Consider the following 57,671-nt stretch of genomic DNA (forward strand, 5'->3'; position numbering starts at 1 on the left):
ATGGGGACGCTATTTATGCTGTGATCAAAAATTCAGCGGTAAATTATAACGGCAATCGTTCGGCATCCATTGCTGCACCCAATACCAACGCACATGCATCTCTGATCCAAGCATGTTACGCCAAGGCCAACATAGATCCGCGAGAGGTCGACTATATAGAAGCTCAGGGCATGGGCAATCCGGTTGCCGATATTTGCGAGTGGGATGCATTTAACCTTGCACTTAATAATCTGGCGCAGCAACAGGGAGTGGCATTGCGCCCGGCGCAGTGCAAAGTGAGCACTTTAAAACCCATGATCGGTCATATGCACTCAGCGTCTTCGTTGGGGGCTTTGTTCAAAGTCATTCATAGTTTGCAAAGCGAAAAAATACACAAGATACTCGGAATTGAGCAGATCAGTGCGGATATTGACCCCAAGCACAGTGTCTGTCAATTGGCAACAGACACCATACCGTGGCCGAAGACGTCGCGCAATCGACTGGCGGGGATCCATGCGTATGGGGCGGGTGGCAATAATGCCCACGTGTTAATTGAAGGTCTAGATCAGGTGTCTGAGCCGAGTGTTAAGGGGGAGCCCGAAGGTGAGCAAGTTTGGGCGCTGCCGGTGTCAGCACTGAATAAAGCGTGTTTCACTGCCCAACTCTCTGCGCTACACGCAGTATTACGTCAGTACGCATACCCACTTTCACGTCTGGCATTTACATTGCGACATGGCCGAGACAGCCACGACTATCGCTGCATCTTTTTGGCGTCATCGAGGGAGCAGCTACTGCAGCAGATCGAAGATGTACTACAGGCGCGAGCGAATTCAGATGTATTTGAACATGGGCAAAGCCAAGCGCTTAGTGAGCGGGCCCAACCGATTGCGGCACAATGGTTAGAAACCGGCCAGTGTGAGTGGCCTGAAATATCGCCTGAAGGGCGTCAGCGCGTGCACTTACCTGGCACACAATTTAACCTAACAAGCTATTGGATAGCACCTGATATAGCGTCACCGGCGCACGATACCGCGATGCACATGGATTTAGAGCCTGTACCGGCGGGCGCTGATGAACATCGTATTACTGAGATATTGATTTCAATCCTGGCTGAACATTTGCGCGTTTCAGAGCGGGACATTGACCTTGAGCGGGAATTTAGCGATATGGGGTTTGACTCCCTATTGGTATCTCGGGTGTCAAAAGCATTGAGTGCGAAATTAGCCACTCAGATAGATCCGGCGGTGTTGTTTGAAGCAACGACTCCCGCCAAGTTGATTGACCATTGTAAACGGCATTTTCAGCAGTCAACGAGCGGTTCGAGTGCACGCCGGAAATTCACCGCGAGTAAGCGGTCGTTCACGAGACAACCCATTGCCATTATCGGGCTTGCTGGGCAATATCCAGATGCGGACAATGTGTTTGAGTTTTGGCAAAATCTGGCTGCTGGTAAAAGCAGCATTCGCGAGATCCCCAATGAACGCTGGCCCATAGCAGCGTACTTTGACGCACAAGCTGATGGTGAAGGTGATAGCTTTCAATCGGCGGCAAAGTGGGGCGGTTTTTTAGATGGACTCAATTATTTCGACAATGAGTTTTTCAATTTACCGCCTTTTGAAGCTGCTTATATGAGCCCCAAAGAGCGGCTCTTTATGCAGTGTGCTTGGCATGTTATTGAAGATGCCGGATACACCACTAAGACCTTGGAACGCGATACGGTCGGCGTCTTTGTTGGGATCTCAAAAGCTGGATTTGACAATTATAAAGACTCTTATTTTTCAGCGGCCAATCGGATCTCTTACCGGTTCAATTTTTGCGGCCCCAGCATGCCTGTCGATACCGCGTGCTCGTCGTCTTTGTCGGCCATTCACGAAGCTTGCTTGCACCTCTATGCCGGTGAGTGTGATGTGGCTGTTGCTGGGGGGGTGAATGCCTATACTCACCCCTCTACATTTGCCGAGTTCACCAGACTCAATGTGCTGTCCAAAGACGGTACGTTAAGTGCGTTTGGCGCGCAGGCAAACGGGTTTGTGCCCGGTGAAGGGGTGGGAGCGGTGTTGTTAAAGCCCTTGGCCAAAGCCATTGCTGATGGTGATCACATTTATGGGGTGATCCGCGGCACAGCAACAAACCACGGTGGCAAGGTCAACGGTTACACCGTACCGAGCCCGTTAGCGCAGCAAAACCTTATTCGTACTGCTCTGTCTAGAGCCGAGCTTTGTGCTGCGGATATCAACTATGTTGAAGCGCATGGCACCGGGACTCTACTGGGGGATCCGGTAGAGTTTAAGGGCTTAGATGAGGCCTACAAAGCGGATACATCGGCACAACAATTCTGCGCGCTAGGGTCGGTCAAAACCAATATTGGCCACCTTGAAGCGGCTGCGGGTATTGCAGGGCTAACAAAAGTATTATTGCAAATGCAGCATAAAAAGCTCGCGCCGACCTTAAATGCTGAGCAACCAAACCCACACATTGATTTTGCAGCCTCAGCGTTCAAGTTACAGCACTCGCTGACTGATTGGCAGCTGGATACGACAGAGCGCAACGCGAAGCGGCGCGCAGGGGTATCGTCGTTTGGTGCCGGCGGCAGCAACGCACATATTGTGGTTGAAGAGGCGCCTACTGGTGCACATAGCAGTACGCTTGAGTCATCTTATTTATTTGTCTTGTCTGCAAAAAGCGAGTCGGGACTGGCGCGCTATGTGGATAAATACATCGACTTTTTGACTGAGCAGCCATCCTTATCACTGGCCAATATGACCTATACCTTGCAAGCAGGCAGAGAAGCCATGCCATATCGCATGGCGTGTGAAGTTGACTCGTTAGAAGCCTTACTCGATATGCTCAAAGCATTTAAGCAGGGCACGGTATGTGCGCAGCTGTGGCAAGGTAAAGTAGATAAAAGTCGGGGCGTTGAGGCACTGTTTCAGGAGTCCTCAGCCCAACAGCTGGTAAGGCATTGGCTCGCAGAGAGAAAGTTTCAATATATCGCTGAGTTGTGGACTCAAGGGGGGGAAATCGATTGGCACCCTAGCAAGCCCGCGCAATATCAGCGTGTCAGTTTACCCGGTTATCCTTTTGCCCAGATTGATATCCCAAAAGCGCCGATGCTTGTGCCCGTAACGGCCCATGGCCATGGTGCTTTGGCATCCTCGACAACACACAGTAAAGCGGGGATGTTGCTGATGGCGCCAAGTTGGCGGGCACTGGATGAGACGCACAGTGAACTATTGGACGAAGACATAGAGCAACATATTGTATTGTGCGATTATCCAGCCTTGTCGGCACGGGAGGGGATTGTCCACTTGTCTAGTTCGACGGCACATCCAGCTACCAGCTTTACGCAATTTTGCATTCAATTGACGGCGCGATTTGATGCCATTATGCGTTCAAAGCGCGCGTCACATCAGATTTTGCAAGTTGTGGTCCCCCAAGAGTCCAACTTACAGTCAACCCTGCCAGCGATGTCGGCACTGTTAAAAACGTACTCTTTGGAAAACGATAACGTCACAGGGCAACTTATTGAGTTGCCCGTGAACTTGCCCCAAGAGCAGGTATTTAAATTGCTTGAACAGGCGAAACTTCAAACGCATTGTCACTGGTTCAAAGTCGAGGCATCACAATTAATGGCATGCGCTCTGGACGTGATTGACACTGTGTCTGTGCCTCATCCATGGCGCGATCAAGGGGTGTATTTGATCACGGGAGGATTGGGCCAGCTGGGGTATTTGTGTGCGTGCGATATTGCGCAAAAAGTGCAGGCGCCTATCTTGATTTTAACGGGCCAGCGGCCTTTGGATGCGCACAGAGAAAATCAACTCTCCCGTTTGCAAGAGATGGGGGCAACGGTGCACTATGAGGCAGTGGATCTGACCGCGCTCGACGCAGTGACAACCTTGGTTCAGAATACCGTGCGTGAGCATGGTGGGATCAATGCGGTACTACACTGTGCAGGGGTTATTCAAGATGGTCTGCTGCGCAATAAAGATGCACAAAGCATACGACGAGTCCTCGCGCCAAAAACCTATGGTGCATGGCACTTGGGACAAGCGTGTGAAGAGATAGAACTTGAGCACTTTGTGCTGTTCTCTTCAGCGGTTTCCATGGTTGGTAATGTTGGGCAGGGAGATTATGCGGCTGCCAATGCCTTTATGGATCTGTATGCGCAGCAGCGACAACAACGCGTTGAACAGGGTCTGTGTTTTGGTCAAAGTTGTGCTATCGGCTGGGGGTTGTGGCGTGATGGCGGGATGCAAGTATCCGATGATATTCTCACAGCACTGTACGACATGTCAGGTATGCAGCCTATTGAGCGCGATGTGGGATTGTCCGCGCTGTATCAAGTGATGCGCCAAACGCGTACCCGCACCATAGCCATTGCTGGCGATACGGCAAAACTTGAACATCATTTCTCTCGCTCTATTGGCGCGGCCAAGTCTATCGCAAAGCCAGCCAACACCACACCGCCGAATATTGACCAAGTGCAGCGTGAACTCATGTCGCGATTTACCGCCGCTGCCGCTGTGGTTGTCGGTGTGGCACAAAGTGCCATTGACCTGCATGTTGAGCTGGATGAGCAAGGCTTTGGTATCGTAGAGTTGCATACCATTATCAATCAGCTAAATCAGCATTTTGATCATGATTTTAGCTTAGACACCGCCAACGCCTATCGTACATTACAAGAGTTACTCGATGCGTACAGCGACTCCTGGGCGGGCAAAACGGTGGTGCAAGGGCACACTGATCCCTTATTATCCACCGATGATGACGCCCTATTGGCGTCAGTATATGAACAGTTGACTGCGCTGATCTCGCAAGTGACAGGGTATGCAAAGGAAAAGCTCGATCAGGATACTGGCTTTGATGAACTGGGCATAGACTCTTTGGTGGTGACCAAGCTGACCAATAAGCTGGAGTCTGTGTATGGGGCACTGCCAAAAACCCTGTTTTTTGAATATCATACAATCGCGCAGTTGGCTGAATACATGTTGGCTGCACACCGCACTCAACTTGAGGCGCACCTGACGACACAGCCCAGTTCGAGTGATATCCCCGCTACAACCAGTTCACCTGAACCGATAGAAGCGCAAAAAGAGCTCGTCGCCAGCGCTTGCCTGGATCAAAGCCGCGATGCACAGGACATGGATATTGCCATCATCGGTATATCAGGACGCTACCCTCAAGCAAATTCACTGCACGCGTTTTGGCAGGTGTTGGCAGGGGGTCAAGATTGCATCACCGAGGTGCCAATCAGCCGCTGGTCTCATAGTCATTATTATGATGCGGAAAAAGGTAAACCTGGAAAGACGTATGCGAAGTGGGGCGGCTTTATTGACGGCGTAGATAAGTTTGATCCGAGTTTCTTTAATATTTCACCTCGCGAAGCTGAAATCATCGAACCACAGGAGAGGCTGTTTTTACAAACTGCCTATGAAGCGATTGAAGACGCTGGCTATACCCGGGCGTCGTTGGCACAAAACACCGCACTTGATGGGTCGCCCGGCGCGGTCGGTGTGTATGTTGGGGTGACGTATCAGGAATATCAATTGTATGGCGCGCAGGAAACCATGTTAGGCCAGCCTATGGTATTGTCTATGAGCCCGTCATCTATTGCCAATCGCGTATCCTACTTTTGTGACTTTCACGGTCCGAGTTTGGCCATTGATACCATGTGTGCTTCGTCACTGACCAGTATTCACTTAGCTTGTCAAAGCTTACTCAGCGGTGAGTGTAAAGCTGCCATCGCTGGCGGCGTCAATGTGTCTATTCATCCTGCAAAATACCTGATGCTGGGATATGGCGGGTTTGCATCGCAAACTGGTCGCTGTAAAACCTTCAGCGCTGAAGCGGACGGATTTGTGCCCAGTGAAGGTGTGGGAGCAGTACTACTCAAACCATTGCGTGAAGCACTGCAAGATGGCGACAATATTTACGGGGTGATCAAAGGCAGTGCGGTCAATCATGGTGGCAGAACCTATGGCTACTCTGTTCCTAGCCCCACAGCTCAGCAGACAGTGATCACTCGGGCATTGGCACAAGCCAAGGTTAGACCTCAAGAGATCAGCTATTTGGAGGCACATGGGACGGGGACTTCGTTGGGAGATCCCATTGAAGTGGCCGCTTTGAATAAAGCGTTTTCAGCCGCTGACAGCAAGGGCAATGTCTGCGCAATTGGTTCTGTGAAGTCCAATATTGGCCACTGCGAAAGTGCGGCGGGCATTGCGGGCCTGACCAAGGTGCTGCTGCAAATGAAGCATCAGCAACTTGTGCCTTCATTACACAGTGAACAGATAAACCCCAAAATTGAGTTTGCGCAGTCCCCATTTATTGTGCAGCAACAGCTGGCGCCATGGCCAAGTCGTGATGATGCCCCGCGTATTGCTGGAGTGTCATCGTTTGGTGCTGGGGGCTCAAATGCCCATCTTATTGTCCAAGAGGCCCCTAAACAGGCCTCGTTACACGGGAACCAAAGCGCGCACGTTCAAGTGATCACGCTATCTGCCAGAAGTCACGAGCAACTCAAAGAGATGGCCAATAATTTACTACATCACCTAAGGCGCGAGCAGTTGTCTCAAGACGATGTACAGCGCATTGCGTATACCTTGCAAACGGGTCGCGAAACATTTGACTACCGATTGGCATGCATGGCTGGCGACTTGGCGGAGATATACATAGGATTGGAGCTATTCTTGGCAGCTGACAGTGTGTCAGGGGAAACTGAAAACTGGTTGAGTAGCGCGGTATGCACTGGGGTTGTTGACGATAATCAAGCGCAGTCTCCGTCACTAGACCCAAGCTTTTTAAGTACCATTAAGCGCTCCGATGAAGCGCAAAAAGATATACGTTGTAAAGAGCTTGTCAGTGCCTGGTTGCGAGGGGGTGACATTCAGTGGCATGCTTTATATCGCCACCAGAGCCCGATAAAAATCAGTTTACCGACTTACCCATTTGCGGCAAAACGTTACTGGAAACCAGCCAGCGATGAAGCGTTACGTGCTCAGCTGGTGAATGCCCTATCACACAACCCTGCTGTGTTGCCAGCACCGCAGGAGCGCAAATCGGGTAAGATACAATTGGTCGATCCGCACATGTTTGCGGTGAAAAAAGTCACTTTGCCAACACCTGCTCAGGCAGGTGAAAGGGTAGCAACCTCGGCACCTCAGCATGACTTGTCAGGAGAGGCGGTGACAGCGAGTGAAATGTCTAAAACTGATGCCAGCGAAGGTGCAGATACTTTCAGTAAGGACTTTTTACGAGCGAGTTTGGCCAAGGCGTTAATGATGAACGAGGATGAAATATCCGACAATACGCCGTTTTCAAATATTGGCTTAGACTCCATCGTTGGTGTAGAGTGGGTACGTGCCATCAATGCGCAGTACAATTTGGCGTTGGCAGTCGAGCGGGTACATGAGTACCCCAGCATCAATCAGTTGCATGCGCACTTGCAGCAAAGTGAGTCTGGCGAGACATTGGTAGTGCAGCCCAAAGTGAGGGAAACCGAACAAGCCACACCTGCACTAGAAGAAACGGTTGAAACGGTTGATGATGAGGCGGTGATCACGACCGTTATCGCCACCTTAGCAAATGCTTTGTTGCTCGATGCGGGGGATATTCGCGCGCAGTCTCGCTTTGTTGACTTGGGCTTAGACTCGATTGTTGGGGTTGAATGGATCCGCGCCATTAATGGCCATTTTGGCACGCACATTGAGGCAAATGCGGTATATGAGCACCCGACGCCAGCAGCGTTTTCTCAGTATCTGACTTCGCTGTTTGCTGAGCCACAGACATCGACGGATGATGTTGCGCAGCTTGACTCTACAGTGTCATTGCAAGCGCCGAGTGAGTACACCTCGTTAGACTTTTTGCGCACGTCGTTGGCAACGGTTCTGATGATGGCTGAGCAGGAAATCAAAGCGGCGACTCGATTTGCAGATTTAGGACTGGATTCAATTACCGGGATGGAGTGGATCAAGGTGATCAATCAGACCATGCAGCTCAGTTTGAACGCCGATATTGTCTATGAACACAACACGTTGGAAAGTTTTTCTAGGTATATTCAAAGCCAGTTAGAGAACAAAGGGATGCAACAAGCACAGGAAATAATCCAAGCCTTACAAGCTGCGCAGCGCAGTGATGAGGCGACACAAGGCGCACACTTAGGTGTGTCCGGTCAACATAAAGAACATAAACAGATGGAAGAAGTACTATGAATATCGCAGTCAATGTCGAAAGAAGTCAGGTACAAACAGTGGTGTTAGATTGTATTCGTCAGCTAGTCCCCTCTTTGCAAGATCATACGTTTAAGCAGGGCGATAGCTTAGCCGCTTTGGGTGTGAACTCGATGGAGCGGGTTGAAATTATCGTGGATATTTTGGCGGCATTGTCACTCAGAATACCGATGACTGACACCATGTCGGCGACCAATTTGGATGAACTGATAGATCTCTTACATGACAGACTCAATCGCCGCTAATATGCGCAATGCGCCTGCGCTGATCACCGGCATGGGCGCCGTTACTGCGATCGGGCAAGACATTACAGCCATCTCTCAGGCACTGAAAAAAGGCACTTCGGCGTTTTCATATATGACCCGAGAGGGGCGCTGTTTTGACGAGCCATTTATTGGTGCAGAGCTTGCGCCACTGGCGATGCCTAAGCAGTTTGAAGCCCATAATCTGAGCACTTTTTCACTGAGTGCACAGGCGGCGTTGGCTGCGCTGCAGCAGGCGTGGACAGACGCCAAATTAGATACTGTTGAGCCTGAAAAAATAGGCCTGATTGTCGGTGGCAGTAATGTACAGCAGCGACACTTAAATAATTTGCGTGACAAGCGTAAAAATGCACCGTATTTTATTCAGCCCAGCTATGCATTAAATTTTATGGACTCAGACATCTGTGGGATCTGCACTGAGCTATTTAACATACGCGGCAGTGCTTTTTCGCTCGGCGGTGCCTCCGCCAGTGGACAACTGGCGGTGATTGAAGCGGCAAAAGCGGTGACAAGTGGGGCACTGGATGTATGCGTTGTGGTTGGGGCTCTGATGGATTTATCCTACTGGGAATGTCATGCATTTTCCTCACTGGGTGCTATGGGAAGCAGCCGCTTTTGCGATGCCCCTACTTTGGCTTGTCGGCCTTTTGACCAACAACGAGATGGCTTTATTTATGGTGAGGGTTGTGGCGTATTAGTGCTTGAGCGTCATCAACACGCGTTGCAAAGAGGGGCTCATCTGCGCGCTGCTATACCTGGGTGCGCTGTGGTGATGGATGGAAATCGCAATCCAGATCCCTCTTTGGCTGGGGAAATAGCCGTGATCCAACAGGCATTGCACAATTCAGCGATGACGGCCTCAGACATTGATTATGTCAATCCCCATGGCAGTGGTTCGGTGCTAGGGGATGAGACCGAGTTGCAAGCCTTGGCCAAAACCGGACTGCGCAGTGTGCCTTTGAACGCGACCAAGTCTCTATTTGGTCATGCTCTGAGCGCAGCTGGGTGCCTTGAAATCATCGCGACCTTGATCCAGATGGAACAGGGCTTTTTACATCCCAGCTTAAATTTAGAAAACCCCATACAAGCAGATTTTGATTGGGTGACGACAACAAGGCATGAAACCAACATCAAACAAGCGCTGAGTTTGAGTTACGGGTTTGGTGGGGCAAACACCGCGCTGTGTATCACTAAGCCTTGACAATAGTTGAGTAGGAGTAAGTAATGGAATGCAGTGAAGTAGGTATTGAAGCGATGAATGTATATGCAGGCACGGCGTGTTTGGATGTACGTAAACTGATCGATCACCGCGAGCTCGATATCGCACGCTTTAACAACCTATTAATGTCAGAAAAAACTGTGGCACTGGCCAGTGAAGATCCGGTCACATTTGCCGTCAATGCTGCCAAACCTATTTTGGATGCATTGAGTGAGGCAGAAAAAAACAGCATCGAAATGTTGATCACCTGCACTGAGTCAGGTATTGATTTTGGTAAATCCATTAGCACCTATGTGCATGATCACCTTGGCTTGAATAAAAACTGCCGGGTGTTTGAAGTAAAACAGGCGTGCTACTCAGGTACGGTTGGTTTACACAATGCGGCGAACTTCATTTTGTCTAACACCTCACCTGGCGCGAAAGCCTTGGTGATTGCGGTGGATTTATGTCGATTTATGGTGTTAGGGGAAGAGGACGTCAATGAAAAAGATTGGGCGTTTTCGGAGCCCTCGGGTGGCGCTGGCGCAGTGGCGATGTTGATCAGCAATAAGCCGGAAATTTTTAGGTTGGATGTGGGGGCCAGTGGTTATTACTCCTATGAAGTTATGGACACCTGTCGACCTCAGCCGGACAGTGAAGCGGGTAATGCAGATATCTCCTTGATGTCTTATTTAGATTGTTGTGAGCAAACTTTTTTGCAGTATCAGCAACGTGTTGACGGGGCGAACTACGCACATACATTTGATTATTTGGCATTTCATACTCCGTTTGGCGGCATGGTTAAAGGCGCACACCGTTCGTTGATGAGAAAGTTTGCGCAGCAACCTCCGGCGCAAATCGAAGCCGATTATAACCAGCGGGTGACGCCCGGACTGACCTATTGTCAGCGCATTGGTAACATTATGGGCGGTGCGCTATACGTGTCTTTGGCGGGGGTGATAGAGGCGGGGGATTTTAGCACGCCCAGACGGATTGGCTGTTTTGCCTATGGCTCAGGGTGCTGCTCTGAATTTTACAGTGGAATTGTCACTGAGCAGGGGCAAGCACGCTTAAAGTCACTGGATATCGCATCGCATTTGGATAGTCGCTATCAGCTCTCCATCGAGGAGTATGAAAGGTCTCTGCGACAAAACAAAGAGGTGCGTTTTGGCACCCAAGATGTGGTGGTTGAGTGTCCAATCACCGATAAGATCCAACAACAACAGCAGCTAAGTCCACGTTTGTACTTGAAGCGGATCAACAATTTTCACCGAGAATATGAATTCCAATAAAAATGTGTGAGTGTCAATCGTGACGTATGAGATGATCAAGGTTAGTCACAATGCGGAGATATGCACGCTCCAATTTAATCGGCCTAACCATAAGAATACTTTGAATAAGCAAATGATTGAGGAGTGCTTGCGGGTGATCTCCGACTGTGAGTCGCGCAGCAATATATTGGTTATCAAAGGACTGCCGGAGGTGTTTTGTTTCGGCGCAGACTTTTCTTGGATGGACAAACAAGAGTACACAGACAACCAGCAAGGCAGTGAACACGATCCAAGTATACTGTACACGCTGTGGAAGCGCATTGCGCTGGGGCCATTTATCTCTATTGCCGTGGTAGAAGGGCGGGTCAATGCCGGCGGGATGGGGTTTGTCGCTGCGTGTGACATTGTTTTGTCAGGCAGCCGTGCCCAATATAGCTTGTCAGAGCTCATCTTTGGGATTTTACCCGCCTGTGTCATGCCATTTTTAATCAAAAAAGTTGGCTGGCAAAAAGCCAACTACATGACCTTGATGACCTCTCCTTTTAACGCCCATGACGTTGCGAATTGGGGATTGGCCGATGCCGTTTCAGATGACTTAGACGAGTTGCTCAGACGGCATTTACTGCGTCTGAGACGCTTACCTCGCGATGGCATAATACGGCACAAACACTATATGAATACACTGAACCCACAATTACTCGAACACGAGTCGATCGCGGTACAGGAAAATCGAGCAACCTTTTCTCTGCCCTCTGTGGTAACCAATATTGGACGTTATGTGGAAAGCGGCAAGCTGCCATGGGAAAGCTAAAACAATGACAAAAATAATCATCAACTCGGTTGTTTCCATCATCGAGCAGAATAACGGTGTTGTCCAGATCACCATGGAAGACCGTGACAATAAAAATATGTTTAGCCGTGATATTCTGTCAGGGTTGATGCAAGCATATAAAAAAATTGAGGAAAATCGCGCTTGCAAAGCGGTCATCATCACAGGCTTTGACAGCTACTTTTGCAGTGGTGGCACTCAGGATAGCCTACTGTCGCTAAATGACACTCAGGGCAATTTTAGTGACGTTAATATTTATAGCTTGCCATTAGAGTGTCGGGTGCCGGTGATATCTGCCATTCAGGGCCATGCCATTGGCGGCGGGTTTGTGATGGGGTTATTCTCTGACATCGTGTTGCTCAGCAAAGAGAGCTACTACACCCTCAATTTTATGAAATATGGCTTTACGCCGGGGATGGGGTCGACCTTGATAGTGCCCACCAAGCTGGGTGTGGATCTGGGCAGTGAAATGTTATTGAGTGCCAATCAATATCGCGGTGATGAATTACAACAACGCGGGGTGGGCCTACAAGTACTGCCGCGTAAAAGCGTACTAAGTCGTGCTTATGAGTTGGCTGACTTAATCGCCCAAAAGCCGTTGCGCTCAGTCTCTTTATTGAAAAAACACCTCTGTCAGCAAGTGCGCGACAAGCTGCCAACATTTATTGAACAAGAGCTGGCTATGCATGCCCAGACCATGCATCAACCTGAGGTGACGGACAATATCAAGCGTCTATTTGGCCAGCCAAGTGCCGCACCAGCACGCGCATCCAATGTCATGGATAACGCACCGAGTACGACCGCAGAGCACAGCGAGCGCGCAGGGAATGCAACACATCGCCAGACCACAGCAGCTGCGGTAGCCGAGCAAGACATCGCGATCATCAGTGTCGCGGGGCGTTTTCCAGAGGCTGAGAACGTCGATACATTTTGGCAAAATCTGCAACAAGGCCTAGATTGTATTGTCGATATTCCCGATGAGCGAGCGGCGTTATTTGGCCTTGAAAGTAACGCATTGGCATGTCGTTGGGGAGGGTTTATCCACGATGTTGATAAGTTCGATCCGCTATTTTTTAAGATCTCCCCGCGCGAAGCACAGCTGATGGATCCACAAGAGCGCTTGCTCTTAGAAGAGGTTTGGAACCTGCTGGAAAGTCGCGGCTATACCAAGCAAAAATTGGCACAGCAATACGATCACAAGGTGGCGGTTTACACCGCATCTATGTATCAGCAGTACCATGCTTTCGATACCGAACAAGATAAAAAATCCATGGTCGCCATGTCATCGCTCTCCAGTATGGCGAATCGCATTTCTCACTTTTTTGATCTTCATGGCCCAAGTATGGCGGTGGATACCATGTGCTCCGGGGCTGCCAGTGCAATTTATCTTGCCTGTCAAAACTTACTCAGTGGGGCCTGTCGGTTGGCCATTGTGGGGGCCACGAATTTGTCGATTCACGGCTACAAATACCAGGCGTTAAGTCAGTCTCAATTGCTGGCTGAGCAAAGCGCTGTGCGCGGGTTTGGTGAATCAGGTGGGTTTATTCCCGGTGAGACGGTCGGTGCAGTGTTGCTGAAGCCTCTACGCGATGCGATACAAGATAATGATGACGTGCTGGCGGTGATCAAGGGCGTGCATACCGATCATAAAGGCACCACCGATGGATTTAATGTCTCAGATCCCGATGCCCTAAAACGTTTAATGAGCGGATGCCTGCAAACGGCCAAAATGGCACCGCAGCAGATAGACTATATTGAAACCTCAGTGGCGGGCGCGACGGTGTCAGACAGCGCTGAAATTGAAGCGATGAAGCAGGTGTTTTGTGACACCGCGGGCGATATAAAGCTGCCTATCGGCACCGTGAAATCAAGTATCGGCCATGCTGAAGCCGCATCAGGGCTGACACAGCTGATCAAAGTCGCCATGCAATTGAAACACAGGGTATTAACCCCTTCGATCTTACACCAGCCGCTCAACCCGAAACTCGATTTAGACAGCGCGCCATTTACTATCCAAGATAAGTTTGCCCCGTGGACGACAGCAGCAGCTGAGCGGCCTAGAAGTGCGATGATCAATACCTTGGGTGCAGGTGGTTCGGGTTGTTGTATGGTGCTAGAGGAGTGTCTAACTGCAAAATCAGCAACCAAAGTAGCAGGTGTACGCCGTGATCGAGTGATGGTGTTTTCAGCGCAAAATGAGGCACGCCTAAAGGAGTTGGTGACACGGCATATGGCGCATTTCAGCACGGAGCAAGATATTCATCTCGACGATGTAGCGTATACGCTGATAGAAGGCAGAGAGGCCATGCCGACTCGGTTGAGTTGTGTGGTTAACACCATTGAACAGTTGCGTGACTACCTCGCAGCGTGGCTAGATGGTAAGGCACAGGCGGAGGTCTTTTTCCATGATATTGAACACACCTCGCGCCATGCATCCATTGAGCTAGATAGTGCAAACGATACAGAGCTGTTAAAACAGGCCAAGTTATGGGTGCAAGGAGGACACCTGAGTTGGGCGTCTCTTTATGGTGAGCAGCATGGTGTCCTGCCACAGATCATTGCCTTGCCGACTTATCCGTTTGCGCGTCGTCATTGTTGGCTGCCCAAACCGGCAGAAAAACCATCACCGAACAGTGCACAGCAGATAGATACACCGACTCAACCAGCATTGTCTGCCACTGATATTGCGCAGGCTAGTGATGCCAATTCGACGCAGCCATTACTTCACTCGGAGGTGACTGAGTTAGTGGTAGAGACAGTTGGACAAATCTTAGGCCTTGGTCGTGATGAGCTACAACTGACAACGCCGCTTAAAGCGCTAGGTGTCACATCAGTGACTAAAATGTTGATAGTGTCTGCGCTTTGCGATGGTATGGAGCAACTCGACGAAACGCAAGTAGGCAGTAAGTTACTTCAAGCCGACAGTGTGTCTGATCTCATTGCTGTGATTCAATGCACACAGCCAAAACCCGCCCAGGAGGCTGAGGCCAAGCAAGTGCCAATAGACCTTCCTGGCTATATTTCTCAGGCCACGAGCAGTGGTTACCGCTTTGAGTACGAGAGCAGCGCTACTCAGCTGCTAGACGAAATTGATGAACACAGTGTGATAGTGATCGGTGCAGGTCCTGCGGGGATCATGGCAGCGCTGAGCGCCGTGCTCAATGGGGTTGAACAGGTCTACTTGTTTGATAAACGCAAGGTCGTCGACCGAATGCAAATGGTCACCATATATCAAAATGCGCTGCCCTATTTACAGCGCTTTGGTGTACTGACGCAGCTCATGGAGCGTGGCACGCCCATTGCGCAGCACAACTTCTTTTATACCCGCAGTGACAATGAGTCGACGCGTTATTATCAAAAACAGATAGATAAGGCGCAGCTAACGACAACCCAATTCAATGCACCTGGAAACACCCATAAGAGTGCCTATGATGAATTTGTGGGCGAGTCGGTATTGGCTATCTCTTTGGCAGATCTGCAAGATGTATTGCTCACTGCCGCACGTGATAAAGGCGTGCATATTTACTTTAATGTGGAGGCACAAGTGGTGCCCACTGAGGGAGAGCAAGCCAGCGTGACATTGCGTAATTTGCAGCTGGAGTCACACTTCACCGTCACGCCTGAATTGGTGATCTTGGCCGATGGCGAGTGCAGTTCAAATGCGCAGGCTGTGGGGATATGTTACGACACTGAAACTGCCAACAAGGGAGAGGAGTGTTGGTATATTTATCACTGCCGTGCAACCAGTGACAGCTCAGCACTCAATTACAAATTCTCATTTGATGCTGATCAACAGCTATCAGGTTGTGAATTTGGGCTCTTTTATCCCAATCGAGATGAGCTCGGAGTAGCGGTGTACACTGCCAATGGTGAGTTGCCAAGCACAGCACAACTTGCACAGCGTGCGCAGTTCTTCGCTGACGCGCAGCAAAGCAAGGTTGGGGAAGTTTTGTGGATCAGCAAACCCATTGATGTGCAATACACGCGCGCGAGTACCTTTATCAGTAAAAACATCATGCTGACCGGAGATGCGTCGGGAACGGGCTCGCCTGTAGCGGGTATGGGAGCTGTGCTGGCCATATCCGCCTATGCCAGTGCCACGGATGAGTACTTTAAGCTCAGAGGGCGCGACAAGCAGGCGGCTGAGCAGGCGTATAACGCGCGTCAGAGTTCATTTGTGGATGCATGGCAAGATCGCAGTTGCGATATTTGGTCAAAGATAGATAACTTGCCGAGCTCACATCAATCGACCGCGCAATCTGCGCAGCAAAAATTAGAACTGGAAACACCTTTATGAAAGTACAAGCACATGACGGATTAATGCTGGACGTTAACCTCAATCAGTTTGATAGCACCAAGCCAACTGTGGTCTTTATCAATGCGCTGGGTGTAGACAGTTGCATAACACAGGCGTTGTCTGATGCCATGGTAGCGCGGGGCCATAATTTTGTGACCTGGCGACGTCGGGGATTTCCAGGTGTATACGATGAGCGTTTTCGCGAGTATTCTGTGCAGGATCAAGTTCAAGACTTAACCACTATTGTGACCGAGTTAGCCTTGCCCTCATTCACTTTGGTTGCGTGGTGTACGGGGATCCAAATTGCTTTGGTTGCTGCGGCACAAGAGTCATGTTTAATCGAAAAAATGGTGCTATTCAATGCGCCGAATTTCTTTAATCAAGGCACTCCGGGCCTCACGGGTGATACCATAGGCCAGGTTTGCCGCATGTTGATCCACGATGAGAAAAAGCTTGATTTTCTCCATCAAAATATCGTGGCGTATAACACAAAAAGCATGCAAGACAAGTTGGCGCGTATTGATAATAAGCAGTACCAACAGATGATCCAAGCACCGTTCAATAGCGGTAAAGAGGCGTTTCTACGGTTTGCCCATCTGGTCAATACCACCCACGAATTTAAGATCAGTCGCACCTTAACTGAACAGATCAGCTGCCCAACCTTCATTGTCGGTGGAGGTAACGACGATATGGTCGCTTGGCAAGAGTCCGTGGCGCTTGCCGAGATTATTCCGGATGCCGAATATAAAATTTTTGCTAATTGGGGGCATTACAATCTGTTTACCGACACCGCAGAGGTCTGCGAAGACTTAATTTTAAACGGCCATTAAACACGCGAAGTACGAACTGCAAAGAATTTAATCGCCACCACGGTGCTTGGTAAGAGCTTGGGTTTGGGGCGGTGCAAAATATTGACAGAAGGGGATCGGAGTGAGCAACCAAAAAATAGCGATCATTGGGATATCAGGAAAATACCCAGGCGCAGATAACCTAGATGAATTGTGGGAAAACCTCAAACAAGGCAAAGATACCATCACGGAAATACCAAAAACGCGCTGGGATCACGCTTTGTATTATCAGCCGGGTAACCGGGTGTATGGTAAAAGTTATAGTAAATGGGGCGGATTCATCAATGATGTCGATCAGTTTGACTCCCTGTTCTTTAATATGGCGCCAAAAGTTGCCGAGCTGATCGATCCTCAAGAAAGGCAATTTCTCCAGTGTGCTTATCACACCGTTGAAGATGCTGGATATTCGTGTGAAGGACTCTCACAAAGGGGGCCCGTTGGGGTATTTTGTGCGGTAGAGTACAATGAATATTTGATGTACAGTCAGGCCAATACACCGGTTTCCGCCCTCAATGCCTCTATCACCAATCGGGTGTCTTACTGTTGTAATTTTACCGGTCCAAGTATGACCATAGATACCATGTGCTCGGGCTCAATCAGCTCGGTACACTTGGCGTGTCAAAGCATTCTAAATGGCGACTGTCGAGCCGCTATTGCAGGTGGCGTCAACCTGACGCTGCACCCCAATAAATTTATTTTACATAGTGCGGGGCGTTTCTCATCGAAAACCGGGCGCTGTCATAGTTTTGGTGATAAAGCGACTGGTTATGTGGCCTCTGAAGGGGTGGGGGCAGTGTTGCTCAAACCGCTCGACGATGCACTCGAAGATGGTGATCATATCTATGGGGTGATCTTGGCGACGGCCATTAATCATGGTGGCGCGTCGAGAACGTATACTGTGCCAAAAGCTTCTTCACAGGCAGAGGTGATTAGCCAAGCGCTGGCAAAAACAGCGTCTGATCCCATCAGTTATATTGAGGCGCACGGTTCAGGCACTGCGATAGGAGATGTGATTGAAGTCGATGGCCTACAAAGAGCATATAAAGATGGCTATCTGGCCAAAAATGCGCAGGGCGAAACGGCGTGTTTAATTGGCTCCATTAAATCTAATATAGGCCACTGTGAAAGTGCATCAGGCATTGCTGGATTAACCAAGGTTTTGCTGCAAATGCACCATAAAACCATTGTCCCCTCTATTCACTCACAAACGCGCAATCCCTATATCGATTTTGATAGCTCTCCGTTTGATGTGCCACGTGAAGCGCAGCCTTGGCAAGTTGCAGAGGGGAAAAAGCGCGTGGCTGGTATCTCTGCATTTGGCGCTGGCGGTTCGAATGCGCATATGGTGGTTGAAGAGTATGTCGCAACGACGCCCGCTGACGCTGAACACCAATCCGCATCTGTGCCAAGTTATATCGTGTTGTCGGCTAAAACCAAAGAGCAGCTGCACAGAGCGGTAAAGCAATTGCACAGCACCTTTGAACACACCGGCCAGAGTGTCCACGATGTGCAGGATCTTCGTCGCATCGCCAGCACCTTGCAAGTGGGTAGAACGCATCATGAGCACCGACTTGCCCTTGTTGCAAACTCAGTGGACGAGCTTACACAGCAACTTGCCTATGTGTTGGCGCATCCATTTGATGACATTGGCCAATCGACCCTGCGCTGGTACGGAGAAACGATCAAAGGCAAGGCATTGGATGAATTTATTACGGCCAACAATTTAGTGTATGCCGATCTCTTGTCTGAGACGGATTGGCCTGCCTTGATAGGGCTGTGGATCCAAGGTTACCCAGTTGACTGGCGTGCCTTATATGACGGCGTATTGCCAAGCAAAGTGAGTTTGCCAGGATACCCCTTTGCCAAGCAGCGTTACTGGGTTCCTGACACCGATGTTGAGCGTACCTACCCGCCGTTAGCACAGCTTGAAGCGCTGGCTGCGAATACTGCGCCGGTGCGCGAGCAGGCAGCTTCTTATTTGAAGCCTTTGCAATCGATTATCCCCTTGACTGGCAGTGAGTATTTTATCGCACAGCATGTGGTCAACCAAACCCCGATCCTGCCTGGCGTGGCATATTTGGAGTTGGTAAGAGAGGCGCTAAGCAGCTTATTAGAGGACCATCAACATTACTCAATAGACAATGTGACTTGGCGTCGCCCGATGATATTTGATGGTCAGAGCAAACAAGTTGTGATCGAGTTGTCTTGCCTGCCGCAAGTAGGACAACGTGCGCGCTTTAGAATTTACGATTTGCTCGATCAATCCAGCGGAGACTTTTGTCGTGGGGCTGTCAATCTAGGTGAGCGCGACGCTCCTAAGGTCCCAGAGTTAGATCAGTTGCGCGCGACAGGTAAGGTGATTGAGGTTGATAAGCAGGCTTTCTATGACCAGTTTTTGCAGGCTGGGCTGGACTATGGGCCGGCATTTCGAGCGGTGGAGTCACTGCAGCGCAGCGGCGCATATGTGGTGGGACAGCTAAAAGCGCAGCAATCACAGCCGCAGTCACCTCTGGCGATGAAGTGGCGCCCAGAAATACTCGATTCAGCACTGCATTGCATCTTGGGCTTTTACTTTGGCGAACAGTCCAGCGTAGACGAGGCCGACTCTCAACAAGGACCTATGGTCCCTTTTGTGCTCAATCAAGTGAAAGAATATGCCCCCTTGCCAGAATCAGTTTGGGTCATACTTGATGCCAAGCAGCGCACGGCCAGTACTCAGATCATCGACTTATCGTTGTGTGATGAACAGGGCAATGTGTGCCTGCAATTGCTCGGGTATACTGCGCGGATCATGAAGCAGTCGACATCTTCGACAAATGTGCAGACCGAGGAGCGCCGGCCGTCGCAAGCAGAACCTGTCGGTGAAATTAAATTCTTCTCACCGACGTGGCGGTCGCTGCCCTTAGCTGACACGACAGCAACTGGTGACTTTAATGGCGATGCAAGCTGGATTGTTTTGTTTGGCGAGGCGGCACAGTGGTCCGCTCAATTGCGCTCCCGCTTTGCCAGTGCTGAGGTGCTGTGCATCGATGCAGCGAGCGAAGAGCCAAGCGCACCTCTGTGTAGTGCAGATCATTACCAGCACTATGCACAGGCCTTGCTGGCGGTTTTACAACAAGTCATTCAGCATCAAGGAGCCAAGCCAAAGCGCATCCAAGTGGTGACGTCATCTGGTACAGGGCAGCGCATGTATGCGGGGTTGTTGCCAATGCTCGAAGCGGCCATTCACGAGCACGTGATTAAATTTGCTGATGTGATCATGGCAGACTCAGGTGCTGAGGCTGAAAATCAGATCATACGTAATGGCCAAACACACAAACCCAGTTGTGTTGAACTAAAGTCGCAACAATGTGACATCAGACGTTGGCAGGCTTTGCCTGCGGTTGAAAAAGCCGTGTCGCCGTGGCAAGAGCAAGGTGTGTATCTGATCAGTGGTGGTTTTGGTGGCCTTGGCAAAATATTTACCCAGGCCATTCTTGCCCAGACCCAAGCCAGCACGGTGATCCTATGGGGTCGAGGCGAGCTGGACTCAGCGCGTCAGCAGTGGCTCACCCAGTGCAATGCGCAGGGCGAGAGGGTGCACTATCAAGCGATTGATATCACGCGATTAAACGAGGTGGAAGATGCCATTACTGAGGTGTTGGAAAAATTTGGCCAAATCACCGGGGTTTTGCATGCCGCGGGGGTATTACAAGATGGCATGATCGTCAGAAAATCGCCACAACACCTAGCGCGAGTACTGTCACCAAAAGTACAAGGGCTTGTCAATTTGGACGCTGCAACGCAGACATGTGATTTAAGGTTTTTTGCCTTGTTCTCTTCGGTCAGCAGTGTGCTGGGCGCGCCTGGTCAGGCGGACTATGCAGCGGCAAACGGATTTATGGACTGGTTTGCCCACGACAGGGCGCTGCGTGTTAAACGCGGGGAATGCTTCGGCCACAGTGTGTCCGTCAACTGGCCGCTTTGGCAAGACGGTGGGATGCGTATGCCCCGTCATGCGATGCGTGAGCTAAAAGAGACTTCAGGATTAATACCCCTGCCAACTGAGGCTGGACTTGAAGCGTTTTCGACCGCGTTGGCCGCGCAAGTATCACAGGTTCTGGTTCTGTATGGTACGGGGGAAGCCTACCAAAACTTCGCACAAAAATTACAGGCTGTGGATGCGTATTACACCGCTGAACAGCCAGCACAAAGCCAAGCCGTGGTGCCTTTCAACGTGCAAGATGTTATCCGTGCAGTCAGTGATTTACTGAAAGTGCCTCAGTCGAGCATTGATGGTACAACGGCACTGTTTGATATTGGCTTTGATTCAGTCTCTATCGGCGAGTTAGCAAATGTGCTGACCCAAGCGACCGGGGTAGAGCTGCCCGTCAGTGTATTTTATGACTGCACTCAAATTGATGAGCTAACTCACTACATACAATCGCATATGTCTCAAGACGACGAGCGCTCAACTGCACAACAGACAACCGCTGTGTCCCAGCCTCCCAGCACGACTGAGGTCGCGCCTTCGCTCAGTGAAGATACCGTGATTGCGCTGATCAGTGAGTTACTCAAAGTACCAGCTTCAAGCATTGATGGTAATACGGCGTTTTCAGACATTGGTTTCGATTCGGTTTCATTGGGAGAGTTTGCCAGTCACTTAAATCAGGCATTGGAGGTTGAGATCTCCGCGACGTTGTTCTATGAGTGCACTGTAGTGGCTGAGCTGGTTGCGCATTTACAAGCACAGCTCAATCATGGGGCCACTCAGTCTGTCGCGCAAATGTCTAAAACGGCGCCAAGCGAGTTGTGTGACGAAAGGGATATTATCGGTGAGATCAGTGAGTTGCTCAAAGTACCTGCAGCGAGCATTGATGCAGATACGACATTTGAGCAGATCGGCTTTGATTCGGTGTCTTTGACAGAGTTGGCTAGTGCCCTCAGTGCTCGCTATGAGGTCGAGTTGTCTACCACGGTTTTCTATCAGTGCACTTGTGTAGGTGAGTTGGCTCACCATATAAATGAGTTGCTAAGTGATACGCAGCACCAAGTGAGCAGTGAGGTGCCTGCTCAGCCATCGGCGAGCGTTGTTGAGTCGCAAATAGAGGTGGGTTCAGACATAACACAAGCCCTGTTGGTGTTGATCAGTGACATGTTGAAAATCGCCCAGCATGACTTCGACATCCATACTCCGTTGGATCAATTGGGCTTTGACTCGGTGAGCTTTGCTGAGTTAGCTCAGGCGCTCAACCATCGCTACCAAGCAGAGCTGGCGCCCACGATTTTTTATGACATCAATACCGTGTCGGCACTGGCTGCGCACCTGTCTGGCTCACCGCGTGATGAGAAAGTACCTGTTGAAGATGTCGAAAAAGCAAAGACAGTGCATTCACAACAGCCCGGCGAGCCTTCGCACAACGCGCCGGCAGAAGATATCCAAGAGGCCGAGCAACAAACTCGCCATCCAGCTGATCACCAAGATGATGACAGTATCGCTATTATAGGTATGGATGGACAATTCCCCGGTGCCAATGATATTGCGCAATTTTGGGATAATTTGGCACAAGGCAAAGACTGTGTCACTGAAGTACCGAAAGAGCGCTGGGATTGGCGAGATGTATATGGCGATACCAAACAAGACCCTCGAGTCACACGCAGTAAGTGGGGCGGTTTTTTAGCGCATATTGACCAGTTTGATGCAGGATTTTTTGGTATTTCCTGTCACGAAGCGAGGCAGATGGATCCGCAGCAAAGGTTGCTGTTGCAAAGTGCGTGGCATGCAATTGAAAATGCAGGATATGCGCCGGAATCGCTGTCAGGGTCAAATACGGGGGTGTACATTGGTATTGCACATACCAGCGGATATGGTTCAGAAAATGAGACCAGTGCGCAAGATGAGGGCGCATCGATGGAATTGTCTGGGCCGATCAACGCACCGTCTTTAGGGCCAAATCGGATCAGCTATTTTTTGAATCTAAAAGGCCCCAGTGAACCTATTGAGACCGCGTGTTCCAGTGCTCTGGTCGCGTTGCACCGGGCTGTCACAGCGCTGCGCAGTGGTGACTGTCGATTATGTTTAGTCGGGGGCGTCAACGTCATCGTGACAGCACAAGGTCACGTCAATTTGAGCCGTGCTGGCTTACTTAGCGAAGAGGGTCAGTGCCGTGCTTTTGCTGCAAATGCAGATGGCTATGTGCGCAGTGAGGGCGTTGCTACTGTGTTATTGAAGCGCTTGTCTGAGGCGAAACAAGATGGGGATAATATCCTTGCCGTGATCCGTAACAGCAAAGTGGGCTATACCGGTAAAGGGAGCGGATTTGCAGCACCGAACACCAATTCACAAGCGGCATTGATCAAAGCGTGTTATGAAGAAAAAAACATCGACCCCGCGCAAGTTAGTTACGTAGAAGCACAGGGAACCGGTACTGAGATCGGAGATGCCGTTGAATTCCAAGCGCTAACAAAGGCATTTAAGGGGACGCCACAGGGCCGTTGTGCGCTTGCCTCGGTTAAAACCCATGTTGGACACATGGAAATGGCATCGGGCATGGCCTCTTTACTTAAGGTTGTCTTGCAAATGCAACACAATCAGTTGGTTGCAAACTTGCACTGTGATGAGTTAAATCCGCACATCGACATTGCACAGTCGCCATTTTATATTCCTTCAATGGCCGAGCCATGGTCAAGTGGTTCATCGCGCGACCGCAAAGTGGCGGGGATCAACGCCTTTGGATTTGGTGGCGTCAACGCACATGTCATTGTTGAGCAATACCGCGCACCTGAGACCCAAAGCGCACGTCAAACACATGGCCCTTATGTCATGCTGTTGTCTGCAAAAACACAGCCGCAAATTGCAATTCAAGCACGTAATTTACTGGCTTGGCTTGACCGTGAACCTCAACTTGATCTGTATCGTGTTGCCTACACACTGCAGGTGGGGCGCAGTGCGATGGATGAGCGGGTAGCCATGGTAGTCAATTCGAAGGACGAATTCATTGAGTGTCTAACCCAAGTCGCGCAAGGTGAATACACTGCCCCCAGTGTATATCGAGGCACGGGTGCGAGTTGCCCGCCCATTGTGTCTTTGCTGCAAAGCGACACCGCGCTGCAGACGGTGGTAGCTGGTTGGCTACAATCTCGTGAACTGAGCATGTTAGCGTCACTTTGGTGTAACGGTTTATCTATTGCGTGGCAAAACATGTATCAAGGTGAGCGGGTGCAACGGGTGAGTTTACCGGGATATCCGTTTCAAACAACGCGACATTGGATTGGTGAACTTGAACAGCAAACCAGCCAATCAGCGCACCACCCTGAGCAACCAACTGCGGATACTGAGCTTGAGGAGCAACTTTTGAGGTTGGCGCAAGATAGCATGGCTGAGCATCAGCAATTGACGCTTACTGGCGCGCTGGATTTGAGTGAATGTAGCTCAGTGGAGTTGGTACAATGGCAGCAAAAAATTCACCAGGCACTCAATATTCAAGTTGCCACCCAAGACTTAATGGCCGCAACCAGTATTCGTGCTCTCGCTGCGCATTTAAGTGCTCTTCAGGCAGACGAACACCTTCAAGCTGAACAGGGCATGGTGTCACTTTCTGGTTCAGAGGGCGTTGGGCCTGCGCTGATCTGCGTACCGGCCGCGGGTGCTATGCTAAGTAGTTTTTCCCCCTTGGTGAAGCTGCTACAAGGCTGTATGCATCTCTATGGTTTTGGCCACCGAGGGTTTCATGATCAGAGTGTGCCGCACGACAGTATTCAGGCCATGGCACAGGACTATGTTACTCAGCTGTCATCGCTCCCCAAGCAACAAACTATCTATTTGCTGGGGCACTCCTTGGGGGCCAGTGTGGTGTATGAAATGGCCTGTTTACTGCGCAATGTTGGCTGTAAAGTGCATATATTTATGCTGGACAGCGAGCTGTATGCCCAAGGTGACATATCCTTGTCTGCATTTTTCCAATTTTTTGTGCGCGACAAACAGGTGGCACATACGCTGGCTCACAAACAGGCTCAGGGTGACGACGTCGTTGCACCACTGGCGCAGGCCTTACTCGATGAGGCTGCGGTGTCAACTGAGCACAGCAAGGCGTATTTGCAACAGATAATGCACGCCTATGCACAACAGATATTGATGGGGCTGCAGTATGTGCCGTCGCAAAAATACGATGGCGATATTACCTTACTGTTGGCTAAACAAAGCCATATGGGGGGTGAAAACCGGCAACAAACGCTGGCGAAATATCGCCGCTATTGCTTGCAAAATATCCCGCTATTTTCAGTCTCCGGTGGTCATTACAGCGTGCTAGAAAAAGCCAATGTCTCGGATGTGGCGCAGATCTTACGCCACGCAATTACGCCGCAATCCACAGTGCAGGCAGGTGAAGTAAATGATGTTTAATAACCGAAAAATGAATGCGATAGCCTACCGCTGTTGCCATCCAAGCGTGTTGACTGCAGCGCAAGGGAGCCGCCTATGTCACTAGTCTTTATGTTCGTTGGGCAGGGCTCCCAACATTACAAAATGGCCGAGACACTCTATCAAAACAATGCTGCGTTTCGCGATCACATGCAGCGCTTAGATAGGGTTGCTATTGAAGCGGGGGGAAGATCAATTCTCGCCAAACTATACACAAGTACAGGACAGCTAAACCCTGTTTTTGATGAGTTGCGCTATACCCACCCCGCTATCTACATGCTGGAATATGCACTGGCGGCAAGCTTGATACAAAACGGGGTTAAACCTGATTTTGTGTTGGGCTCGAGCTTGGGTGAGGTGGTGGCGGCAGCCATCGCCGGGTGTATTGAACCGGAGCAAGGGATGCGCTTTGTGGTCGAGCAAGCTGATATTTTTGAGCGCTATGCTGAAACGGGTGGCATGACGGCCATTCTGGCAGATCCTCACCAGTGTGGCGAGCTCCAGTTGGCCGAGCGCGGTCTTGAAATTGCTGCGCTGAACTATGATGCGCACTTTGTGGTGTCGGGGTCAAATGAAGCATTGACTGAGCTCGAAGCACAACTGCCGCACTTCGGACATGCATTTATGCGTTTGCCCGTCACCCAAGCCTTTCACTCCTCGAAACTCAACCGGGCAAAATCTGCATTTCTCGAGCTGTGTCAAAAGTACCGATTTTATGCGCCTTCCCTTCCTTTGATCTCCAGCACCACCGGGGAGTTAGTGAAGCGAGTGGATGGCGATTATTTTTGGCAGGTGGTTCGTCAAGTTATTCAATTCCCGCAGGCTGTGGCCACCGCAGAAAAACTCGGTGCCCGCCACTTTTGTGATTTAGGCCCATCAGGCACGATGGCGAATTTTGCCAAAAGATGCCTCAGGCATCGTAGCGAGTGTGAGATCACTGCGTTACTTAACCCTTTTGCAGCAACTTTGGATTTATTCAACGAGTTGATAGCAACATATTCGCATTCAGAACAAGGTAATAAAAATATGAGCATGACCAATACAGCAATCGATCCGGCCGCCAAAGTGTATATGTTTCCCGGCCAAGGCGCTCAACAAGTGGGCATGGGCGGTGAGTTATTCGACAAGTACCCTCAGTTAATTCGAGCTGCAGATGAGATTTTAGGCTATTCAATCAAAGAACTATGTTTGAATGGGCCAGTCAGCAAGCTGAGCAACACGCAATATACACAAGCTGCACTGTATACGGTCAGCGCATTGAGCTATTTAGACAAAATCGCCAATGAAGCCGAGCCTGACGTGGTTATGGGGCACAGTTTAGGTGAATTCAATGCACTGTTTGCCGCGGGTGTATTCAGCTTTGAAGATGGTTTGAGGTTGGTGAAAAAGCGCGGAGAATTGATGGCGCAAATGTCCGACGGGGGGATGATCGCGGTGATGAAATGTGCCCCTGAGGTGATCCACAAAGTGATGGACGCCGCGCACATTAAAGATATTGATTTTGCCAATTACAACAGCCCTTCACAACTGGTACTGGCAGGACCAAAAGACAGTTTGGCGCGCTTAACCTTGGGTTTGGAAGAAGAAGGTGCTGCGGTTGTGCCGCTGAATGTCAGTGCACCGTTTCACTCTCGTTATATGGCACAAGTGCAGCGTCATTTTGCGAACTATTTAACACAGTTTTCATTTGCCACTCCGAACAAGGTGATTATTTCAAATGTGCATGCTCAACCATATGATGCGGCGCAGCTGAAACAGTGCCTGGCGAAGCAGATCTCTTCACCCGTGCGCTGGTGCGATAGCATCGAGTACTTGTTGCAAAAAGGGGTGAGCAACTTTCATGAAGTGGGCCATGGGCAAGTACTGAAAAATTTATTGGCAAAAATTCAAACTGCATGGACAAATACGCATGCCGCACCAGTGCAGAGCGAAGAGTCAAGACCTGTGCCAGCAAAGGTAGCGCGTCCAACTCACGCCGTGGCACCGCTTACGTCACGACAACTAGGCTCTGAACACTTTAAGAAAAAATATGGCTTGCAATATGCCTACGCAACGGGGGCGATGTACAAGGGCATTGCCTCCAAGGCGCTGGTGATCCGTATGGCGAAAGCTGGATTTTTATCTTTCTTTGGCACTGGCGGGTTAAGTGACGAAAACATTGCTCAGAATATAGATGCAATCCAACAGGCCCTAGGCACTACTGCGACGGTTGGGATGAATCTGGTGTGTAATTTAGCAAACCCGGACAAAGAAATGCGTACGGTTGAGCTGTTTATGCAAAAGGGCATTACTGTGATTGAAGCTGCGGCGTTTCTCAGTGTGACACCGGCCTTGGTACGATATCGCTTACAAGGTCTGAGCCGAGATGCTCAGGGTAATGTGCGTGCAGCGAATCGCATTATGGCGAAGATCTCTAGACCAGAAGTCGCCGAGCAATTTTTGAAACCCGCGCCCGCTCATGTGGTTAAGAAATTACTTGAGCAGGGATTGGTAAGTAGTGCGCAAGCCGAGCTGGCGAAAACCATTGCCATGGCTGACTCACTTTGCGTCGAAGCGGATTCAGGTGGACACACAGATATGGGTGTGCTGTCGGTTATTCTGCCCACCATCATTCGGCTGCGCGATCGGGTTGCTCACGAGTACAACTACCAAGCACAGATCGATGTCGGTGCTGCAGGTGGTATTGGCACGCCAGAGTCAGCCGCATCTGCACTGATGCTCGGCGCTGACTTTATTTTAACCGGTTCAATTAATCAATGTTCGCCAGAGGCGGGCACCAGCGATGAAGTGAAAGCGCTGCTGCAAGACGCCAACATTCACGACACACGATATGCCCCTGCAGGCGATATGTTTGAAATTGGTGCAAAAGTACAGGTGTTGAGAAAAGGTGTCTTTTTCCCAGCCAGAGCAAACAAATTGTATGAGTTGTGGCAACGTCACCAGGGGTGGCACGAGGTAGATGCTGCGACACGAGACCTGATAGAGAAGAAATACTTTAAACGTTCATTTGATGCTGTGTATCAAGAAACTTGTGAGTATTACAACAAAGCGAAACCGCAAGAGATAGTGCGCGCTGAAAAAGACAGCAAGCATAAAATGGCCTTGGTATTTCGCTGGTATTTCATTCATACCAATCGCATTGCCATCAGCGGCGCTGCCGATAAAGTGGACTATCAAATTCACTGTGGTCCGTCCCTTGGGGCGTTTAATCAATGGGTTAAAGGTACTCGGTTTGAGGCATGGCAAAACCGCCACGTCGATGAAATCGCACACTTGTTATTGGACGGTACCGCAGAGTACATGACGCAAAAGTATGCGCAATTGATGACCCGCGCGCAGCAGCCGAAACAAGGTGCAGCCGCGCTTGAGGTGGCATTACAAGATTAGAAACTGGTTGCCTCACTGATGGCACACAACCCCGTAGTTTAAAGATGAGACGAGTATTCAAGGATAATAAGAATGTCGACAATTTCACAAAAAGATATCGCAATTATTGGTATGGCGTGCCGGTTTCCCAAGGCTGAAGATTATCATCAGTACTGGGAAAACCTTTTGGCTCAGAAAAGCTGTATTTCTGATATTCCCCATACCAGATGGGATTGGCGACATTACGATGGCGATCCACTCGTCGAAGTCAATAAGAGCAATTCGCGATGGGGTGGGTTCATCGACAAAGTGAACTGTTTTGACTACCGTTTTTTTGGTATCTCCCCCTCCACAGCACAGGCGATGGACCCGCAACAGCGGATCATGCTAGAGCTCTCATGGGCATGCATGGAAGACGCTGGGGTGGTACCGCAATCGCTGGCTGGGAAAAATGTGGGGGTGTATATTGGGGCGTTTAACTTTGATTATAAGGAGTTGTTAGAAAAACACGAAAGGCCCATTGAAGCCTATCAGTCTACTGGCACCGCCAATGCCATCATTGCCAATCGGATCTCGCATTTTTATGACTTTAATGGCCCAAGTGTGACGGTGGATACCGCGTGTTCGGCGTCGATGAACGCGGTACACAGTGCCATGCAATCGTTGCAATTAGGGGAGACAGACTTGGCGCTGGCCGGTGGTATCAACTTGATCCTGACCCCTACGCGACACATTTCATTTTCAAAAACCGGGATGCTGTCTCCGAGCGGCCAAAGCAAATCATTTGATGCTGGCGCTGATGGGTATGTGCGCAGCGAAGGGGCCGGACTGATTTTGTTAAAGCCCTTAGCCGCTGCACTGGCGGACAACGATCAGATCCACGGAGTGATAAAAGGAGGGGCTGTCAATCACTGTGGTAAGACCCATACGTTGACTTATCCAAGCTATCAAGCACAAGCGCAGGTGATCTCTCGTGCGATGCACAATGCACAGGTGAGCCCAGATACAATGACCTACATCGAGGCCCATGGCACCGGGACACCAAAAGGTGATCCAATAGAGATCCAGGGACTACAGCATGCATTCCAACACAGCACCGACACCCAGTATTGTGCCATTGGTTCGGCCAAGTCCAATATCGGTCACCTTGAAGCGGCTGCGGGCATCGCAGGGATCATCAAAGTCTTGCTCTCCATGCGAGCTGGCGTCCTGCCAGGGCTGGCGAATTTTAAATCGCTCAATCCGCGGATCACATTGGAAGACTCGCCGTTTTATGTGCTTCAAAATGCCCAACCGTGGCAACAGCGCACCGATAGCCAAGGCTATTTGCTGCCGCGCCGTGCAGGGGTCAGTGCATTTGGTTTTGGTGGCACCAATGGACATATTGTGCTGGAAGAAGCCCCACAAAGGGGGCAGCCATCGCCGCAAACTGCGGCGCAATCAGCCTATATATTTGTGTTTTCAGCCAAAACAGAGGCCAGCTTGCTGGCGCAACTGTCTAATATGCATGCTTGGTTGTCACGTCAAACGACCTTGGCGTTAGCACAGCTCAGTGCCAACTTGTACAGACATCGCACGCACTTTAGTAAACGGGTTGTGGTGATAGCTAGCTCACAAGCAGCACTGTTGGCGAATTTACAAGATGCCATCGCAGCGGTTACTGAGCAGGCCTATGGCCAGCCTTTTCATAGCGAGCACCAGAGGGTCGAGCAAGTGTATGATCAAGCGGCGCAGTGGCTACAGGATATGGACATTGAACATCATCAGGTGATTCCTGAGCTGACGCAGCATATCAGCTTGCCCAGTTATGCCTTCGAGCCATCAGAGTGCTGGTTTGAGTCGCTACCAGAAACTGACAGTCAAGCACCCCGTGAGGAAAAAGAGGCGACATCAGAATTTACTGTGCAGCGTGCAGCGCAAGGAGAGAATATCCAAGGGGGAGTCGGGAAGTGTGCGCTGGTACCGCGCTGGACTGAGATCGAACCACAGCCTCAAAGTGACGCAGCGAGCAGTCAACATGAGGGGGTTGTGTGTGTGGTGGGGGCGAGCGTATCGCTACAAGCGACACTGTCGACACTGCATGACAAAGTGTATTTTTTTGATGCACAGCAAGCGCCGCAGAAGGCATTGCCTGACATAGCCCCACAGCACATTAGCCATGTCATTTGGATCCCTCCGACGGCGAGTAATGATGTCCTTGGCGGCGATCATAACAAGTGTGTACAGGACTGTTTTCAATGGCTACAGTTTGTACTGCATGAGCTGTCGGTTGCGCCATCTTGTGTGACATTGCTTATGCAACAGGAGAGTGACCTGCCGGAAGATATTGCTTTTGAGCACGCGCCGTTGGTGGGCATGCTGGGCAGTATTAGTAAGGAATACCCGGCGCTGAATGTGCGTTTGTTTGATGTGGGAACAGGTAGTACGCAGTGGCCGCTGGAGATCCTAGGCGATATACAGCGTCGCTTTGATGGGGTCCATCTGTATCGTCATGGACAGTGGCTAGTGCGCCAGTTTGTTCCGATTGAATGGACTAACACCTTACCTACCACAGCGCAATCATCTGTATTGTGTCGCTCAGGTGGTGTGTATGTCATAGTGGGTGGCGCTGGGGGAATAGGCCGCGCGGTCACAGAATATATGTTCAAGCATCAAAATGTGCATGTCATATGGCTGGGCCGCAGAGCTTTGGATCCGCAAATTCAAGCATCTATCGAACAATTGCGCAAAGAGGGGATGACCTTGCAGTATGTGCAAGCGGATGTCACTGAGTACGCTGCTTTAAAAACGGCCTACCAGCACATTGTACAGCAGTTTGGTCAAATAAATGGGGTGATCAATGCCGCGATGGTTTTTAAGGCGTGTGCCTTTAAAAATATGCGCTTTGCTGATTTTTCCGCGGTCTTTGATGCCAAAGTACAAAGCAGTGTTAACCTCGCCCGGCTGTTGAAATATGAATCACTCGATTATCTGGTGAACTTCTCATCGATCAATAGTTTTATCACCGCCGCCGAGCAAAGCCATTATGCGGCGGGGAGTCTGTTTCAAGATACTTTATCTAACGCATTGCAAAGAGTAGTACCGTTTCAGGTGAAAACCATCAATTGGGGGTATTGGACCGCTGAGGGCGCACTGGCTGACTCTGACATGTTCCAATATTGGCGCGCCAAATCTGGGGTGGGGGATTTAACCATTACTGATGCGATGGCAACCCTTGAAAACGTGATGCGCTCAGAGCTTCATCAAGTGGCGTATGTTAACGCCTTGACGGCATCGGCTAACCTGCCAAATACAGAACCAAAACAGCGCTGTTACGTCGCTGCTGAGGTGCGTAGTGATGCACTGGAACTCAGTGATTTGAATCGCGTTTTGTTACCCGCTACGGCAGATCTTAGCGGGGGTTTGACGTTTCCCGTCGCAGATGAATTAACCATTCAGTATATGTGGTACCAGCTTTACCGCTGTGGCTTGTTTGATGATTCGAATTTGACAGTACAAACATGCCAGCTGCGTTTGCAGCAGCTGCGCGCAGAGCAGAGCGAGTCTTACCTCCAGCGTTGGTTACACAAGGCCATCAATGTCCTGTGTGAGAGCGGCATACTTGCCTATCAAACTTCTGAGCAAGAGGCACAGAGCGTATTTTCTATCACCGAACAAGGCCGACAACTTGCGACCGATGAGCAGATTTTAACACAGTGGGCCGAGGCGTGTGCTAACTGGACCGCGGATCCTGCAACGGCGGCACAGGCTCGACTACTCGACGCGACCTTATCGGCGCTACCTGCAATTCTCAGCGCAGAGAAACGGGCTACTGAGATCATGTTTCCCGAGTCTTCAATGCGCTTACTGGAAGGCATTTACAAACATAATCCGGTCTCGGATTACTTCAACCACTTGGTAGCAGATGTGGCTGCGCATATTACCCAGCACGGCTTTAAACACGGGAGAAAAGTGCGAATATTAGAGATCGGAGCGGGAACCGGGGGCACCAGCGCGCTGGTCTTTGAAACCTTGAAAACAGTGCAACATCAGGTAGAAGAATACTGCTACACCGATATTTCACGGGCGTTTTTAATGCATGCTCACACGCATTATCAAGCACACAACCCATTTTTGAAAACGGCGATTTTTAACGTAGAGCAGCCAGTAGACGAGCAAGCGGTGGAGCGTGGCAGTTATGATATGGTGATCGCAACGAACGTGCTGCATGCGACGCGAAATATTCGTAACACCTTGAGTAATGCCAAGGCGCTGCTCAAACCTGGCGGTGTTTTGATCTTAAATGAATTGTCCGAAGATTCTATTTTTTGTCACATGACCTTTGGTCTGCTCGAAGGATGGTGGTTACACGAGGATTCTGCTATCAGGATCCCCGAGTGTCCGGGACTGACCTCACTTGGCTGGAAACAAGCCCTAGAGCAAGAAGGGTATCAGGAAGTGGCTTTTCCACAGCTGAGTGCACATGTGTTGGGTCAACAAATCATTGTCGCTAAAAGCAATGGCGTGCGGTTTGCCCAAGCTGATACTCGTGCGGATAGCCAACCGTCACCCGCTGTGATCGACAGTGACACGGATGAAGCAAGTACCAAGGACAAGACTGGGGCCAAACAACGTGTGGCCCCTCAGGCGCACAGCACATCAGCGCTGAAAAATACCATCAAGCAGGTCATAGCGGATGCCTTAAAGTACAGCGTGAACGACATTCAAGTCGATGAGTCGTTTGCGGATTATGGGGTCGATTCTATCACTGGCGTTAATGTTGTTCAGGCTTTAAATGAGGCACTGACACTGACTTTACACAGTACCTGTTTATTTGATTATACCAATATCACGCGGTTAGCTGACTACATTGCAACGCAGTTACCCGAACAGCCTGAAAACGACATGGTAGCGCATCACAGCCCAGCGGATGAGGGCGCGGCTCAAAGCCAGCCTGTGCCGCAGAGCCGTGCGCAAGCAAGTACGCCGTTAACACCATCAGATGACGACATCGCTATTGTTGGTATGAGCGGTCGCTTTGGTAAAGCCGACAATTTATCCGCGCTATGGTCGGCATTGGAAAAGGGCGAAGATTTGGTTGAGCCGGTACGCCGCTGGAATTTATCGCAATATTATCCGGATATTGACCCGAATGAGTATTGTGATTCGGGGGCTTTACTGACCCGTATTGACCAATTTGATCCCGGCTTTTTCAACCTGTCTCCCAAAGAAGCCACTTATATGGACCCACAACAGCGTCTGTTTATGGAAACCTGTTGGCATGCTTTGGAAGATGCCGGGATCAGCGAGCAAAGCATGGATGGTGAAGCTGTCAGCATCTATGTGGGGTGTGAGCAGGGTGATTACGACCACTTGTTTGACGACGCGCCGCTAGCGCAGGCCTTTTGGGGCAATGCGCCGTCAATTATTCCTGCCAGAATATCTTATCACTTGAACCTGAAAGGGGCGGCCATTGCCATTGATACCGCCTGCTCAAGCTCATTGGTGGCGATCCATAACGCCTGTGATAGCTTGCGACATGGCGATGTCGATATTTCCATTGCCGGTGGGGTATTTGTGCAATCAACCCCAGATTTTTATCTGAAGTCTAATCGCGCCAATATGCTATCTAAGTCTGGCAAGTGTTATACCTTTGATGAGCGCGCCGATGGATTTGTGCCAGGCGAAGGGGTTGGGGTTGTCGTGCTCAAACGTTTGCGTGATGCCATTGCTGACAAGGATAGAATTTATGGTGTGATCAAAGCCAGCGGTATAAACCAAGATGGCACCAGTAATGGGATCACCGCGCCAAGCTCGGTGTCTCAAGAGCGTCTGATCAAAGACACCTATGACAAATTCAATATTAATCCAGAAAACATTCAAATGGTCGAGGCCCACGGGACGGGAACTCGTTTAGGCGACCCCATTGAATACGAAGCCTTAAGCCGCGCGTACAGTCACTACTCCAGCAACACCGCATGGAGTGCATTGGGGTCGATAAAAACCAATTTAGGGCACGCCGCCACGGCTGCGGGCATGGCTGGGTTGTGCAAAATACTGCTGTCGCTACAACATAAAAAAATCCCAGCATCACTGAATTACAACACCGGTAACCCTGCGATCCAATTTGATGGCTCACCTTTTTACGTCAATACCGCGCTCTCGAACTGGCAGTCGAATGGGCAAGACCCGAGAGCAGCGGCGATCAGCTCGTTCGGGTTTAGCGGCACCAACGCCCATTTAGTGATTGAAGAAGCGCCTGAATTACAGCCCACAACAGAGGCCCACAGCCACTATTTACTCTGCTTGTCGGCAAAGACGGCGCAGCAACTCAGCCGCCGCGTTGAAGATCTCTTAGTACATCTGCAAAGCGGCCTAGTCACTAACTGTGCGGATCTGAGTTACTCGCTGTTGCAAAGGCGCACTCACTTTGAGTATCGCTTTGCGTGTGTGGTTGAAAATCTGGCGCACGCTGAGCAGGCCCTAAAGCAGTGGGTAGCCCGTGAGCCGGGCACACAGGTTTATGACAATATTCAGTCAGAGTCTGCCAGCGCGGTGCGTCCAGGCTATGCGCAGTTTGCAATGGACTCACTAAACAAAGCGATAACGGAGCACAATCACCACAGATATCAGCAAGCATTAGATATGCTTGGACAGCTCTATAGCGAGGGCGAGGCATGTGATTTTTCAGTGCTATTTCAGCACAGTGCAGCCCGGGTGATCACCCTGCCGGATTACCCTTTTGAGCAAAAGAGCATTTGGATTGATGGTCAGGTTGAAAATCGGCGCAGCGCTGCTGTGCAGCCGCAGGCCAACAAACTTCATCCATTAGTGCACAACAACGTGTCTACCTTTTTGCAGCAACGTTTTGTCAGTCACTTTGACAGTCAAGATTACTTTTTACAACAACATGTGATCCATGGCAAACCGATATTGCCAGGCGTCAGTATGGTTGAAATGGTGCGTGCGGCGCTGTCAATATCAACGCAAGGTACTAAGCCTGTTGAGCAGCACACACTGGTGATGAACAATATTGGCTGGTTGACGCCTTGGGTGCTCGATGAAGCTACAAAAACGGTGCACATTGACCTGCATCGTGATGGTTCTGGCACGCGATTTGAGATCAATAGTACTTCGAGCCCCGCGCAAGCTGAGCCTGTGACGCATTGTAGTGGAGACGTGCAATTGGAAGCGCCCTCTGCGCCAGTGCGTAGCGCTGTACCGGAACTTCCTAAAAGCGGATCACTTGTGTTATCTGCTGAATCTGTCTATGGGTATTTTGAACAGTGTCACATAGCATATGGTGAGCAGTTTAGACGGGTTTCGCAATTGATCATCTCAGGCACACAAGGGATTGCAGATATTGTTGCGCATCCAGAGCAAAACGTTGCGCAGCAAGAGATGGTGATTGAACCGGGCATTTTTGATGGGGTGTTGCAATCCGCTGCGGTCTTGATTGCCCGCAGCCGTAATATTGACGAGGCATTGGTGCCAATCGCGCTAGCGCAATTGCGAATTTATGGTGCACTCAATGGCACTGTGCGCGCACATATCACTATGGCCTCCGAGCTAAGTGCGAACACCAGTGTGCACAAGGTGAATATTGACGTGTTTAGCGAAGAAGGCAATTTAATTGCGAGCATGACCGGGTTGAGTTTTAGAGCCATGTTAGCGACCTCACCTTCACCGGACAAGGTGATTTCGCCAGCGGCGCAGAAGATGCAAACGTTACAGTTTAGCCGCGCGATACAAGCGACAGAGCGTGCGGTGCATTTAGCACTGAGTGACAGGGTTACACTGGATAAAGCGCAGTTGATTGTTGTATTGGATGAGAGCCATGTACAAATACAAGCTGGAACAGATTTTGCGCTGTGTCAGGCACAATTGCAGCAAGTGTGTGGGCAATTTAATGGCGTAGAACATCAGAACTTAAATGACACTTTTGAGCGTCATTCGAGCTGTTTACTGGCGATGTTACAGTTGCTGATGCAGCAAAAACAATTGACAGAGATCCGCTTACAAGTGGTGGCCGCCACACATATGTCTGAAGGTGAGGAAAATATCCTGACATCGGTTACCTCGAGCCTATCCGCGTTATTAAAAACCACAGCACTTGAAGATCCGAGGTTTTGTTGTCAATTTATCGACATCGCAGTGCCAGAAGGATCAGCGCCGCCCAGCCAAGCACACATAAATGGATTGTGCCGGGTTGCAGCCAATCATATGGATGAAGCGTATTTACTATATAAAAACAATACGCTATACCGAGAAACTTGGACCGAGATAAACCCTGATACAGGGGCCCTTAGTCCGTGGCGTGACGAGGCGGTCTATCTGATCACTGGCGGTATGGGCGGGATTGGCTATGCGATTGCACAAGATATTGTGCAGCACACCCGCACCGCACGTATTTTCTTACTTGGGTCGCGCCAAGCTGATAGACAGATTGAACAGCAGGTAGCACAACTCAACTCACTAGGTGGCCACACTTCTTATCACAGTGTCGATGTCACTCAAGCGGCGGCACTCAACCACTTTATTACTGCTCACCAAAATGCGCTGCAATGTATCACGATATTGCACTGTGCTGGGGTGACCCGTGACAGTTTGGTGGCTTATATGGCACCAGAGGGTTTACATCAGGCATACCAGCCAAAAGTTGCCGGGGTGGTCAACCTAGATACCGCCACCAAACATTTAGATGTTGAAAATCTGGTGCTGTTTTCTTCTGTGAGCGCGGTACTGGGAAATGTGGGTCAGGGCAATTATGCCACTGCCAATAAGTTTATGGACCGGTATGCGACATATCGCAATCAGTTAGCTCAACGTGGTGAGCGCAGAGGTCGTACTGTGTCCATTAACTGGCCTATTTGGGGCACCGAGGGAATGGCAATTGATGCGCCGACGCTTGCGCGCATGCACCAAGATTGGGGGATGAGCACCCTAGCTCCGCAAGACGGCCTGCAAACGCTCTACCAAGTGTTACAATGTCAACACAACAATGTGTTTGTTATGCATGGTGTCAGCGCGCGGATCCGGGCGCTATTTAATGCGCCAGCTCAGCCCCTATCATCCGATCAGACAATGGCTTTTTTGATAGCACAAAGCAGTGAATTGAGCGGCGTGGCAGCCCACGAGTTGGACACTCATCTTGCATTTGATGAGTACGGCTTTGATATGACACAGCGCAGCGTGCTGATCGATAGGCTCAGTGCAAAGTTAGGTGAAAGTATCGACAAACATATTCTGTATCAAGCAGGCTCGCTCGACGAGTTAAATACCTATCTTAATCACGCACCTGAGCGCCAGCAGCAGCGCTCAGAGAGTCCCAATTCAAGTGAGCAAATAAGCTCAGCGCAGCACACGCCAGTGGCAACGCAACAGCTCACTGAACATGTTGCGCAGCTGTTGCGTGAACTTGTGCATCAACATACTGATATCGCACTGGAAGATATTACCAGCGATGCACATTTTGAGCGTTTTGGTATTGATTCTCTGATGGTGGTGAGTATGACCAGTGCGCTTGAGAAAATATGCGGACGTTTACCAAAAACGTTATTTTTTGAATACAATACCATTGCGCAGATCAGCCAATATATCTCAGAACATTTCCCAGACAAATTGCAAGCGCATTTTGCGCCCAAAACTGCGCTGGACTCAAGTACCGATCAGTCAGATGGACACGTCATTGAAGATGAGCTCGTTCAGCACAGCGGCACACCACAATTACACGCGCCGCAACAGGAAACTGCGGCATTATCAGCGCGCCAAACTGAGCCGACACTGACAGCTGGCATGTCGGCGCAATCAGACCACATTGCCATTGTTGGAATTGCAGGTCGCTATCCACAAGCGAGCTCGCTACATGAATTTTGGCAAAACCTTGTACAAGGTGTGGATGCCATTACTGAGATACCCGCTTCGCGTTGGGATCACAGTCGCTACTTTGATGAGCGCAAAGGGGTGCTCGGAAAAACATACAGTAAGTGGGGCGGTTTTATTGATGGCGTAGATGAATTTGACCCCTTGTTTTTTAATATCTCTCCCCATGACGCTGAGTTTATGGATCCGCAGGAACGTATATTCTTGCAGTGTGCCTATCACGCGTTAGAAGATGCCGGTTATGCCGATACTTATTGCGCTCAGCCAGGGGCGAACCCTCTGGGTGAAAAAGTGGGGGTATTTGTCGGCGTTATGTATTCGGAATATCAACTTTATGGCGCGCAGCAAGGTGTGCACGGCACCCCGATTTCACTGGGTGGCAGTGCGGCCTCAATTGCTAATCGAGTATCGTTTAGTCTCAACTTTACGGGACCAAGTTTGGCTGTCGATAGCATGTGTTCAGCGTCATTGACGTCAATAAACTTGGCGTGTGAAAGCATTCTCAATGGCCACTGTCATGCTGCGATTGCAGGTGGGGTTAACTTAAATTTGCACCCGAATAAATATTTAAACTTGGCGCAGGGTAACTTTGCTTCATCAGAAGGGCGCTGTAAGAGCTTCGCTGCGGATGGCAATGGCTATGTGCCCAGTGAAGGGTGTGGGGCGCTTATCCTGAAACCACTTTCACAGGCACTACGGGATAATGACCAGATCTATGGTCTGATAAAAGCGTCGTCTATTAACCACGCGGGTAAAACCAATGGCTACACTGTGCCCAGCCCCAATGCCCAAGCCGAGGTGATCAGTAGCGCGCTGACCAGTGCAGATGTAGATGTGACCACACTTGGCTATATCGAGGCCCATGGCACTGGCACATCACTGGGCGATCCGATTGAAATTGCAGGGTTAGAAAAAGCCTTCAAAGGCATGAGCAGCGCACCATTTAGCTGTCGTATCGGTTCAGTAAAGTCGAATATTGGACATTGTGAGGGAGCGGCAGGAGTTGCGGGTGTGAGCAAAGTGCTGTTACAAATGAAGCATCAAAAATTAGTGCCTTCAATTCACGCTCAAACACTGAATCCAAATATTGATTTTGAGCATTCTTTGCTGCAACTACAAACGCACTATGAAGATTGGCCACACCAGCAGCGAGAGGACATCATCTTACCTTATCGCGCCGGTATTTCTTCGTTTGGTGCGGGTGGGGCGAATGCACATATTGTGCTTGAAGAGTATCCAGTGGCAGCACGCAGTTCAGATGATGACAGTGATGTGGCGCTGCCCTATATGTTCTCTGCTGCAACGTCTCAGCAGTTAAGTACATTGGTCAGTGATTTCTTAGCGTGGTTTGCAGCGGGGCATTTTGACTCAGTCGCTCTTGCTGATATTGCGTATACGCTGCAAGTTGGACGCAAAGCGCTCAAAGAACGTTTGGTGATCATCGCCAGTTCTCGCTCTGAGTTGGTTGAGAAGCTGAAGTCTTATCAAGGCGAGCAAGCGGCAACCGGTGTATTCAGTGCAAATATCAAAGCGGCGAACGAACAACACCAAGCTGCTACGGATTTTACCGCATATCCTTGGTTGCTCGACTGGTGTTTGGGGCAAAATGTCGATGTGCAGGCACAGTGGTTTACAGATCAGCATGTTCGTCGCGTGTCTTTGCCGACTTATCCATTCAAGCAGGACTCATATTGGTACACATCAATTTGTGATGATGCGCCACAACTTGCGCCTGTCACGCCACATCAGCATCCGTTGTTGCAGCGCAATACATCCAATTTTTCGGGTGTGCGTTATGAAAACGATTTTAATGGGCAGGAGTGGTTCTTGCGTGACCATCAAGTGAGTGGCGAAAAAGTACTGCCGGGTGTCGCCTATCTAGAAATGGCGGTGCAAGCTGCCAAAGACGTGCATAAACTCACGGAGAGTGACCGTCTCTCGCTGTCAAATATTGTGTGGCGCCGCGCTGTGGTCGTGGCTCAACAAGGTGGTCGTATTGAGATGGCTCTGGCCCCGAAAGGCAGCAACAACAATATTGATTTTACGGTGCAACATAATGACGCGCTGTGTATGAATGCGCGGATCAACATCGAGGAACAGGGGGCACAACACGGCCGCTTCGTTGGCAATAAACAGCCTGATTTACAACAATTAATGGCCGGTGCTCGCATCATTGCACCAGCTGAATTCTATGCGGCATTTGCGCAGCATGGCATTGAATATGGTGAGACACATCGTTTGGTCCAAGCCTTGTACATCACCCCAACTCAGACACTTGCTAATATCGCGCTTGCGCAGACAGAGGAAAACCAGTTAGGTACATTCACTTTGCATCCGGGCCTGATGGATGCGGCTTTGCAAGCAATCAAAGCATTTTATATACAAGATGCGGATCCTCGTTTGATGGTGCCGTTCTCATGTCAGCAAGTGCGCATCCACGCAGCGCTAAGTGCCACTATGTGGGTGCTGTGCAATCGAGACGAGAAGGGGGCAAAACATCAATTTAATATTGAGGTGTTCAATAACAAAGGTGAACTAAGCGTGCAATTTAAACAGTTAGCTGTGATGCCCTATCATGGGCCGGGCAGCGTACATCAAACGCCTTCAGATGAGCAGACCAAGGTGACCAACATCAGCTCAAGCCAGAGCGCGGGGTCATTGGTCTCAAGCTCGAGCGAAGCGTGGGATCAATATTTAATACCGCGCTGGACAACTGTCGCCGTTGCCAGCGAGCATGACAGTCGCGATACACAACGCAATACGTTGGTGGTTGAATTGGGAGACTACTCAAAAGCGCTCAGCGTATTGCAATATAACAAAGGTACAAGCATTGCGCTCAAAGAGAGCTACTCTGTTGAGGACATTGTCAACAAGATCACCCATGCTGGCCAATTTGACGAAATCGTGTGTTTAGCTGCCAATGTTGAACTGAACTATGACAGTGCGTCAGACAATGATTTAGACCTTGCTTACACTAAGCTCAGCAGTATGCAAAAAGGGAGCGCATTGCTGTGCTTTAACTTTATCAAGGCGTTGCTACAGTGTGGTTATGCAAATCGGGCACTGGATATCAAACTGGTTACGATCCATGCCTTTTCCGTCTTGCCGGATGAGGGCGCAGATCCTGCTTATGCGAGCCTACATGGTCTATTTGGTTGCTTGGCCAAAGAATACAAAAACTGGCATGTCACTGCTGTAGATAGCGATTTTATCAGTGGCTTGCCAATACACGCGCTGAGTCGTGTTGAGCAAGCCACCGATGGTGTATCGATAGCTTACCGACAGGGGCAATGGTTTGTTCAACAACTTTACCCCTACACGCCACCGAGTGTGTCGAGTGAGCCCTATCGCGATGGCGGGGTTTACGTGGTTGTTGGCGGCGCTGGCGGTTTAGGTCAGGTGTGGAGTGAGATGATGATTAAAAACCATCAAGCCCATGTGATCTGGATTGGCCGTCGTGAACAAGATGCTGAGATCAGCGGCGCCATAGAGCGTCTTGCACAATATGGTCCTAAACCTTGGTATCTGTGCGCAGATGCCAGTGACCCCGTCGCTATGCGTGACGCGTTGGATTCAATTAAAGTACACCACCCGCACATCCACGGGGTGGTGCACTCTGCATTGGTGCTGCAAGATCGCAGTTTGGCCAGAATGTCACAGGATGAGTTCCTCGGCTGTTTAAGCGCCAAAGTGGATATATCCCTGTGTTTGGCACAAACATTTAACGCTGAATTGTTAGATTTTGCTTTGTTTTTCTCATCCTTAATCGCATTCACACGCAACCCAGGTCAGGCAAACTATGCCACAGGTTCGGTGTTTGAAGATGTCTTCGCAACACAAATGAACCGCCATTGGTCGTGCAAAGTGAGCGTGATCAATTGGGGTTACTGGGGAGATGTCGGTGCAGTGAGCGACGCGTCTTATCGTCAGAGAATGGAAAAAGCTGGTATCTTATCGATCCAACCCGAACCTGCCCTGGCGGCTATCCATCACTTACTGAGCAGTGACGAGCCACAACTTGGATTTATTCGTGTGGACAGCAGGGCACAGATCGGCGGCGTCAACGAACACGCTCAGATCACACGAGCGCCGAAGCTGCACAATGTCTTAGCGGATATTCAGGCTGAATTTGACTTGGCCTATCAGGAGGGAGCTGCGCGTCAACAAGCCCTCAGACATCTTGGGCAATTAGATCAGCAAGCCAATCAAGCCTTGGCAGAAGCTTTACTGCCATTGTTAGCTGTGCAATTACGTGCAGCGGGAGTGCTTGCTGTACACTCTGGTTCAGAGGTGAGGATTTCCGAGCTGGTTGGTCGCATACAGGGGCTGGGGTTGAGTGCGTATCACGAGACGATGTTTAGTCAGTGGTTGACCTACAGTGTGGAGCTATTACAGCAAGCTGGGTGGATCAAACAAGTGGGGCAGCAGTTGCTTTCTTTACAGCCAATGCAGGCACTTGATGCGGATACCTGCAGGCAGCGCTGGAAACAATATTGCCAGCACAACCAAGACAACAACCTGATCGCGGCTAAAGCGACGCTATTGGATGCCATGGTCACGGCCATACCTGATATCATCACTGGGAAGATAAAAGCCACCGATATTATGTTCCCTCAGTCGTCCATGGCTCTAGTAGAAGGGGTGTATAAAAATAATGAGGTGTCGGACTACTTTAACCATGATGTCGCACTGACTGTTTGTGCCGCTATTCGAGCATGGCAGCAACAGGGGCATGGCCATAAACTGAGAATACTGGAGATCGGTGCTGGAACGGGTGGCACCACTGCGGGCTTGTTAGAAAAGCTGAGACCGTTTGCGCCACAGATTGCTGAATATTGTTACACCGATGTCTCTCAGGCATTTCTCAATCATGCACAAACCCACTATGTGGCAGACTTTCCATTTATCAAAACGCAGTTGCTCAATATCGAACAGCCCCTATTGGCGCAAGGGGTGAATACAGGCAGTTATGATATCGTCATAGCAGCACAAGTATTACATGCCACGAAGAGTATCAGCACCACCTTGGCACACACCAAAGCGCTGCTCAAACGCAATGGTGTATTGATCCTCAATGAACTGAGTGAGCGCTCGGTATATAGCCATCTGACCTTTGGCTTGTTAGATGGTTGGTGGCTGTATCAAGATGCTGCTTTGCGAATGCCGTATTCGCCGGGGTTATCTTCATCGGGCTGGCAACATTGTTTGGCTGCACAGGGTTTTAGCCAAAGCTACTTCCCCGCGCCACAATCTCATGGCATGGGTCAGCAAATTGTCATTGCGATCAGTGATGGTAATTATATGACCCCCAAGCAGGCGCACAGCACAGCTCTACCTTTAGATGTCGCTAAACCGGCAGCGCAAGAGGCACAGACTGTGGCCGTAGCTACTCCCAGTTCAGGGCAAATTGCACCGCAGCTGACTGAGGTAAGTTCAGTGATCTTGGAGGCATTTTCGGCGGCATTGAAAGTGCCAAAAGCGTCAATTGACCCCACTGAAGCGTTTTCTGACTATGGTTTAGACTCGATCACAGGCGTTAATGTGGCGCAAACCATTTCCACTGAGTTGGACGTAGAGCTCAACACTACGGTGCTATTTGACTATGTTAATGTGGAGCAGCTGGCACAGTATGTGGTGTCTTTGTTATCAGATAAAGCTGATAATGAGCTAACACAGGTCACGTCATCGGTTGGTCGCGCAGCTCCGGTGCAATCGTCGCAAGCTGATCACGCTGAGGTGATGTCAATTGTCACGCGGGCACTGTCTCACGCATTGAAAGTGCCGCCAGAGGTGATTGAACCAACAGAAGCCTTTTCGGATTATGGACTAGACTCCATTACAGGTGTGAATGTAGCGCAAACCATCTCCAATGAACTACACATTGACCTCAACACCACGGTGTTATTCGACCACGTTAATGTCGAACAGCTCTGCCAGCATATAGTGGCGCAAAACCCTGATATCGCCGAGGCAACGGCATCGGTATCAGTATCAGCGCCACCGGAGTTGTCGGCGACACACAACAGCCAATCAAGAGCCGCTGATGATGCGCAGCAAGCTGCAATTTATGAGGTGATCACGCAAGCGCTGTGTGATGCTCTGAAAGTCCGTGTGGCTGATATTGATCCCCACGAAGGGTTTGCGGACTATGGTTTGGACTCCATCTCAGGGGTCGCTGTGGCGCAACATATTTCCCAACAGTTAGGCATTGAGCTCAGTACCACAGTGCTGTTTGATTATGTGTCAGTACACCAACTGGCGGAACATATTTTAACGAGCTATCCAGAGCGCAATATCGCACAAAAGGCGAATAGCTTTGACGGTGCGCAAGCGCTTCAAACCGCATCGGACAATGATCTTACGCCTTCGTCCAATGACATTCAACCTATGCCTAAACAGGATATGCAACAGCAGCCAAGTCGTCGCGAGTACCCAGATGAGGCGATTGCGGTGGTGGGGATGAGTGGTCGTTTTCCAGGCTCTGAGAGTGTGGATGCGCTATGGCAAAATATTGCTAATCGCGTTGATCTAGTGACGCCAATAACCCGTTGGGATATGTCAAAATACGCTGGGCTATCCACTGATTTTTGTGCGCAAGGGGGCTTTCTTCGTGACATCGAGCAATTTGACCCAGGCTTTTTTAATATCTCTGGGACAGAAGCAACCTATATGGATCCACAGCAGCGATTGTTCTTACAGGAGTCTTGGAAAGCGCTTGAAGATGCAGGTTATGCCGGTGATCCCAACTTTGGTGAAAAAGCGGGAGTGTATGTTGGCTGTAATAGCGGTGACTACAAGAACATTTTGTCGCAAGATGCCCCTGCTCAAGCATTTTGGGGGAATGCCGGCTCTATCACACCGGCGCGGTTATCTTATTATTTGAACCTGACGGGGCCTGCTGTGGCAGTAGATACGGCCTGTTCAAGTTCTTTGGTTGCGATTCATTTAGCGTGTCAAGGGTTGTGGTCCGGCGAGTTAGATGTGGCACTTGCTGGCGGGGTGTTTGTGCAATCAAGCCCTGAATTCTATCTGCAAGCGGATCGTGCCAATATGTTGTCTAAACAGGGCCGCTGCCAGACATTTGATACCGCAGCGGATGGCTTCGTGCCCGCTGAAGGGGTCGGTGTGTTAATACTGAAACGGCTCGCGGATGCCTTGGCGGATGGCGATCACATTCACGGTGTCATAAAAGGCAGTGGTACCAATCAAGATGGCGCCAGCAATGGCATCACAGCGCCGAGTGCAAAGTCGCAGCAAAAGCTGATAAAAGAGGTTCACCGTCGTTTTAACATTGCAGCTGAGGATATTCAGCTGATCGAGGCCCACGGTACAGGCACCAGTTTAGGGGATCCAATTGAAAGTGAAGGTTTAAAGGCGAGTTTTCAGAGTGAGGCCACTGAGCCTGCGAATGCATGTGCTTTAGGGTCAATTAAATCCAATATGGGCCATGCAATCACGGCTGCTGGCGTTGCCAGTGCGGTCAAAGTTTTAATGGCGTTAAAACATCGTCAGCTGCCTCCGACCATTCACTTCGAAAAGCTCAACGAGCAGATCAATTTTGCCGATACGCCATTTTACGTCAATACTGAACTCACTCCGTGGGAACAGCCTGTAGGCAAACCAAGAACTGCCGCGATCAGCTCTTTTGGATTCAGTGGCACCAATGCACACCTAGTGCTCGAAGAAGCGCCAGTTAGTGCGCATGTCCAACCGCCACGAGCACAGTATTTATTTGTGTTGTCGTCACAGTCACAACCTCAGTTGGTGATCATGGCCAAACAGCTCCTTGCACACAGTCAAAGTCATGAACTTGATCTGGCAGCAACGAGCTTTACTCTGCTCAATGGTCGTAAGCACTGTGCACACCGCTTGGCTTGGGTTGCGCGTGATCAGCAAGAATTGGCACAAATTCTAACGGCCTATATCGAAGGCACAGAGGATCCCACTTACAGTTATGCGCATTTTGATAGAAAAGCGTTTAAAAAACAGGTGTCACTACAAGCATATAGCAATGAGTGTGTGCAGCGCTTCAGCAGCAGCCACAGCGCGCAGGAGCAGTATGACGCATTGCGTATCATCGCTGATCTGTTTGTACAAGGGTATCGCATTGAATTGAGTCGTTTATTTTTAGACACGGAACGTCGCCGAGTACCGCTGCCTACTTATCCTTTTGAGCAGAAAAAATATTGGGTGCCTTCATCTGAGGAGGTTGATAGCGGCGCAGCGTCAGTGCCGATGTCCAATGCGCAGCCTTTCTCTTGGCTGTTAACACAGCCTCATTATGCGGCATCTCCTTTTGACGCCGTCGCTTCCTGGGATAAAGCCGTGGCACAGCTGGCAGGTAAAACCTTGTATCTATTGGGAGATGAACCTCAAACGGCAGCGTTGACTAAGTTGCTCTATCAAGTGTGTGATAAAGCCAAACTGGCTGATTTCCCAGCGCTTACCTGCTTGTCATATCAGCAGGCCGCAACGATGGACTCGTTGGCGTCATTGCCGGATCTTATATTGTGTATGGACAGCCTAGACGACAGTGCACGAGCTGCACAAACTGGCCTACAGGGGCTGTTTGGATTACTCAAAGCCACCATGAAAAATAATTGGCAGCAGGCTGTCGAGGTGTATTATATCTATGAAGACCGAGCCGTCAGCCAAGCGTATCTTGATGCTATGTCCGGGTTCTATGAATCTGTGAATCGTGAAAATGACGGTTATCGCTTTACTTTGCTCCAGCACGGATCGCAACAGCAAACATTACAACAAATGTTGCTACAAGAGGTATTGCAAAGCGATGGCGTCGACAAAGCAGTTAAAAAAGTGCGGTATCATCACGGGAAGCGCCAAGTAGAGCGACACGTTGAATACCACCAAGGCGAGGCTGCCTTGGGATCGCCCGGTGGAGCTGAGTCAATCGCATTTGAGGATGGAAAAACTTACCTTATTACAGGGGGATTTGGTCCTGTTGGTCGTTTGTTATGTGAGCGGCTGGTGAAAACCTGGCAGGCTAACTTTGTGGTGCTGTCTCGCTCTGTGCTCGATGATGAACAGCGTGCGCTGTGTGCGCAGCTCAACCAATACAAAGGACGCATCCATTACCATGCGGTGGATATTTGTGATCAACAGGCACTGCAGCAAACTGTTGCGCAAGTTACGCAACAAGTGGGGCCGATCCATGGGGTGGTGCATATGGCAAGGTTGGTGCACGATAATTTATTGGTAGCAAAAAGTTGGCAGGAATTTAGCGACACGATACAGGCAAAAGTCACAGGTACGGTTAATCTAGATACCTGCCTTGCTGAGGCTCCTTTAGACTTTTTTATGATGTTTTCGTCGATAGCTGCTTTTGGCTTGCGAGGCGGAACGGATTACGGCTATTCAGCGGCTTTCCAAAATAGTTTTGCTCGCTATCGAAATGGCCTCACAGCTCAAGGGTTGCGTTCTGGTCGAGCGATATCTCAGTGCTGGGCTGGGTGGAGCGTGGACCGATATATGCCAGCTGCGCGAAGGGATGTAATGCAAAAACATGGCATGCTCCCCATCGATATGGATGCTGCGATGCCGATGTTTTGTGAGAGTTTGAATTTATCTGAGCCTGTGGTCGGGTTTGTCGGGATCTCCGATAAAGACAAAGCGAAGCACTTCTTTGACGTCGACAAGCAAGACACTGTGTCAACAGAGTCGGAACAGCTTGAGCAACTCTTGACCGAGTGGTCGACACATCAGTCACACCTGAGTGATGGTGACAAAGGGGCTATTAAGGATGCAATGGTTGGCATGTTAGCTCAGTTTGATGTCAATCACTTCAGCGATGCTCAAGTAGAAAAAGTGTATGGCATCTTGTTTGGCCAGAGCCAAGCTCGTACTGAAGACGCCACTGTTAACGTTGCAGCTGTGTCGGCGACTGAGCAGCCACTGGATGATCAGCGCGACATCCAACAAATCGTGCTGGACACCGTAAAAAAAGCGTTATTAGTTGAGGAGATCTCGGTCGATGAATCACTGCAATACTATGGCATGGATTCTGTGTCGGCTATGCAGATCTCTTCACGTTTAAGTAAAAACTTGGGTATGCAGATTGAACCGGTTTGGCTGCTCGAAAACCCGACTGTTCGAGCATTTGCGGATTATTTAAATGCGCAGTTTGCAGACTCGATATAAAAACATGACATGAACACAGTGCTCCTGGTGGCTGCTAAACGCAGCCATAGTGCAGGGGCAAGTTACGATATTTTAAGTATTAGAGGTTTAAATATGATGAGGCTATCCTGTTTACATTCTGCAAAATACTTCTTGGGAGAAGTTGAGCACCAATATGATGATGTTGACGTTTTTCACAGTGTGTTAGCAGAATATGGACTGCCAAATATGCCCAAGTTGTTTGCTTGGGGTGGGTATCGCACGTCAGCTAAAACGATATTCGAAATGGCATTTGAGTCTATGCAGCAGACCCTTGCTGGTGCGCCAATAGAGCCACAAGAGGTTGATCTGGTGATCATTTGTAGTTCCGATTTTAGTCCAGTGGATGAAACCCTTTCGTATAGCCAGCTACTGCTATCTTTGGGTATGGAGCGTGCATTCCCTATGGGAGTTACTGTATCTGACTGTGCCAATCTGCTGTCAGTATTAGATATGGCTAAGCAATTTATTGAAAGTGGTAAATATCAGCATATTTTGCTGGTAACCAGTAATAAAATTCGTGATGAGCGGCATCGTTTTCAAGATTATGCGCTGTTTAGTGATGGCGCAGCAAGTTTTATGGTGTCTGATAAAAAGGCGTTGAGCGAGGTGCCTGAGGACGGGCTGAATATTGTAGACTCTCAAGTCAATGCACACTTACAGTTAAAAGTGGCAGGGGAAGACATCGACGATACGCCGCTTTTTACCACAACAGCACAGCAATTAATGGATCGTAATCACCTCACTATTCGCGATCTGAGCAAAGTCTTTAGCAACAATCTCTACATGCCGGTGATCACCCTTAAAGAGGGCAGTATTGGGGTCAGCAAAACACAGCTATATCTGGACAATATCGCGCGCTTTGGACATTGTTTTTCTGCCGACTCGATTATTAATCTGGTCGATTATATGGCCTGCTCAACGGCGGCCCATGGGGAGTATTTTGCGTTGCATTCCAGTGCGTCGGGGCTAAGAGCGCAAGTGTTATTACAGGCATGCCGAGACTAAACATCCCCAACTATAAACAAGGAATTTTTAATAATAACCGGGTAGGTGAGCTGCTGCCCGTGGAGGCGTTTATGAAAGACAATGCACAGGATATGCTCGCTGCGCAGTATGCCTTTTCCGATTCCGTGGTGGTTAAAAACCGCATATTTAAATCGGCGATGAGTGAACAGTTAGGTGATAAAAATCATAATCCAACCGATAAGTTAGTGACCTTATATCGTCTATGGGCTGCGGGAGACATTGGTATTTCAGTGTCTGGCAATATTATGATTGATAGGGCTGCCCTATCTGGGGCAAGGGATGTGGTATTAGACCAACACAGCGATCTAGACAGCTTTCGTCGCTGGACCGCTGCGGGCAGTGAAAATAACACCCATTTTTGGGCGCAAATCAATCATCCTGGGAAGCAAATTATCAGTCAGTTATGTGCTCAACCAGTGGCCCCCTCAGTCGTGCCGTTGGGCAATGGCCTTGCGCGCCATTTTAATTTGCCTCGGGCATTGACGGACGAGGAAATTTTGGCCCTGATAGACAAGTTCGCCAGCTGCGCAGCGCGCTGTAAACAAGTGGGCTTTGGCGGCGTACAGATCCACGCTGCACACGGTTATTTGATCAGTCAGTTTCTCTCGCCACTGCATAATATACGCACAGATAGATGGGGCGGGAGTTTGCAAAACCGGATGCGCTTCTTAGTGGCGACCTATGAGTCAATTCGCCTTGCAGTGGGTCCGGATTACCCGGTGGCCATAAAGCTTAACTCGGCAGATTTTCAGCGGGGCGGGTTTAGTGAAGCGGAGTCAATGCAGGTTGCCAAGATGTTGGACGAAATGGGGATCGACCAAATCGAGATCTCAGGTGGCACCTATGAAAACCCGGTCATGATGGGGAATATGAAAGAGAGCACACGAGCGCGGGAATCTTATTTTTTAGAATATGCTAAGCAAATTCGCACTCAGGTGAACACCGCGTTGGTTGTCACGGGGGGATTCCGAAGCGCCACAGGAATGAGAGCATGTTTACAGAGCGGCGCTGCGGATTTTGTGGGTGTTGCGCGGGCTTTGGCAATTGATCCTAAGTTTGCCACACAGGTGCTCTGCGATACGCAAAGCGGACTAACCTTGCCGAGAGATCCGCAAGGGGAGCATATGAGCATCGCGTGGTATGAGAGTAAGATCAGAGGGCTGACTCGCCAAGTTGGCACAGTCAAGGTACCAAAAATAAGAACACAAGAAGGAGTCTAATTGTGCGTGAAACAGTATGTGTGACGGGGGCGAGTGGCTATTTAGGGACACATGTTGTCGCTGAGTTGCTGTCACAAGGTTACCGGGTGATAGCCTCGGTGAGAGATGTTACAAGCGAGGGCGCGCGATATTTGCAACAGCTAGCTCAGGCACATGGCGCAGACACGCTCGAGGTGATGCGCGCTGATTTTACGGTGCCAAATAGTTTAGATGCAGCCCTTGCAAGCAGCGACTTTTTGATTTTTTGTGCGGCGACGACGGCACTGGGGTTTACCAGTGATGTCGATGTGCCACATACCCATCAGGATGCGAACATCATTGGTACCGACCATATGTTGCAAAGCGTGAAGCGCTGCACAGGTTTGAAAAAAGTCATTTACAGCTCTTCAATGGCCGCGGTATTTCGTTCAGATGTTGCTGATGACCATCTGTATGATGAAAGTGATTGGAACAATGACAACAAAGCCAATAGTGAACCCTATTTTTATTCAAAAACACAAGCAGAGCAGTTACTAAAGTCCCAATATGAAACGGATACACCTGGTGCACTACCTACCCTGATAAGGTTTAACCCGTCAGTTTTGATGGGACCGTTTACAGCCAAAGCGCACCAAGAGTCCAGTATTTCCATATTGCGTAATTTACTTGATGCGCGAGCAAGTGGCTGCCCTCGCTTGTATTACAGCATTGCCGATGTGCGCGACGTCGCGAGAATATATGTTGACGCTTTGCGCAATCCTGCCGCCACGGGGCGTTACTTATTACCGGGTAAATCAATATCGTTGTTAGGTATTGCCGCAGTTGTCGCACAGCATTTTCCGGAGTACAAAATGCCGAGTCGTGAATTAAAGGATGCGATGGTGTACGCCTTAGCGGCGCACAACACCGGCTTAACCACGGCTTATCTAGACAAGTTCTTAGGTATTGAACACCGCTTTGATGACAGCAAACTAAAGCGAGATTTCTGTGATCCATACCGCATCGATTTAGCGCAAACCATCATAGACTCAGTGAGCGCAATACGTGCTGTTGCTCAACCAGGTGTCAAGTCCGTGGTTTAACCTAGGCCATTACAGACTCGAGTGTCGGAAACCCCCACATGGCTTGAATGTGTGTGGGGAGCTGCATTAGCTCGACACTGAGTGAAGTACTGTGCACATATGCGCTATTGGATATGGTATCTCCCATCGGTAGACACAGCGGTTGATAACCTGTATCCAATAGACTTTGGTACAGTGGTGCAAACTCGGCGTATTCTCGAATGCCCAAGGCAATGTTGAGCACCCCTTGATCTGTGGCGGCCTTAGTTCCATGGGCATAAACATCACTGTATTGGGTGAGCTGTAAGTGATATCCACCGCATACCAGTGTTTTACTTCGTCGCGTCACCTCACTGTATTGCGGCTGTTCAGACAAGCGTTTAAACAGCGGGTCAAAATGCGACGACAGCGAGGATTCAGATAAGCCAAAGCCCTGGGTGAAGTGAGCAACTTCTCTGTCCAAATCATTCACGGTGGCCCCGACTCCGCGAAGTGTGGGTTTAGTCAGGGTATGCGAGGTCGCGTTGGAAAAAATATCCAAAAGATTGTTATCAATGTCTCTGACCAACAGATGCTCAGTGTCCTGATCGCGATAGCGGCATATCTGACGCATATGGGGGGTGAGGTGTGGGTCTTGACTGATCTCATTAAGGGATGGCGCCTCAATAAACAACATATTGTAACCGCGCGTTAGCATATTTTCTGTGTTATCTGTCGAATGGGGTTGTTCAAAGTGAAAGATCTCCAATTGAAAAAACGGGTCGTCGCCTGTGAGCCAATAACAGTGTGCTTGCACTTTTTTACAACTGAAAATGCGTGCGGCGGCAATACCGCGCACCGCGCGTCCCCCACTATCTTGATAGCCCAGCAGCTTTTTATAAAAGCTGCGGCATAAATCGGGGTGTTTGGTGGTGAGCGCCAATTGACAAAGGTGTGGATACATAACCGTGTCCTATGCAGTTTGCTGGTGTGCAAGCGGAGTAATGCTCAAGGAAAAATCTGGGTCAAGAGACAGAGAGGGTTTGGTGTAATCCAGTGCCAGATCCGCAATATTACCCTCGTACTTAAAATCTGCAAACTTTAAGATAGTGGCGAGGTTGAGCGGTAAAATAATGTTGGATAAACCCGCACCAATACAGGTGTGTGGTCCTTTACCAAAAGGCGCATAGGCTTCCGATTCAACATCTGGGTCGGCGAATCGCTGTAATTTAAACGTATACGGATCGCTAAAATAGCGAGCGTCCGTGTGACAGGCTGACAAGAAAAAGATCAAGGTCTCTCCCTGTTTTATTTGATAGCCATTGAACTCAAAGTCATTGGTTGCAACACGGTAAATTGCAAATGCCGGTGGGTATAAACGCATGACCTCTTTGGTAAACAAATTGACTTTGGTCATATCGTTGATCACTGACAGGTCGGGTTCATTGAGGTTTAACTGCGCGACTTCTTGTTGTAATTCCTGTCGAATATCTGGGTTGAGTAAGAGCTCTCGTAAGGCAAAGCTTAGGGCAGAGGTAACCGTATCAATTCCCGCAAGAAAAGGAATAATTGCGTGATTACGTATATCTCCGGGTGTGAACCACTGAGGTTTATTCTTAAGTCCTTGTGAGATCAATACATCAATATAGCGCTCTTTTGCATGTTCGGCTTGTTCATTGTGAATGATCCGATCGGCAAGCTCATGCACGGTCTTCTTCGCTTGTAGGTATTCAGGTGAGGTTAGAACCCTTTTTGAAATACGTTTAAAGGAGCAGGCGTTCATGACCGTTGCCTGATAATCGATCAATGCTTCCACTTCTTCAGGAGTGGGGGCATAACCTTGCAATGCATACCCGATTTGTGTTGACAAAGTGTGGCGCAGAAACGGACAAAGCCGAGTTGATGGCTCGCGATACTGGGTACTTAAAATATCTCGAAAAGTTTTCCCAAATTCGCCGACGCTGTCTTTTAACGATGCTTTGCAAAACATCGGGGCCATCAAACGGCGTTGATAGCGATGCACATCACCATCGACGCCAATAAATGAGTGAGGGCAATTCATTTCATCCAATGTGTCTGACCAAAATGCATTTGAACTCAAAAAGTCCTTGCTCTCCGTACTCATAAGCTGATTGGCTTTAAGCCCGGCCAATACCGTGACTGAACTTTTCTCAGAGCCTATTCTAAATATATCACCGTATTGGTCATAGCACTGACGCAAGTATGTGAGAGGGTTGTCTAACCAGGTGATTGGTTGTTTGCCGTCCGTGATATTTTTCGCGATGGGGGGCTTGGTTATCGCGTGTTCCTGCAAATTCGTCGTTGTCACAACAATTTCCTTTTTATTGAAAAGCAAGCGCCCAAAATTTGGGGCTCTGCATAGCTGGCCTAGGTTTGTTATATTTCCAGTGCGGTTTGAGGTGCTGACACTGGTGCAAATTTGAATTCCCATTGAAAGTGGAACTTGTCGAGCTGATGCTGCAATTGCTCTGCAACCTCATCTATGTCTTCGCGTGGTTGGGCAAAGTGGACCCTGACAATGCTGCCTGTCGACATGTTATTGATGACTTCCACCGTGAAATCAAGCGTATCATTCAGTGCGTGAATGACACTGCTGACGCAATTTATCAGCACAGCTTGGCGCAGTGGTAGTTTGAATATTTTGCCAACCGGGGTCATAGGTAACTCAGGGACAATCATTATCTCCACTGGCGAGGCTGCGGGTTCGGGTATGTTATCTTTGCAATATTGTTTTAAGGTGTCCGCAGTGAGTGTTGAGTCTGGACTGAGCGTCACATAGGCGACAGGCAACTCACCGGCGTACGCATCGGGCTTTCCGACGGCGGCAGCCATAGTGACATCTGAGTGCCCCACTAAGGTATTTTCAATGATCAGTGGGTCGATATTGTGCCCACCTCGAATGATCAAATCTTTTTGTCGGCCGGTTAGCCACAAATAGCCTTCGGCATCGAACTTGCCCAGATCTCCGGTATTCAACCACCCTGGCTCTGGCCACGCATTGGCATTGGCAAAGGCTTGTTTATATTCAGGGATCACATTGGGGCCTTTGATCAGCAGCACCCCTACTTCATTGTGTGCACATTCTTTTATGATCTGCCCATCGTCGCCCAATTGCACGACACGAATGGCTTGATAAGGGACTCTCATGCCAACAGAGCCAACTTTACGCGCACCATAATAGTAGTGCGTTGACGCGCAGGCGGTGGTTTCTGTCATGCCGTAGCCTTCACAAATATCTGCCCCTGTGCGCTGGGTAAATTCATTGATGAGAACTTGTGGCATAGGAGATGAACCGCAGCCGCAATAAAATAGGCTGTCGATGTCGTGTTGTTCGATTGGCTGCTCTAGCAATGCGGCGTATACGGTGGGGACACCGGCAAAAAAATTGATTTTAAAGCGCTCGACAATCGCCCAGAAATCTTGCATGAGAGCTTTGTTTCTAAATCCCTGCTGTCCTGCTAATAGCAGCTCGGAGCCATTGAGCAATGACGTCAATGAGGACACCACAATGGCATTGACATGAAATAGCGGCAGTGCACACAGTGAAACTTTCGATTTGGTATCGAGTAGGGCTTCATTGGGACCGACGATGAGCATTTGACAGGCATTGACTATTGCACCTCGATGGGTGTGTCTGGCTATTTTTGGGGTGCCTGTGGTGCCGCCAGTATGAAAATAGGCAGAAGTTTCGTGACCGTGCAATGGACGATGAAAAAGGTACTTATCAGTGGGCTGTTTTTTCAGCTCTGAGTGCCAGTCGATTGCCTCCTTGCTGGGGGCACCTATGGTTACTAACGTCACTGGATGGACTGTGTTGTGCTTGACTGCCAGCGCTTTTTCGAAAAGCGCTGGGTTGGCATCACTTGAAAGGGTCACTAAAATGCGTGCTTGGGTTTCTTTCATAATGCCGCAAATATGCTCCACTTCCAGAAATGGATTGATCGGTGTGCTGATGGCGACCGCCTGTGCGCCCCATAACCCAAACACCATTTCGGGCATATTGGGTAACAAAAATGCCACCGAACTGTCGCTATCTATCCCTAATGAGTGGAAAAGATTGGCAGCGCCAATACATTGTTCAAGAAACTCGATGTAACTCCAGCTCTGTACGGGATCGTCTGCACGTCCATTGGGTAAGTAACTCATTGCTCGGGCATCTTGATACTTCTGTGCAGCGATGAATAGTGCATCTGTCACCGATTGGCAGGGAAAGCGTTCGGCAGCCGGATGCTTTTCCAATTGCTCGATGTCGTGGATGTCTCGAACCTGTTCGGGATCACCTGCAAAGCGCTTCACAAAAGGATGAAACAAGTATTCTTGATTAAGGGGTGAATCATGCATTTTATTTAAATTCCTTATTAGCCCTAGCTTTGGCACCTTGTATCACAAGGTGCCAAGTCACACTGTGTATGATGCAACAACGCCCTACACTGTGTGTCTGAATTTTATAGCTCTGTTACGAAAATGGGCGTGGTATCCATCATTTTAAGCAAGTGTCATTATCAATTTAGCGGAAAGGTAGAGACCAATGCCAAACGACAGATGGGCCAACAGACTTCTAAATCTCAGTGTGTTGGGGTTGGGCAACTTGGAGGCCGCGACTCCCATGCCAAAACATGGCTGCATAATGAAAAAAGGAAATACCATGGTGACAACCCCGGCCACCAAGGCTGGCAATAGGGTCGGTGATTCAATCCACTCACTACCCAACACTAAAAAAAGCAGTGCTGCGAAAGCAACACCAATCACGTAGTGCGCTATCCAACCAAGTAAATTTTCGCCAGAGACGGGCGGTGTTTTCATTATGCCTTGATGAAATACTTTGCCTTTGGTGAGATAGACACACCATCTGCCAACCATACCGTAATTTAATGAAGGGATGCCAAAACTGACTTTTAATAGCAAGGCCCAAAGATCCATGATCAAGGTTGCACCTATCCCTACTAATATAACTTGAACTAAAGATTCCATTTTTATACCTGTGTCTTTTTTACTATTTGCATGTATATACGAACCACAAAGGTGATCACATGATGACCGTGCGCGCAGCTGGTGACATGCGCGACAACACACCGATCGCGGGGTGAATGACTCACAATATATACTCAGTGTTTCTTGCGACAACGTTTTTGACTGATGCTACGTATATCGCTGGGTGTCTAATACCATGGTGATTGCCACAATATTACTGCCTAGTATATCCATATCGTGGCGCATATTTCAACGAAATATCAGCAGTCTATACGGGCCAGTTAGGATATTTAATGTAACATATATCGGCGCGCAACACAGCCGCAGTTGCGCTGCTATCTCTACGCGAAACCGCGGGAAAGTGGCCGGAAAATTAAGGAGTGTCGCGATTGTGCGATTCGAGGTAATCGATCACCTGGGCCAGTGCGTCGTTCACATCCGCCGCTTTTCCCCAATCTAGTTCCTGCCAGTCAATACCGATATCTAGTTGGAAAATATTTGCTTCAAATAACGTCTTAATTGTATTAACCGAGTTAATTTTTTTAAACTTAAATGCTGAGCGCGGGGGGGAGACTTTCTGTGTTTTACCATTCAACACACAATCAATTTCCTCATTAATGTGGTGCTTATCAGTCACATTGAGGACGCTTTTATCGTGCTTTTCTTTGTATTGCTCTTCAATGGTCAACACAAT

The 57,671-nt window shown here is 49.6% G+C and carries 18 protein-coding genes (1 of these 18 running past the window's edge); 13 read left to right on the top strand and 5 right to left on the bottom strand.

Features of this window, described 5'->3' with window-relative positions:
* Positions 1-20: 20 nt before the first annotated feature.
* The 13 genes from MHN81_RS21650 (at position 21) to MHN81_RS21710 (ending at position 52,027) form a co-directional block, all read left to right on the top strand.
* Positions 21-8,192: an SDR family NAD(P)-dependent oxidoreductase gene (locus MHN81_RS21650; protein WP_239426697.1), complete on the top strand. Its 8,172-nt coding sequence runs from the start codon at positions 21-23 to the stop codon at positions 8,190-8,192.
* Complete coding sequence (locus MHN81_RS21655) at positions 8,189-8,455, top strand: phosphopantetheine-binding protein (RefSeq protein WP_023402314.1); 267 nt, start codon at positions 8,189-8,191, stop codon at positions 8,453-8,455. The genes MHN81_RS21650 and MHN81_RS21655 overlap by 4 nt, the downstream gene beginning before the upstream one ends.
* A complete protein-coding gene (locus MHN81_RS21660; protein ID WP_239426698.1) occupies positions 8,433-9,674 on the top strand; it encodes a beta-ketoacyl synthase N-terminal-like domain-containing protein in 1,242 nt (413 codons plus the stop codon). Before MHN81_RS21655 ends, MHN81_RS21660 begins: the two co-directional genes overlap by 23 nt.
* Positions 9,675-9,697: 23 nt before the next feature.
* On the top strand, positions 9,698-10,963 hold the full coding sequence (locus MHN81_RS21665) for a hydroxymethylglutaryl-CoA synthase family protein (protein ID WP_023402312.1): 1,266 nt from the start codon (positions 9,698-9,700) through the stop codon (positions 10,961-10,963).
* A gap of 19 nt (positions 10,964-10,982) precedes the next feature.
* Complete coding sequence (locus MHN81_RS21670) at positions 10,983-11,753, top strand: enoyl-CoA hydratase/isomerase (protein WP_036977464.1); 771 nt, start codon at positions 10,983-10,985, stop codon at positions 11,751-11,753.
* A gap of 4 nt (positions 11,754-11,757) precedes the next feature.
* Positions 11,758-16,068, top strand: coding sequence for a polyketide synthase (locus MHN81_RS21675; protein WP_239426699.1), 4,311 nt, complete (start codon positions 11,758-11,760; stop codon positions 16,066-16,068).
* Positions 16,065-16,898 (top strand): alpha/beta hydrolase, encoded by an 834-nt coding sequence (locus MHN81_RS21680; protein ID WP_023402309.1) that lies wholly within the window; start codon positions 16,065-16,067, stop codon positions 16,896-16,898. Before MHN81_RS21675 ends, MHN81_RS21680 begins: the two co-directional genes overlap by 4 nt.
* A 100-nt stretch (positions 16,899-16,998) precedes the next feature.
* Positions 16,999-25,296 carry an SDR family NAD(P)-dependent oxidoreductase gene (locus MHN81_RS21685; RefSeq protein ID WP_239426700.1) on the top strand — a complete coding sequence of 2,766 codons (8,298 nt, stop codon included), beginning with the start codon at positions 16,999-17,001 and terminating at the stop codon, positions 25,294-25,296.
* A 75-nt stretch (positions 25,297-25,371) separates the two neighbouring features.
* Positions 25,372-28,701, top strand: a complete 3,330-nt coding sequence (gene fabD / locus MHN81_RS21690) for an ACP S-malonyltransferase (RefSeq protein ID WP_239426701.1) — start codon at positions 25,372-25,374, stop codon at positions 28,699-28,701.
* A 72-nt stretch (positions 28,702-28,773) separates the two neighbouring features.
* Positions 28,774-48,699, top strand: coding sequence for an SDR family NAD(P)-dependent oxidoreductase (locus tag MHN81_RS21695; RefSeq protein ID WP_239426702.1), 19,926 nt, complete (start codon positions 28,774-28,776; stop codon positions 48,697-48,699).
* Positions 48,700-48,708: 9 nt separating this feature from the next.
* Entirely contained in the window at positions 48,709-49,725 is a 1,017-nt protein-coding gene (locus MHN81_RS21700; RefSeq protein ID WP_036977451.1) for a hypothetical protein, read from the top strand.
* A 71-nt stretch (positions 49,726-49,796) separates the two neighbouring features.
* Positions 49,797-50,966 (top strand): NADH:flavin oxidoreductase/NADH oxidase family protein, encoded by a 1,170-nt coding sequence (locus MHN81_RS21705; protein WP_239426703.1) that lies wholly within the window; start codon positions 49,797-49,799, stop codon positions 50,964-50,966.
* 2 nt (positions 50,967-50,968) lie between these two features.
* Positions 50,969-52,027: an SDR family NAD(P)-dependent oxidoreductase gene (locus MHN81_RS21710; protein WP_239426704.1), complete on the top strand. Its 1,059-nt coding sequence runs from the start codon at positions 50,969-50,971 to the stop codon at positions 52,025-52,027.
* Position 52,028: 1 nt separating this feature from the next.
* Here the strand turns inward: MHN81_RS21710 and MHN81_RS21715 are convergent, their stop codons facing one another.
* The 5 genes from MHN81_RS21715 to MHN81_RS21735 all read right to left on the bottom strand — a co-directional run.
* Positions 52,029-52,949 carry a hypothetical protein gene (locus MHN81_RS21715; RefSeq protein WP_239426705.1) on the bottom strand — a complete coding sequence of 307 codons (921 nt, stop codon included), beginning with the start codon at positions 52,947-52,949 and terminating at the stop codon, positions 52,029-52,031.
* A 9-nt stretch (positions 52,950-52,958) separates the two neighbouring features.
* The gene (locus MHN81_RS21720; protein ID WP_239426706.1) at positions 52,959-54,314 is read right to left on the bottom strand and encodes a cytochrome P450; all 1,356 of its coding nucleotides are present in this window, start codon (positions 54,312-54,314) and stop codon (positions 52,959-52,961) included.
* Positions 54,315-54,382: 68 nt separating this feature from the next.
* Positions 54,383-56,347, bottom strand: a complete 1,965-nt coding sequence (locus tag MHN81_RS21725; protein WP_023402300.1) for an acyl-CoA synthetase — start codon at positions 56,345-56,347, stop codon at positions 54,383-54,385.
* A gap of 144 nt (positions 56,348-56,491) precedes the next feature.
* Positions 56,492-56,977 (bottom strand): DUF2938 domain-containing protein, encoded by a 486-nt coding sequence (locus tag MHN81_RS21730; protein WP_023402299.1) that lies wholly within the window; start codon positions 56,975-56,977, stop codon positions 56,492-56,494.
* A gap of 373 nt (positions 56,978-57,350) precedes the next feature.
* A protein-coding gene (locus MHN81_RS21735) for a hypothetical protein (RefSeq protein WP_239426707.1) crosses the window boundary here: on the bottom strand, positions 57,351-57,671 show its 3' portion. Its footprint extends 768 nt past the window's final position; only the last 321 of its 1,089 coding nucleotides appear in the window; the start codon falls outside the window, past its right edge — the gene reads right to left on this strand; it ends in the stop codon at positions 57,351-57,353.

The sequence above is a fragment of the Pseudoalteromonas sp. Of7M-16 genome, from assembly GCF_022347805.1.
In the GTDB taxonomy this organism is placed as follows: Bacteria; Pseudomonadota; Gammaproteobacteria; order Enterobacterales; family Alteromonadaceae; genus Pseudoalteromonas; species Pseudoalteromonas luteoviolacea_F.

Coding starts and splice junctions, on each gene's coding strand:
- MHN81_RS21655 (WP_023402314.1), top strand. CDS start 8,189: ATGAATATCGCAGTCAATGTCGAAAGAAGTCAGGTACAAACAGTGGTG.
- MHN81_RS21660 (WP_239426698.1), top strand. CDS start 8,433: ATGACAGACTCAATCGCCGCTAATATGCGCAATGCGCCTGCGCTGATC.
- MHN81_RS21665 (WP_023402312.1), top strand. CDS start 9,698: ATGGAATGCAGTGAAGTAGGTATTGAAGCGATGAATGTATATGCAGGC.
- MHN81_RS21675 (WP_239426699.1), top strand. CDS start 11,758: ATGACAAAAATAATCATCAACTCGGTTGTTTCCATCATCGAGCAGAAT.
- MHN81_RS21680 (WP_023402309.1), top strand. CDS start 16,065: ATGAAAGTACAAGCACATGACGGATTAATGCTGGACGTTAACCTCAAT.
- fabD (WP_239426701.1), top strand. CDS start 25,372: ATGTCACTAGTCTTTATGTTCGTTGGGCAGGGCTCCCAACATTACAAA.
- MHN81_RS21695 (WP_239426702.1), top strand. CDS start 28,774: ATGTCGACAATTTCACAAAAAGATATCGCAATTATTGGTATGGCGTGC.
- MHN81_RS21700 (WP_036977451.1), top strand. CDS start 48,709: ATGAACACAGTGCTCCTGGTGGCTGCTAAACGCAGCCATAGTGCAGGG.
- MHN81_RS21705 (WP_239426703.1), top strand. CDS start 49,797: ATGAAAGACAATGCACAGGATATGCTCGCTGCGCAGTATGCCTTTTCC.
- MHN81_RS21715 (WP_239426705.1), bottom strand. CDS start 52,949: ATGTATCCACACCTTTGTCAATTGGCGCTCACCACCAAACACCCCGAT.
- MHN81_RS21725 (WP_023402300.1), bottom strand. CDS start 56,347: ATGCATGATTCACCCCTTAATCAAGAATACTTGTTTCATCCTTTTGTG.
- MHN81_RS21730 (WP_023402299.1), bottom strand. CDS start 56,977: ATGGAATCTTTAGTTCAAGTTATATTAGTAGGGATAGGTGCAACCTTG.